Genomic DNA, 55963 nt, shown 5'->3' with positions numbered 1-55963 from the left:
CGGCGTCTTCATCTGATAGCGATGCTCTACATCTTTGATTGTAATGTCCACAGCTCTTTCACCAGCCCTTCCTGAGTCAAATGGTTTTCTTCCAAAGCCAGTCCATTTTCTCTTAAAAGCTGGCTAAGCTGGAATGAGAAGGGTAAATCAAGCCCGATTCGAACAAGTTCTTTATTCAATTTAAAAATCTCTTTAGGCGGCCCTTCAGCATATTTTTTACCGCCATTCATGACAATGATCCTGTCTGCTTTTGCTGCCTCATCCAGATCATGTGTAATGGATATGACAGTCGCCATTCCCTGCTCTTTTAAATGTCTTACCGTTTCAAGCACTTCTTCTCGCCCGATCGGATCAAGCATGGATGTTGCTTCATCTAAGATAATAATATCAGGACGTGCGGCAATAACCCCCGCAATCGCAACTCTCTGCTTTTGGCCTCCGGAGAGATGGTGCGGCTCTTGATCGAGAAAATCTTGCATATTTACCTGTTTTACTGCCCAGTCCACTCTCTCAATCATTTCTTCCCGCGGTACACCATTGTTTTCTAAACCAAAAGCCACATCATCGCGAACAGTCGTTCCGACAAATTGGTTATCCGGATTTTGAAAGACCATACCTATCTTCTTACGCACTTCCCAAACGGATTCCTCTGTCAATTGAATCCCGGCAACCTCAATGTCGCCTGATTCAGGAAGAATTAAACCATTCAATGCCCGGGCCAGTGTTGATTTCCCTGAACCGTTATGACCTACGATTGCAAGCCATTCACCCTCATACACCTGCAGGGAGACGCCGTCTAGTGCTCGTCTTTCTGCGTCCTTCCGATATCGAAATACGATATCCTCTACCGATATCAACTGATTTTGATTCATGGAAAACCGGCCTCCTCTCAGCTAATGCTCTGCTTTTCTCTCTATATTAAAAGTTGCAGTATCTAAAAAAAGGGCATAGATCCAGTTAGAAACTGTCCCGCCCTTCTTTAGATACACAAAAATATGTGATTAAACCAATTCGATAATTGCCATTGGTGCTCCGTCACCACGGCGAGGACCAAGCTTCATAATACGTGTGTATCCGCCTTGGCGCTCCTCGTAACGAGTTGCAATGTCAGAGAATAATTTTTGAAGTGCATCTTGGTTATTTTCTTCGTTTGCAACCTCGTTGCGGATGTATGCAGCAGCTTGACGGCGAGCGTGAAGATCACCGCGTTTGCCAAGCGTGATCATTTTTTCAACTACAGAGCGAAGTTCTTTCGCACGTGTTTCAGTTGTTTCGATTCTTTCGTTGATGATCAAATCAGTTGTAAGATCACGAAGCATAGCTTTACGCTGTGCACTCGTACGTCCTAGTTTTCTGTATGACATGTGATGTCCCCTCCTTTATTGGAATGCTGTTTCTGAATAATAAACACACGAAAATCCTAGTTCACAAGGGAAACTAGTCAATCGTCTTTGCGAAGTCCGAGTCCAAGTTCTTCTAGTTTCGCTTTCACTTCTTCAAGTGATTTGCGTCCTAGATTTCGAACTTTCATCATATCTTCTTCCGTCTTGTTCGCAAGCTCTTGAACCGTGTTAATACCCGCACGCTTTAAGCAGTTGTAAGAACGAACAGAAAGATCCAATTCTTCAATTGTCATTTCAAGAACTTTCTCTTTTTGATCTTCTTCTTTTTCAACCATGATTTCAGCATGTTGAGCTTCGTCAGTTAAACCAACGAATATATTAAGGTGTTCAGTTAAAATCTTTGAACCAAGCGCAATTGCTTCTTTCGGTCCAGTGCTTCCATCAGTCCAAACATCAAGTGTAAGTTTATCATAGTTTGCAACTTGGCCTACACGAGTGTTCTCTACCTGATAAGATACACGAGAAACTGGCGTATAGATAGAATCGATCGGAATCACGCCGATTGGCTGATCGTCTCTCTTGTTTGCGTCAGCAGGCGTATACCCACGTCCTCTTTGAGCAGTAAGGCGAACTCGGAAACTCGCATTCTCACCAAGAGTCGCGATATGAAGATCAGGATTTAAGATCTCTACATCACTATCGTGTGTAATATCAGCTGCCGTTACAGTTCCTTCACCCTGTACATCAATTTCTAGCGTCTTCTCTTCATCAGAGTAGATTTTCAATGCAAGCTTTTTAATGTGTAAGATAATCGTTGTAACATCTTCCACAACGCCTTCAATTGTCGAGAATTCGTGCAGTACACCATCTATCTGGATTGATGTTACAGCGGCACCAGGGAGTGAGGATAAGAGGATACGACGTAAGGAGTTACCCAGAGTTGTACCATATCCACGCTCAAGTGGCTCTACGACAAACTTACCAAATTTGGCATCGTCGCTGATTTCAACCGTTTCGATTTTTGGTTTTTCAATCTCGATCATTACTTAAAACCCTCCTTCAAAACGTCGAAACCTCGAATAGAATCATATGAGATTCCATCCGAAATTCCCCATTGTTTAGTCCCGTATGTGCTCAGGCAACGAGTCGGTGCATTCGTTTCATAAATAACTGTATCATAACCCATTATTGACAGGGACACAAAATCTATACAAACAAATTACACGCGGCGACGTTTTGGTGGACGGCATCCGTTATGAGGAACAGGAGTTACGTCTCTGATAGCAGTGACTTCTAGTCCAGCAGCTTGAAGTGCACGGATTGCAGCTTCACGGCCTGAACCAGGTCCTTTAACAGTAACCTCTAGAGTTTTAAGACCATGTTCGATTGAACCTTTAGCAGCTGTTTCTGCAGCCATTTGCGCAGCAAAAGGAGTAGATTTACGAGAACCTCTGAATCCTAAAGCTCCGGCACTAGACCAAGAAATAGCATTACCATGAGTGTCAGTGATCGTAACGATCGTGTTATTGAAAGTTGAACGAATATGAGCAATTCCAGACTCAATATTCTTTTTCACGCGACGTTTACGCGTGTTAGATTTACGAGCAGCAGCCATTGTTTAAGAACCTCCCTTACTTATTTTTTCTTGTTAGCTACAGTACGACGCGGACCTTTACGAGTACGCGCATTGTTTTTAGAGTTTTGTCCGCGAACAGGTAATCCTCTGCGATGACGGATTCCGCGGTAGCTTCCGATTTCGATCAGACGTTTGATATTAAGAGAAACTTCACGGCGAAGGTCACCTTCTACTTTCAGTTTGTCAATAATATCACGGATTTTACCAAGTTCTTCTTCAGTAAGATCGCGCACACGAGTATCTTCTGAAACTCCAGCTTCTTTTAAAACTTGCTGAGCCGTTGTGCGGCCAATTCCGAAGATGTATGTTAAAGAAATAACAACACGTTTGTCACGTGGGATATCTACACCAGCAATACGAGCCATTCTCTGGGCACCTCCTTATAAATTATCCTTGTTTTTGTTTATGCTTTGGATTTTCACAGATCACCATTACTTTTCCTTTTCTGCGAATAACTTTACATTTTTCGCAGATTGGTTTAACTGATGGTCTCACTTTCATGTGTTTCCAACCTCCTTCAGTTTCCGGAGTGCTTTATTTGTAACGGTACGTAATCCTGCCACGAGTTAAGTCATATGGAGATAATTCTACCGTAACTTTGTCTCCAGGTAAAATGCGAATGAAGTGCATGCGGATTTTACCAGATACATGAGCCAAAACAGTGTGGCCATTTTCAAGTTCAACTTTGAACATCGCGTTTGGCAGTGTTTCGACTATAGTACCTTCCACTTCAATTACATCGTCTTTCGCCATTCAAGTGTTCTCCCTTCTTCAAATCAGTAACTTGCTTTCTGACAAATTTCAAAAGAAGTTTGTCACACGCCCTGTTTCGTTTATACTGTTCTGAACTTCCGGAGATACGCAATCATAAAGGGTTAAATGATTGATATTCTTTTTCTTAGGAGAATGAAATGTACGCTTTTCTCCGTCTGCTGTTAGTACATTGATGATGGTTAAAATTCCAACGACAAGCAGCAAGATGAATTCGGTCTTGCCAATGTTCACCCAAGCTTTCTGCCCTATCAAGCTTGAAAAACATCTGTCTTCGGAATTATTTTCATCATCTAGACTCTCGTCAGTATATCAAAACCCGTTTCCGTAATCGCAATCGTATGTTCAAAATGAGCACACTTTTTCCCATCTACCGTTACAACCGTCCAGTTATCAGCCAATGTTTTCACGTAGCGGCTGCCAGCGTTCACCATAGGTTCAATAGCGAGAACCATGCCAGGTTTAAGCCGTGGTCCTTTGTTGGGCGGACCGTAATGAGGAATTTGCGGGTCCTCATGCAAGTCTTGACCAACACCATGTCCGACATACTCCCTAACAACTGAAAACTGCTCATTTTCGACATACGTTTGTATTGCGTGGGAAATATTCGACAAACGTTCACCTGGTTTTGCTTCCTGCAAGCCTTTATATAAAGACTCCTCTGTCACTTCCAGAAGTTTTTTGTCATCATCGCTGATGTTTCCTACCGGATATGTCCATGCAGAGTCACCATGATAACCATTTAATTTAGCACCGATATCAATACTGATGATGTCACCGTCCTTCAGCACCCTGCTGCCAGGTATGCCGTGAACGAGTTCTTCATTAACTGATACGCAAATGCTCCCGCGAAACCCATTATACCCCTTAAAAGATGGGATTGCACCCTGCTTCTTAATAAAACGTTCGGCAATTTGATCCAATTCTTTTGTCGAGATTCCTGGTTTAATGTGCTTTTTTAACTCTTCATGAGTTAAAGCCACGATTCGCCCTGCTTCCCGCATGATACCAAGTTCACGTGGGGTTTTACAGATAATCATTTTTTTAATCCTCCAAGAAGATCCTTCACATCTGCATAAACGTCTTGAATGTCCTGCTGGCCATTCACGTTTGCAAGATAACCTTTCTCTGAATAGAAATCGAGTAAAGGCTGAGTTTGCTTCATGTTTACCTCAAGCCGTTTAGAGACTGTTTCCTCATTATCATCTGCCCGTTGATAGAGTTCGCCTCCGTCTTTATCACAAATACCCGGCGTTTTCGGCGGATTAAAGACTAAATGATAGGTTGTGCCGCAAACACTGCAAATTCTGCGTCCAGTCAGACGTTCCATAAGAGCGTCTTTGTCGACTTCAATGTTAATGACATAATCAATCGGCTTGCCGTATTCCTCAAGAATTTCTTCAAGAGCTTCGGCTTGAGCGACTGTTCGCGGAAATCCGTCCAGAAGAAAACCTCTTTCACAATCATCTTTGCCAAGTCTCTCTTTTACAATTCCGATTGTGACTTCGTCAGGTACGAGCTCTCCCTTATCAATATAAGATTTTGCTTCGAGTCCGAGTGGTGTTTCTTCTTTCATAGCAGCACGGAACATATCTCCTGTTGAGATATGAGGAATCCCATAATCCTCAACAATTCGTTCGCCCTGTGTGCCTTTACCGGCACCAGGAAGCCCCATTAAGACTAAGTTCATTCGGATTTCCCCCGTCCTCTCTTTATTAAGAGGGAATGGATAAATCCATTTCCTCTAGTTTTTCATAAATCCACGGTAGTTTCGTTTCACCAACTGGCTTTCTAGTTGTTTCATTGTCTCCAAGGCTACCCCGACAACAATTAACAAAGATGTTCCGCCAATTTGTGCACTTTGAGGCAATCCAGCGAATTGAATGAAAAAGATAGGAAGAATGGAAATCACGGCTAAGAATATAGAACCCACAAACGTAAGTCGATACAAAATGCTCGTAATTCTATCTTGAGTCATTTTCCCTGGACGAACCCCCGGGATATAGCCACCCTGTTTTTTAAGGTTATCAGCCATTTGTTCAGGGTTTACCTGTACAAAAGCATAAAAGTACGTAAAGGCAATAATCAACGCAACATATATCGCCATACCCACCGGATGCGTATTATCAAAGTTGTTTTGAATCCACTTTGTCACATCGTTTGTTCCAAAGAATGACGCGATCGTCCGCGGCGTTATCAAAAACGCAACCGCAAAGATTACCGGAATAACCCCTGCAGGATTCACTTTCAATGGAAGGTGTGTAGACTGACCTCCGCCAGCAGGTGAACGACCTGTGCCTTTAGCATATTGAATCGCAATTTTCCGTACGGCTTGCTGAATGAAAATAACTCCAACAATAACTGCTAAAATCGCAATCACAAGAAGTGCGACTTTCACAATATGAATAAACAACTGATCGTTGCTGCCGACAAATTGAGTCTCATATATTTGCCCAATTGTTTTTGGAATACTAGACACAATCCCCGCGAAGATAATGATCGATATTCCGTTGCCTACTCCATGAGAAGTAATTTGTTCCCCAAGCCACATTAAAAAGGCAGTTCCGCCAGTGAGCACTAAAGCAATGATAAGATATGTCGATACACCGGATTTTTCGATCAGCATACCGTTTGCCAGATTGTTAAATCCATATGACATACCTAATGCTTGGATGAAACCAAGCACAATCGTAAAGTACCTTGTGAACTGAGCTAATTTACGGCGGCCAACTTCACCTTGCTTAGACCACTCGGTAAACTTCGGTACAACATCCATCTGAAGCAGCTGAATGATGATCGAAGCCGTGATATAAGGAGTAATTCCCATTGCGAAAATGGAAAATTGGTAAAGCGCACCGCCGCCAAATGTATTAAGGAGATCAAAAACACCCATTTGAGACTGCGCCTGTAACGCTTCAGCGTTAACGTAAGGCACAGGAATAAACGCACCTATGCGAAAGACGATAAGCATGAGTAAAGTGAATATGATTTTATTCCTGATATCACTCACACGCATAAAGTTGGAGATTGTTTTAAACAAGTTAGATCACCTCAGCTGTACCGCCAGCAGCTTCAACAGCTTCTTTCGCAGAAGCAGAGAATTTATTGGCTTTTACAGTTAATTTTTTCTCTAATTTACCGTTGCCAAGAATCTTTACTCCTGCATTAAGTTTGCTAATAACACCAGTCTCTAGAAGAAGTTCAGGAGTGACTTCCGTTCCTTCTGCAAAACCGTTCAATTTGTCTAGGTTGACTACAGCGTATTCCTTGCGGTTGATGTTAGTGAAACCGCGTTTAGGAAGACGTTGGAATAAAGGCATTTGTCCCCCCTCGAATCCAGGGCGTACACCGCCGCCAGAACGAGCGTTTTGACCTTTGTGACCTTTACCAGCTGTTTTACCGTTGCCAGAACCAATACCACGACCTACGCGATTACGCGTTTTGCGTGAACCTTCTGAAGGTTTTAATTCATGAAGTTTCATTAGGACACCTCCTTATCCGATCAAATATTTTTATTGTTCTTTAACAGAAACTAAATGAGATACTTTATTAATCATACCACGGATCGCAGCGTTGTCTTCATGCACAACAGTTTGGTTTGTTTTCTTTAAACCAAGTGTTCTTACAGTAACGCGTTGGTCTTCCGGGCGACCGATTACACTTCGTTTGAGGGTAATTTCTAATTTAGCCATTAATGTTCCCTCCTTATCCTAACAGTTCTTCTACAGATTTTCCACGAAGCTTCGCAACGTCTTCAGCACGTTTAAGTTCACTTAAACCTTGAAGTGTTGCACGAATCATGTTGATCGGTGTGTTAGAACCTAAAGACTTAGAAAGGATATCAGCTACACCAGCTAGCTCAAGTACCGCACGTACAGGGCCTCCAGCGATAACTCCAGTACCTTCAGAAGCAGGTTTTAACAAGATGTTACCTGCACCGAAACGTCCGATGATTTCGTGTGGAATTGTAGTTCCAACCATTGGTACTTCAATCAAATTCTTTTTCGCATCTTCAACAGCTTTGCGGATCGCTTCTGGTACTTCTTGTGCTTTACCAGTACCGAATCCTACGTGTCCGTTTTTGTCACCGACAACGACTAGAGCTGCGAAGCGGAAACGACGACCACCTTTAACAACTTTCGCTACGCGGTTAACCGTAACTAAGCGTTCTTCTAACTCTAATTTGCTTGGGTCAATACGACGCATAATCATGTGTCCCTCCTTCTTTTATTAAAATTTAAGTCCAGCTTCACGAGCGGCATCAGCCAAAGCTTTTACACGTCCATGGTATAAGTATCCGCCACGGTCAAATACTACGTCAGAAATGCCTTTTTCAGCAGCGCGTTTTGCAACTAATTCTCCAACTTTAGTAGCAGCAGAAGTATCTCCAGTGCTTTCAACGTTCAAGTCTTTATCGAGAGTAGATGCACTAGCAAGTGTTACACCATTTACATCATCGATGATTTGAGCGTAAATGTGCTTGTTAGAACGGAAAACGTTCAGGCGCGGTCTTTCAGCAGTACCGGAAAGTTTAGCGCGAACACGAGCGTGTCTTTTAAGACGAGCAGCATTTTTGCTAGTTTTCGTAATCATCTAGGTCACTCCTTTCTTCACTTTAAGCGATCTTACTTAGCAGATTTACCTTCTTTACGGCGAACAACTTCACCTTCGTAGCGGATTCCTTTACCTTTGTAAGGCTCTGGAGAACGTACAGCGCGGATGTTAGCAGCAATAGCTCCTACGCGTTCTTTGTCTGTACCTTTTACAACTACTTTTGTTTGAGAAGGAACTTCGATTTCGATGCCTTCTTCAGGAACGATCTCAACAGGATGAGAGTATCCAACGTTTAAAACAAGTTTATTTCCGGATTTAGAAGCACGGTAACCGACACCGACTAATTCCAAACCTCTTTCAAATCCTTTAGATACACCTTCAACCATGTTGCCAAGCAGACTGCGAGTCGTACCATGCAGGGCACGGTGCTCTTTTTGATCAGAAGGACGAGCGACTGTAAGCACATTGTCCTCTACTTTAATCTCCATATCAGGGTGAAACGTACGAGTTAATTCTCCTTTTGGTCCTTTCACAGCTACAGTGTTGTTATCATTTAACGTTACTGTAACATCAGAAGGAATCTCAAGTAGCTTCTTACCTACACGAGACATACCAAACACCTCCATTCATGTTAAACTTCTTACCAAACGTATGCTAGAACTTCTCCACCAGCTTGTTTTGCACGGGCTTCTTTGTCCGTTAAAACACCTTGTGATGTAGAAATAATCGCGATTCCAAGACCGTTAAGTACGCGAGGTACTTCATTAGATTTAGCATAAACACGCAAACCAGGCTTGCTGATTCTTTTAAGACCAGTGATAACGCGCTCGTTGTTTTGTCCGTATTTCAAGAAAACGCGGATGATACCTTGTTTGCTGTCTTCTACGAACTCAACGTCACGAATGAAACCTTCACGCTTTAAAATTTCAGCAATTTCTCTTTTCAATTTAGAAGCAGGAATTTCAAGCTTCTCATGACGTACCATGTTTGCATTGCGAATACGAGTTAGCATATCTGCAATTGGATCTGTCATAACCATTATATAATTACCTCCTTCCCTTTCTTGGGGATTACCAGCTGGCTTTTTTCACGCCAGGAATTTGTCCTTTATATGCAAGCTCACGGAAACAAATACGGCAAAGTTTAAATTTACGAATGACTGAATGCGGACGTCCGCAGCGTTCACAGCGTGTGTACTCTTGTACTTTAAACTTTGGTGTACGTTGTTGTTTCGCAATCATAGACTTTTTAGCCACGATTTCGCCTCCCTTTCATTGATTATTTCTGGAACGGCATACCTACTTGAGTTAATAGCTCACGAGCTTCTTCGTCAGTATTAGCAGTTGTTACGATAACGATGTCCATTCCGCGAACCTTTGTTACTTTATCGTAGTCAATTTCAGGGAAGATTAACTGTTCTTTGATACCAAGTGTGTAGTTACCGCGACCGTCGAAAGATTTTTTAGAAACCCCGCGGAAGTCACGTACACGCGGTAAAGATACAGAAATAAGTTTATCAAGGAAATCATACATGCGCTCTCCGCGAAGAGTTACTTTCGCACCGATAGGCATTCCCTCACGAAGACGGAATCCAGCAATTGATTTCTTCGCACGAGTAACGACAGGTTTTTGACCTGCGATAAACGTTAATTCTTCAACAGCACTGTCGATTGCTTTGGCGTTTTGAACAGCGTCACCAACACCCATGTTGATTACGATTTTTTCGATTTTAGGCACTTGCATGACTGAATCATAGTTGAACTTAGTCATTAAAGCAGGTGCAATTTCTTTATTGTACTTTTCTTTAAGGCGGTTCATGAGATAGACCTCCCTTCCTTTTAATACTATTTATCTAGAACTTGCCCAGATTTTTTTGCTACACGAACTTTTTTGCCATCTTCCACTTTGTATCCTACGCGAGTCACTTCACCTGTTTTAGGATCGAGCGGCATAACGTTTGATACATGAATTGGCGCCTCTTGATTAGAAATACCGCCTTGAGGGTTAGCTTGAGTTGGTTTAGAGTGTTTCTTTACCATGTTAACACCTTCAACTAAAACGCGGTCCTTTTTAGGGAAAGCAGCAAGGATTGTTCCTTGTTTGCCTTTATCTTTACCAGAGATAACCATAACTTTATCGCCTTTTTTTACATGCATCCTGATCGCACCTCCTTGAGTAAGGCATTTATTTCATTAGATAACTTCTGGAGCTAGAGAAACAATTTTCATAAAGTTGTTTTCACGCAATTCACGAGCAACTGGTCCGAAGATACGAGTTCCGCGTGGGCTCTTGTCGTCACGGATGATAACACATGCATTCTCATCGAAGCTGATGTATGAACCGTCACTTCTGCGCGCTCCGCTTTTAGTGCGAACGATAACAGCTTTTACGACTTCACCTTTTTTGACAACGCCTCCTGGTGTTGCTTGTTTAACCGTGCAAACAATTACATCACCAATGTTAGCTGTTTTACGTCCAGAACCACCAAGAACTTTAATAGTAAGTACTTCACGTGCGCCAGAGTTGTCAGCTACTTTTAAACGAGTCTCTTGTTGAATCATTATTTGTTACCTCCCTTCGGAAAAAGAATTCCGAACTTTATTAGATAATAACAGCTTCTTCGACAACTTCAACTAGACGGAAACGCTTAGTTGCAGACAATGGACGAGTTTCCATGATCTTAACGATGTCACCGATTTTAGCTTGATTATTTTCATCATGTGCTTTGAATTTTTTTGAGTATTTTACGCGTTTACCGTAAAGTGTATGTTTTTTGTATGTCTCAACAACAACAGTAATGGTTTTATCCATTTTGTCAGAAACAACACGGCCTTGGTAAACTTTGCGTTGGTTACGTTCGCTCATGCTCACGACCTCCCCTCAGTGATTATTTATTAGCAGCAATTTCTCTTTCACGAATCACAGTTTTCATGCGCGCGATAGCTTTGCGCACTTCACGAATGCGAGCAGTATTTTCAAGTTGTCCTGTCGCTAATTGAAAGCGAAGATTGAAAAGTTCTTCTTTAAGAGACTTTACTTTTTGTTCAATTTCAGCAGTGGTAAGGTCACGAATTTCATTAGCTTTCATTTGATTCACCACCAATTTCTTCACGTTTTACGAACTTCGTTTTAATTGGCAATTTGTGAGATGCAAGGCGAAGCGCTTCACGAGCAACCTCTTCAGACACACCAGAAATTTCAAATAAAACTTTGCCCGGTTTTACAACAGCTACCCAACCTTCTGGAGCCCCTTTACCGGATCCCATACGTACCTCAAGTGGTTTAGCAGTGTAAGGTTTAGAAGGGAAAATTTTGATCCAAACTTTACCGCCACGTTTCATGTAACGAGTCATCGCAATACGTGCAGCTTCGATTTGACGGTTAGTAATCCAAGAAGCTTCAAGAGCTTGGATACCGAATTCTCCGAAATGTACTTCAGTACCGCCTTTCGCACGGCCACGCATTTTTCCGCGATGCTCTCTGCGATATTTAACGCGTTTTGGTAATAACATATTATTTTCCTCCTTCCTCAGTTTTCTTCTTAGTAGGAAGAACCTCTCCACGATAGATCCAGACTTTTACACCAAGCTTACCGTAAGTAGTATCAGCTTCAGATGTTGCATAGTCAATGTCCGCACGTAATGTGTGCAATGGAACAGTTCCTTCACTGTAGTATTCAGAACGAGCGATATCTGCACCGCCAAGACGACCAGAAACCATTGTTTTCACACCTTGTGCTCCAGCACGCATAGTACGTTGGATTTGTTGTTTCTGCGCACGGCGGAAAGAAACACGGTTTTCTAATTGACGAGCGATGTTGTCAGCAACTAGCTGTGCATCAAGATCTGCTCTTTTGATTTCAAGAATGTTAATGTGTACACGCTTGCCAGTAAGGCTGTTAAGGGCTTTGCGAAGTGCTTCGACTTCAGAACCGCCTTTACCGATAACCATACCAGGCTTAGCTGTGTGGATCGTAATGTTAACGCGGTTTGCTGCACGCTCGATTTCTACTTTAGAAACAGAAGCGTCAGAAAGGCGTTTGCTAATGTATTCACGAATTTTTAAATCTTCGTGCAGGAAGTCAGCGTAATCTTTACCAGCGTACCACTTAGATTCCCAATCACGAATGACTCCGATACGAAGACCGACTGGATTTACCTTTTGACCCACTACTTATCCCTCCTTCTTTTCTGATACAACGATTGTAATGTGGCTCGTACGTTTGTTGATTTGGCTCGCACGTCCCATAGCACGTGGGCGGAATCTTTTTAACGTAGGGCCTTCGTCAACGAATGCTTGAGAAATAACCAGGTTGTTAGCGTCCATTTCATAGTTATGCTCAGCATTTGCAATAGCGGATTTTAATACTTTCTCGATAATTGGAGAAGCAGCTCTTGGTGTAAGGTTCAAGATTGATACTGCCTCACCTACTTGCTTGCCTCGAATCAGGTCCATTACTAGACGTGCTTTACGAGGAGCAATACGGACTGTTCTTGCAACAGCTTTAGCTTGCATTTAAAAGCCTCCTCTCTTAGCGTCTTGTTTTTTTGTCATCACTAGCATGACCTTTGTACGTACGAGTTGGAGCGAATTCACCCAACTTGTGCCCTACCATATCTTCAGAGATGAATACAGGCACGTGTTTACGTCCGTCATAGACTGCGATTGTGTGACCAATAAACTGTGGGAAAATAGTTGAACGACGAGACCAAGTTTTTACGACTTGTTTCTTGTCTGTTTCATTTAATTTCTCGATTTTAGTCATCAAGTGTCCATCGACAAATGGTCCTTTTTTTAAGCTGCGAGCCATTTTGGAACCTCCCTTCGTGATTGCACTACGGTCCGAAAAGAACCGTAGACAACCCCGTTATTTATTTTTACGACGACGTACGATAAATTTATCGGATTTGTTCTTTTTCTTACGAGTCTTGAATCCAAGAGTTGGTTTGCCCCATGGAGACATTGGTGATTTACGTCCGATTGGCGCACGTCCTTCACCACCACCGTGTGGGTGATCGTTAGGGTTCATTACAGAACCACGAACTGTAGGACGGATGCCTTTCCAGCGAGAACGTCCAGCTTTACCAATGTTGATAAGTTCGTGCTGTTCGTTACCCACTTGACCGATAGAAGCACGGCAAGCAGAAAGGATCATGCGAACTTCACCAGAGTTAAGACGTACAAGAACGTATTTACCTTCTTTACCAAGAACCTGAGCAGATGTACCAGCTGAACGTACAAGCTGCCCGCCTTTACCAGGTTTTAATTCAATGTTATGCACAACTGTACCAACAGGGATGTTGATAAGTGGAAGTGCATTACCTACTTTAATGTCAGCTTCAGGACCTGACATGATTTCAGTACCTACTTGAATTCCTTTAGGAGCAAGAATGTAACGTTTTTCTCCGTCTGCATAGTTGATTAGAGCGATGTTAGCTGAACGGTTTGGATCGTATTCAACTGTAGCAACGCGTCCAGGTATACCATCTTTATCGCGTTTGAAGTCGATAACACGGTATTGGCGTTTATGTCCGCCACCTTGGTGACGTACAGTCAATTTACCTTGGTTGTTACGTCCGCCTTTTTTGTGAAGGGGAGCAAGCAAGGATTTTTCCGGCTTGTCAGTCGTGATTTCAGCAAAATCTGAAGTTGTCATGCCACGACGTCCATTAGAGGTCGGTTTATACTTTTTAATCGCCATTTTGAATTTCCCTCCTTCTTTTTACAGATAATTAAGCTTCAAAAATTTCGATTTCTTTGCTGTCTGCAGTAAGTTTTACGATCGCTTTTCTGCGACGGCTAGTCATACCAGTGTAGCGTCCAACACGTTTTGATTTACCTTTGTAGTTCATGATGTTGACTTTGTCAACTTTCACTCCAAAGATGCTTTCAACCGCGTCTTTCACTTCTGTTTTGTTAGCTCTTACATCAACTTCAAAAGTATATTTCTTTTCAGTCATTAAATCAGCAGAACGTTCAGTAATGACGGGGCGCTTTAGAACATCACGAGGATCTTTCATTATGCAAGCACCTCCTCTACTTTTTCAACCGCTGCTTTTGTAATCAGAAGCTTCTCGTGGTTGACAACGTCTAAAACGTTGATTCCGTTAGCTTCAACAACAGTAACTCCAGGAATGTTACGAGCAGATAAAACTACTGCTTCGTTTGCATCCGCAGTTACGATTAAAGCTTTTTTCTCAACAGATAATCCTTTAAGGATAGCTGCCATTTCTTTTGTTTTAGCCGTATCAAGAGTAAGATCTTCAAGAACGATGATGTTGTTGTCGTTCACTTTAGAAGACAATACTGATTTGATTGCCAAGCGGCGAACTTTTTTAGGTAATTTATAAGAATAGCTGCGTGGTGTTGGGCCGAATACGACACCACCTCCGCGCCATTGCGGTGAACGGATTGAACCTTGACGGGCACGTCCAGTACCTTTTTGACGCCATGGTTTACGACCTCCGCCGCGTACTTCAGAACGATTTTTTACTTTGTGAGTTCCTTGACGTAAGGAAGCTCTTTGCATAAGAATAGCGTCGAATACAACACTCTCATTTGGTTCGATACCAAATACAGAAGCGTTTAATTCGATGTCACCAGCAGTAGAACCGTTTTGGTTGTATAATGCTACTTTTGGCATAATCAATTTCCTCCTTTCCTAAGAGAATTATTTAGATTTAACAGCACTTTTAACAGTGATTAAAGATTTCTTCGCACCAGGTACGTTACCTTTGATCAAAAGAAGATTGCGTTCTGCATCAACTTTTACGATTTCAAGGTTTTGAACAGTGATTTGCTCTCCGCCCATACGTCCAGGTAATAATTTACCTTTGAATACACGGTTAGGATCTACAGGTCCCATTGAACCAGGACGACGGTGGTAGCGTGAACCGTGAGACATAGGTCCGCGAGATTGTCCGTGGCGCTTGATCGCACCTTGGAAACCTTTACCTTTAGATACTCCTGTTACATCTACGATTTCTCCAGCAGAGAAAATTTCAACCTTGACTTCCTGACCAACTTCATACGCATCCATTTCCACTCCGCGTAATTCTTTAACGAAGCGCTTAGGAGCAGTTTCCGCTTTTGCAACGTGCCCTTTTTCAGGTTTGTTAGAAAGCTTTTCACGCTTGTCGTCAAAACCAAGCTGGATTGCTTCATAACCGTCGTTTTCAGCTGTTTTCTTTTGAAGAACAACGTTTGGAGCAGCCTCGATAACAGTTACCGGAATAAGATCACCATTCTCAGCGAATACTTGCGTCATACCAATTTTTCTTCCTAAGATTCCTTTGGTCATTCGTCACACCTCCTATTAAGATCATTCTATATTTTAGAATTAAAGTTTAATTTCGATATCGACACCAGATGGTAAGTCTAATCGCATAAGAGCATCAACAGTTTGTGGTGTTGGGTTCACAATGTCGATTAAACGTTTATGTGTACGCATTTCAAATTGCTCACGAGAATCTTTGTATTTGTGCACCGCACGAAGGATTGTGTAAACTGATTTTTCAGTTGGCAACGGAATCGGACCAGATACGCTGGCACCAGAACGTTTTGCCGTTTCAACAATCTTCTCTGCAGATTGATCAAGGATTCTATGATCATATGCTTTCAAACGAATACGAATTTTTTGTTTTGCCATTATTTTCCCTCCTTTTCGCCTACATCACGTTAGACAGTTCTCCGTGAGAAAAACCTGAACACCTTGCCATGGCAAAGCGGCCGGGTGTGTCAGCAACCTCTCACTTCATCGCAGTCAAAGACCAACATACACCATTATACAGAAAATAGGCGCATGTTGCAAGACTTATTTAAAATATGCATGGTTTGCACACTTTTTTTATTATACAGGGGTTTTTCTTATTTATCAAGGATCTATCATAAATGGTGTCGTGCATGTCGACTTAATGTGTTCGCGAATAATGACGGTTCCTCAATATGCGGGGTGTGAGCTGAGTTCTCAAATTGAAACCAGCGCTTTTCGGGTGCCTCAAGTTCTTGATAATACTGTTTCGATATTTCAGCAGGAACAATTAAGTCATGTTTCCCTGAAATGAAAACACACGGTACTTTAATAGAAGGAACTGATGTAAAAGCATTAAACCGGTACAACTCATCAGTTAAATGTTTTTTACTGAAGCGCAATCCATTAAGGAAGCTGTGCATGTTCCGCACTCCATACTCATTGCCAGTAAGCATTTGAAATAATACAGCTAGAGATTGACGATGACGGCGAGTGAAGCCTCCCCTGCTTAGCTCGACACAAAACCGATAGATAAGGTGCTGGATATCCTGCTTCCAAGGCGGAGCACCAATGAAACGTGTGAGGAAAGATAATAAGCTGGCTTTTTTTGATTCAGAAATTTCACGAATATGTTGATAAGCAGTTGATTCTTCATCGTGGGGGTTAACAACCTGGCTGATTCCATAATACGCATAAAATAAATCAGGACACTGCTGCAGCACATGAAGCGCCAGTATTGACCCCCACGAATGACCAGCTAGGTAAAGTTTTGATTTTGAAAAATGAGCTAAAAGCCATTGAGTGACTTGGATTGTATCTTTAATGAAGTGATTTATTGTCATAGAGTGAAGCGAAATTCGCTTAGAATAAGAAAGCCCCGATCCTCTCTGATCCCAATGAACTACTGTAAAATACTGTTCCAGCTCTTTTTGATAATGTCTAACATATCCGATTTGCGGCGTTCCCGGCCCGCCATGTAAAAAAAGCAGCAATGGATTTTTCACATCAACTCCATTAATCATTAGCATTTGCTTTGTATTCCCAATGCTTAGTTCTTTCATGATTGCGATTGATTTCTTTTCAGGAATCATAAATATTAGCCCCTCGAATATGATAGATCCTATTATACAAGAAAAAGATAAGCAAACAAAAAACGAGACCCGTAGGGGTCTCGTTTAAAATCATACTATTACTCAGTGATTGTAGAAACAACGCCTGAACCAACAGTACGTCCGCCTTCACGAATAGAGAAACGAGTTCCTTCTTCGATAGCGATTGTAGAAATAAGTTCAACGTTCATTTCAGTGTTATCTCCAGGCATAACCATTTCTACGCCTTCTGGGAGATGGATGATACCAGTTACGTCAGTTGTACGGAAGTAGAACTGAGGACGGTAGTTAGAGAAGAATGGAGTATGACGTCCACCCTCTTCTTTAGAAAGAACGTAAACTTCAGCTTTGAATTTGCTGTGTGGAGTGATTGTACCTGGTTTAGCAAGTACTTGACCACGTTGGATTTCTTCACGAGATACACCGCGAAGAAGGGCACCAATGTTGTCACCAGCTTCAGCATAATCAAGAAGCTTACGGAACATTTCAACACCTGTAACAGTTGTTTTCTTGTTCTCTTCTTGAAGACCGATGATTTCAACTTCGTCACCGACTTTAACTTGTCCGCGTTCTACACGGCCAGTAGCAACTGTACCACGACCAGTGATTGAGAATACGTCCTCAACTGGCATCATGAATGGTTTTTCAGTATCGCGTTCTGGAGTTGGGATGTACTCATCAACCGCATCCATAAGTTCGAAGATTTTAGCTTCCCACTCAGCGTCTCCTTCAAGAGCTTTAAGAGCAGAACCTTTAACAACTGGTACATCATCACCAGGGAAGTCGTATTCGCTAAGAAGATCGCGAACTTCCATTTCAACTAGTTCAAGAAGCTCTTCGTCGTCTACCATGTCGCATTTGTTTAAGAATACAACGATGTATGGTACACCAACGTTTTTAGAAAGAAGGATGTGCTCACGAGTTTGTGGCATTGGGCCATCAGCAGCAGATACTACAAGGATAGCTCCGTCCATTTGAGCAGCACCAGTGATCATGTTTTTAACATAGTCAGCGTGTCCTGGGCAGTCAACGTGTGCATAGTGACGAGTTTCAGTTTCGTACTCAACGTGTGCAGTAGAGATTGTGATACCGCGCTCACGTTCTTCTGGAGCACCATCAATTTGATCGTACGCCATAGCTGTACCTTTACCAGATTTCTTATGAAGTACTGTTGTGATAGCAGCAGTTAAAGTTGTTTTACCATGGTCAACGTGTCCAATTGTACCAATATTGGCATGTGATTTGGAACGGTCGAATTTTTCTTTAGCCATTCTAAAATCCTCCTTAAGAGCTTTTAATTAGTAATGTATAGAGTGATAGGAAGTGAAAGAAAGCTTTCACTTCCTCATCTTACAATAGTAGTTATACTTGAGTTAAGCGGCAAAATCAATTATTCGCCTTTATTTTTTTTGATAATTTCTTCTGCGACGCTCTTCGGCACTTCTTCGTAGTGATCCATGTGCATAGTGAACGTACCGCGACCTTGCGTATTAGAACGAAGTGCAGTAGCGTAACCGAACATTTCAGCAAGAGGAACCATAGCGCGAACAACTTGAGCGTTACCGCGTGCTTCCATACCTTCTACGCGTCCGCGACGTGAAGTGATATCACCCATGATATCTCCCATGTATTCTTCTGGAATAACCACTTCTACTTTCATGATTGGTTCAAGAAGAACTGGGTTACATTTGCTGACTGCATTTTTCAATGCCATAGAAGCAGCAACTTTAAATGCCATTTCGTTTGAGTCAACATCATGGTAAGAACCGTCGAAAAGTTTAGCTTTAATGTCGATAAGCGGGAAGCCTGCTAGTACACCATTTTCAAGTGCATCTTCCAGACCTGCTTGAACAGCTGGGATGTATTCACGAGGAACAACCCCACCGACAATCGCATTTTCAAATTCAAAGCCAGCGCCTTCTTCGTTTGGTTCGAATTCGATCCAAACGTGTCCGAACTGACCGCGTCCACCAGACTGACGTACGAATTTACCTTCAACTTTTGCACCGGTACGGAATGTTTCACGGTACGCAACTTGAGGAGCACCAACGTTGGCTTCTACTTTAAATTCGCGTTTCATACGGTCAACAATGATATCAAGGTGAAGTTCACCCATACCAGAGATGATCGTTTGGCCAGTTTCTGGGTTTGTTTGAGTACGGAATGTAGGATCTTCTTCAGCAAGTTTCGCTAAAGCGATACCCATTTTATCTTGGTCAGCTTTTGATTTAGGCTCAATAGCAACGTCGATAACTGGTTCTGGGAATTCCATTGACTCAAGGATAACAAGATCCTTCTCATCACATAGAGTATCTCCAGTAGTTGTATCTTTTAGACCTACAGCAGCTGCGATATCCCCTGCGTATACAGTAGAGATTTCTTCACGGCTGTTAGCGTGCATTTGAAGAATACGTCCAACACGCTCACGTTTGCCTTTAGTAGAGTTTTTCACGTATGAACCAGAATCAAGTGTTCCAGAGTACACACGGAAGAACGTCAACTTACCAACGTAAGGGTCAGTCATAACTTTAAATGCTAATGCAGAGAATGGCTCTTCGTCAGAAGAATGACGCTCAATCTCTTCATTTGTATCAGGACGTGTACCTTTGATTGCAGCAACGTCAGTTGGTGCAGGAAGGTAGTCAAGAACAGCATCAAGTACTAGTTGAACACCTTTGTTTTTGAAGGCAGAACCAACAAGAACAGGGTAGAATTCAACATTTAATGTACCTTTACGAATTCCTGCTTTTAACTCGTCAATTGTGATTTCTTCACCCTCAAGGTACTTATCCATAAGCTCTTCATCAAGCTCACATACAGCTTCAATAAGGCTGTTGCGAAGCTCTTCAGCTTGCTCTTTGTACTCTTCAGGGATTTCTTTTGCATCAGAACGAGTTCCGAGGTCATCTTCGTAGAAATACGCAACGTTTTCTACAAGGTCAATGATGCCTTCGAAGTTATCTTCAGCACCGATCGGCAATTGAATTGCATGAGCGTTTGCTTGAAGACGGTCTCTTAAAGTTCCTACAGAGTAAAGGAAGTCTGCACCGATTTTGTCCATTTTGTTAACAAAAACGATACGCGGTACTCCATAAGTTGTTGCCTGACGCCAAACAGTTTCTGTTTGAGGCTCAACGCCTGATTGCGCGTCAAGTACAGCAACAGCACCATCAAGTACACGAAGAGAACGTTCAACTTCAACTGTGAAGTCTACGTGTCCTGGAGTATCGATGATGTTTACGCGGTATCCTTTCCACTGTGCAGTTGTCGCAGCGGAAGTGATTGTGATACCACGTTCTTGTTCCTGCTCCATCCAGTCCATTTGTGAAGCTCCTTCATGAGTTTCACCAATTTTGTGGATACGACCAGTATAGAACAAGATACGTTCTGTAGTTGTCGTTTTACCGGCATCGATGTGAGCCATGATACCGATATTACGAGTTTTTTCTAAGGAGAACTCTCTTGCCATTGGGTAATTTCTCCTTCCTTATTAGGAAATTGTGTTTTGTTAATCTATAAATCCTACCAGCGATAGTGAGCAAATGCTTTGTTTGCTTCAGCCATCTTATGAGTGTCTTCACGTTTCTTAACAGCAGCACCAGTGTTGTTAGCTGCGTCAAGGATTTCGTTAGCTAAACGCTCTTCCATCGTTTTTTCTCCGCGAAGACGAGCGTAGTTAACTAACCAGCGAAGTCCAAGAGTCGTACGACGTTCAGGACGAACTTCTACAGGAACTTGGTAGTTCGCACCACCTACACGGCGTGCTTTTACTTCAAGTACAGGCATGATGTTTTTCAATGCTTGTTCGAAAACCTCCATTGCATCATTGCCAGTACGTTCTTTAATGATATCGAATGACTTGTATAGGATTGTTTGAGACTTACCTTTTTTACCATCGATCATCATTTTGTTGATTAGACGAGATACAAGCTTAGAGTTGTAAATCGGATCAGGTAAAACATCTCTTTTTGCTACAGGACCTTTACGTGGCATCTGAATATCCTCCCTTCATCAATTATGCGTATTTTCGTATATTATTTTGCTTTAGGTTTTTTCGTACCGTATTTAGAACGGCCTTGTGCACGGTTTTCAACTCCAGCAGTATCAAGCGCACCACGAACGATGTGGTAACGTACCCCTGGTAAGTCTTTTACACGTCCGCCGCGGATAAGTACAACACTGTGCTCTTGTAGGTTGTGACCGATACCAGGAATGTAAGCAGTAACCTCGATTCCGTTAGTCAAACGAACACGAGCATATTTACGAAGTGCTGAGTTCGGTTTTTTCGGTGTCATTGTACCAACACGAGTACATACCCCGCGTTTTTGTGGAGAAGATACGTTAGTGTGCTCTTTCTTAAAGCTGTTGTATCCTTTGTTAAGTGCAGGAGACTTTGAGTTTTCTACTTTACTCACGCGTCCTTTGCGAATTAGCTGATTAATTGTAGGCATGAATTTTTCCTCCCTTCATTACGTTTTATAACCCACATACCCAGGTGGTTCATCAAAAGGCAAAAAACAATGTCTTTACACAAGATGGAATCTTACGCAAAAACAAAAGTACGTTATAAAATAATGGCAACAGCGGCTGCTCCTACCTCAATTCCGCAGGCTTTGCCGAGCTTTTTCATGGATTCAACCATTGAGACAGAGATACCTTGATCTTCAGCAAGTGAAACAACACTTGACGTGAGTATCGGATCTGCGTCTTTTGCAACGACTACTTCCTTTACTGAACCTCGCTTTAGAGCTTTCACTGTTTGCTTCGTACCAATAATAATTGATTTGGCCTGTGATACTTTATCATAAGACATAAACATATCCTCCAAAGTAACAGGTTTATTTCGAGCACCTTGGTTATATTATCATTCTAGGAGACGAATGTCAACAAGGTATGACATTTTTTAGATTCGTTCTTCTCATAGAGTGACTTTTTCATAAATATATCTGCTGAAAGACTGTTTTTGCAGTCTTTCAGCAGAATTAAATCAGTTATTCAACCGGGACCATATCGTCAGTCGGCTGAACATTTGATACTGGTTTTACTTTACGGTATTTCATCATTCCTGTACCAGCTGGAACAAGTTTACCGATGATAACATTCTCTTTCAAGCCGAGAAGCTCGTCACGCTTACCTTTGATCGCTGCATCTGTAAGGACACGTGTTGTTTCCTGGAAGGAAGCAGCAGATAAGAATGAATCAGTTTCAAGAGATGCTTTTGTAATACCGAGTAAGACAGGACGGCCTGTAGCAGGTCGATTGCCTTCAAGCAATACCTTTTTGTTCGCTTCAGTAAATTGGTGAATATCAAGCAATGTACCTGGAAGCACATCAGTGTCACCGGCATCAATCACGCGTACTTTGCGAAGCATCTGGCGAACCATTACTTCTACGTGTTTATCACCGATTTCAACACCCTGCATACGGTAAACCTTTTGAACCTCATGGAGAAGATACTCTTGAACAGTTGTCAGGTCAGTCACTTTAAGAAGTTCTTTCGGATCGATTGAACCTTCTGTCAGTACTTGGCCTCGAGTAATTTTATCTCCTTCCGCTACTTTCAGGCGGGAGTTGTAAGGTGCCGTATAAGAACGTGTTTCCACTGCGCCTTGAACCACAATTTCCTGTTGCTTATCACGAACTTCATTGATCTCAACGACTGTACCGTCGATTTCTGTAATTGTTGCCTGACCTTTCGGATTACGCGCTTCGAAAAGCTCTTGGATACGCGGAAGACCCTGTGTGATATCGTCTCCGGCAACCCCGCCTGTATGGAATGTACGCATTGTTAACTGTGTACCAGGCTCACCGATTGATTGGGCAGCAATGATTCCGACAGCTTCACCGACTTCAACATCGGAGCCAGTTGCAAGATTTCGGCCATAGCATCGTTTACATACACCATGAGGCGTATTACATGTGAAGGCAGAACGGATCCACACTTCTTCAATGCCGGCTTCGACAATCTCCAGTGCTTTATCTTCATCGATCAGTTCGTTTTCATTCACAAGCACTTCACCTGTTTCAGGGTGCTTCACTTGTTTTCTTGCAAAACGTCCGATTAAGCGTTCTTCTAAGCGCTCAATTGTTTCAGTTCCTTCTTTAAGAGGCTTAGCAAGAATGCCTCGGTCAGTTCCGCAATCAGTTTCACGGATGATAACATCCTGCGCAACGTCAACGAGACGGCGTGTAAGGTAACCTGAGTCAGCAGTTTTAAGAGCGGTATCGGCAAGACCTTTACGCGCACCGTGTGTGGAGATAAAGTACTCCAATACTGTCAGACCTTCACGGAAACTTGATTTGATCGGCAACTCAATGATACGTCCAGCCGGGTTGGCCATCAGGCCGCGCATTCCGGCAAGCTGTGTAAAGTTAGATGCGTTACCACGGGCACCAGAGTCACTCATCATGTAGATCGGGTTGAGTTCATCAAGTGATTTCATCAGTTTGCCTTGGATAACGTCTTTTGCAGCACTCCAGATAGAGATGACTCTCTCATAGCGTTCTTCTTCAGTGATAAGACCGCGGCGGAACTGCTTCATAACGTTGTCAACTTTGCTTTGCGCTTCCTCAAGAATTTCTTGTTTATCATCAAGTACGACGATGTCAGAAACCCCAACTGTAATACCAGCTTTAGTTGAATATTTGAAACCTAGGTTTTTCATGCGGTCAAGCATTTTAGACGTTTCCGTAATATGGAATCGTTTAAAGATTTCCGCGATGATTTTACCCAGAATGCCTTTTTTAAACGGCGCATTGATTGGCTGCTGTGCGATAACAGCTTTAACGTCAGCACCTTTTTCTAAGAAGAAACGGTCAGGTGTTTTCTCTTCAATGTTGCTCTTCGTTGGTTCATTCATGTAAGGGAATGATTCCGGAAGAATTTCATTGAAGACAAGCTTACCGACAGTTGTAATTAACAATTTTGAGCGCTGTTCTTCGGTAAATGTCACATTCTTAAGTGAGTTAGCTGCAACAGCTACTCTCGTATGAAGGTGAACATATCCGTTTTGATAAGCAAGAAGCGCTTCGTCTGTATTCTTGAAGACCATACCTTCACCGACAGCACCGGCACGCTCAAGTGTCAGGTAATAGTTACCCAGTACCATATCCTGAGACGGTGTTACAACCGGTTTACCATCTTTAGGGTTCAAGATGTTTTGAGCAGCAAGCATCAAGATACGTGCTTCAGCTTGTGCTTCAGCAGATAATGGTACGTGAACCGCCATTTGGTCACCGTCAAAGTCAGCGTTGTAAGCTGTACATACGAGCGGGTGAAGACGGATTGCGCGTCCTTCAACAAGCGTTGGTTCAAACGCCTGGATACCTAATCTGTGAAGTGTAGGGGCACGGTTCAGCAGTACCGGATGCTCCTTAATAACTGATTCTAGCACATCCCAAACTTCAGGCTGTACGCGCTCAATTTTGCGTTTCGCACTCTTAATGTTGTGAGCAAGACCTTTTTCAACAAGTTCTTTCATAACGAAAGGTTTGAAAAGTTCAAGCGCCATTTCCTTCGGTAATCCGCATTGGTACATTTTCAAATGAGGACCAACAACGATTACAGAACGTCCGGAGTAATCGACACGTTTACCAAGAAGGTTTTGACGGAAACGGCCTTGCTTCCCTTTCAGCATGTGAGAAAGAGATTTTAACGGTCTGTTACCAGGGCCTGTTACAGGGCGTCCGCGGCGGCCGTTGTCAATTAAGGCATCGACAGCCTCTTGAAGCATACGCTTTTCGTTTTGAACGATGATGCTAGGCGCACCAAGGTCCAAAAGGCGTTTCAAACGATTGTTACGGTTGATGACACGACGATAAAGGTCATTCAAATCAGAAGTCGCAAAACGTCCGCCATCTAGCTGAACCATCGGTCTAAGCTCCGGAGGAATAACAGGAAGCACATCAAGGATCATCCAAGAAGGCTTGTTTCCTGAGTTACGGAAGGCTTCTAAAACTTCAAGACGTTTGATCGCACGAGTACGGCGTTGTCCTTGTGAAGTTTTCAGCTCTTCTTTTAACATATCAACTTCTTTTACAAGATCGATATCTTGAAGAAGTTTATGAATTGCTTCAGCACCCATAGATGCCTGGAATTTATTACCGTATTTATCAAGATAAGCACGATATTCTTTCTCAGACAGAAGCTGTTTCTTTTCAAGCGGTGTATTCGCCGGATCAGTTACAACGTAAGAAGCAAAGTAAATGACTTCTTCTAAAGCACGAGGTGACATATCCAGCACAAGACCCATACGGCTTGGAATACCTTTGAAATACCAAATGTGGGAAACTGGGGCAGCCAGTTCAATGTGCCCCATTCTCTCACGACGGACTTTAGCCCGTGTTACTTCGACTCCGCAGCGGTCACAAACTACGCCTTTATAACGAACTCGCTTGTACTTCCCGCAATGACATTCCCAGTCCTTAGTCGGTCCGAAAATGCGTTCGCAGAATAGACCGTCCTTTTCAGGTTTTAACGTACGATAGTTTATCGTTTCAGGCTTTTTCACTTCACCAAAAGACCATGAACGGATTTTATCTGGTGAAGCAAGACCGATGTTCATATACTCAAAATTGTTCACATCTAGCAAGGGGCCTACCTCCCTTTTTTCTTCGGATTAACCGATGTCACTTGCCTTTATAACTAGAGATTATTCTTTTGTTACTACATCGCGTTCAACGTCTGCAGATGCTGTTTCTTCCGGCTCTTCATCACCTGATAATGCCAGGCCGTCAGCTTGTTTCGCATCTTCTTCGTCTTCTAAATCTCTCATTTCTATTTCTTCTTCATCACCAGAAAGGATTTTGACATCCATACCTAAGCTTTGAAGTTCTTTGATTAATACTTTGAATGATTCCGGAACACCTGGTTCAGGAACATTGTCGCCTTTAACGATGGCTTCGTATGTTTTCACACGTCCAACCACGTCATCAGACTTAACAGTTAGAATTTCTTGAAGAGTGTAAGCCGCACCGTAAGCTTCAAGTGCCCAAACCTCCATCTCACCAAAACGCTGTCCGCCAAATTGCGCTTTACCGCCAAGAGGCTGCTGCGTAACAAGTGAGTAAGGGCCTGTAGAGCGTGCATGAAGTTTATCGTCAACCATGTGAGCTAGTTTGATCATGTACATGATGCCTACAGATACACGGTTATCAAACGGCTCTCCAGTACGTCCGTCGTAAAGCACTGTTTTGGCGTCACGAGACATGCCGGCTTCTTCAAGTGTTTCCCAGACATCCTCTTCTCGCGCTCCGTCAAATACAGGAGATGCAATGTGAATGCCAAGGTAACGAGCGGCCATACCCATGTGAAGTTCCAATACCTGCCCGATGTTCATACGTGATGGTACGCCCAGCGGGTTAAGCATGATATCAATCGGTGTGCCGTCAGGAAGGTAAGGCATATCCTCTTCAGGAAGAATCTTAGAGATAACACCTTTGTTACCGTGACGACCGGCCATTTTATCCCCTTCAGAAATCTTACGTTTCTGAACGATATATACGCGTACTAACTGGTTAACACCTGGAGGAAGTTCGTCTCCGTCTTCACGGTTGAAGACTTTAACGTCATGGATAATTCCGCCGCCGCCGTGAGGCACACGAAGAGAAGTATCACGAACCTCGCGGGCTTTCTCGCCAAAAATGGCGTGAAGAAGGCGTTCTTCTGCAGTCAGTTCAGTTACGCCTTTAGGCGTTACTTTACCAACAAGAAGATCTCCGTCTTTTACTTCTGCCCCAATACGGATGATTCCGCGGTCATCAAGATTGCGAAGCGCATCTTCACCGACGTTTGGAATATCGCGAGTGATTTCTTCAGGTCCAAGTTTCGTATCACGTGCTTCTGATTCGTATTCTTCAATGTGGATAGATGTATAAACATCATCCTTCACTAGGCGTTCACTCATGATGATGGCATCCTCATAGTTGTAGCCATCCCATGTCATGAAGCCGACCATTACGTTACGGCCAAGTGCAAGTTCACCAAGCTCCATAGAAGGACCGTCAGCAAGGATTTCTCCTTTTACCACTTCATCGCCGACACTTACGATCGGACGCTGGTTGTAGCACGTACCTTGGTTAGAGCGGACAAATTTCAGCAGGCTGTATTTATCCAGGTTTCCTTTTACTTTTTGACCGTCTACTTCTTCATAACGGCGAACCCAAACGTTTTTCGCTTCTACGCGTTCAACGATACCAGGGTGTTTACAAATAACAGCGGCACCAGAGTCTTTTCCTGATACGTATTCCATACCAGTTCCAACAAATGGCGCTTCCGGCTGCATCAAAGGCACAGCCTGACGCTGCATGTTCGCTCCCATGAGGGCACGGTTGGAGTCATCGTTTTCTAAGAACGGGATACATGCTGTCGCAGCAGATACAACCTGCTTAGGCGATACATCCATGTAGTCTACACGATTTCTGGAAACAACGGTGTTCTCCCCGCGGAAACGAGCTACGATGCTGTCATCAATAAAGGCGCCTTCGTCATCAAGACGAGCATTCGCTTGAGCGACAACATAGTTATCCTCTTCATCAGCAGTTAAGTAATCGATTCTGCCCGTTACCTTCCCTGTTTCAGGGTCAACGCGGCGATATGGCGTTTCAATAAAGCCAAAACGGTTTACTTTTGCATAAGATGATAGTGAGTTGATCAAACCGATGTTCGGGCCCTCAGGCGTTTCAATCGGACACATACGGCCATAGTGGGAGTAGTGAACGTCACGCACTTCCATTCCGGCACGCTCACGTGTCAATCCGCCCGGTCCTAATGCTGACAGACGGCGCTTGTGCGTTAATTCAGCAAGCGGGTTCGTCTGATCCATGAATTGAGAAAGCTGTGAGCTTCCAAAGAACTCTTTAATGGACGCAATAACAGGACGAATATTGATCAGCTGCTGAGGCGTAATTGTATTCGTATCTTGAATTGACATTCTCTCACGAACCACACGCTCCATACGGCTTAAACCGATACGGAATTGGTTCTGGAGAAGCTCGCCTACAGAACGTAAACGGCGGTTTCCAAGATGATCGATATCATCTGTGTCGCCTACTCCGTGCAGCAAGTTGAAGAAGTAGCTGATTGAAGAAATAATATCAGCAGGCGTGATGTTTTTAATCTCTTCTTCGATGTAAGCATTGCCGATTACATTAATAACCTGTTCTCCTTCTTGATCAGTCGGAGCAAAGATTTTAATTGATTGAAGAGTCACTTCATCCTCAACAACGCCGCCATTCGGATACAGCTTTCTAAAACCGATTCCGTTTTCTAAGTATGGCAGTACTTTATCAAGTGTTCTTCTATCAAGAATCTGGCCTTTTTCAGCAAGGATTTCTCCTGTTTCAGGATCAACAAGCGTTTCAGCAAGTCTCTGATTGAAGAGGCGATTCTTAATATGAAGTTTTTTATTAATTTTATAGCGTCCTACATTGGCAAGATCGTATCGTTTCGGATCAAAGAAACGAGAATCAAGCAAGCTTTTCGCATTTTCTACTGTAGGCGGCTCTCCAGGACGGAGACGCTCGTAAATTTCCAGCAACGCTTTGTCACTGTTTTCTGTGTTATCTTTATCAAGCGTATTTCGCAGGTATTCGTTTTCTCCTATGAGATCAAGAATCTCTTGATCGGAGCCGAAGCCGAGAGCACGCAAAAGAACCGTAACCGGCAACTTACGTGTGCGATCAATGCGGACATAAACAACATCTTTCGCATCAGTTTCGTATTCTAACCATGCGCCACGGTTTGGAATGACAGTTGCGGTAAAACCTTTTTTACCGTTTTTGTCTACTTTACCACTGAAATATACACTTGGAGACCGAACAAGCTGGGAAACGATAACACGTTCCGCACCGTTAATGATAAAAGTACCTGTATCTGTCATAATAGGGAAATCCCCCATGAAGACATCTTGGTCTTTTACCTCTCCAGTTTCTTTGTTAATTAAACGAACCTTCACTCTTAACGGAGCTGAGTAAGTCACATCACGTTCTTTTGATTCCTCTACAGGATATTTAGGCTCACCTAAACTATAATCAATGAACTCAAGAGAGAGGTTACCAGTGAAATCCTCAATTGGTGATATGTCTTGAAACATCTCTCTAAGACCCTCATCAAGAAACCACTGATAAGAAGAGGTTTGAATTTCAATGAGATTTGGTAATTCTAACACTTCGCTAATGCGAGCATAGCTTCTGCGCTGGCGGTGTCGTCCATACTGAACTAGTTGACCTGTCAACTGATTCACCCCTCAAATCATGCGTATTATATGTGTAATAAGCATTTCTTCCAAAGAAAGAAAATACTTTTACAAGACAAAAGAAAAAAGGGTTTCTAATTAAGAAAACCACATCCAAAAACAAATACCGATTTTATTAGCATTTCCATACTTGTATAATTTATACATAGATATTGACAATTCATCATATCAAGCAAAATATATACATTGGCATTTTACAATATTAACATAGTTAAAATACCGAGTCAAACTTTTTTTGCTTTTATGATATAATAGCCTTTCTTTTTTTGAACGACGGAAACTTCATCGAACAGTTCCTCGAGCTTTTCAATGGCAGAAGGCGCGCCTTGCTTTTTCTGTATGACGATCCACAATTCACCTGAAGCTTTTAAGTGTTCAGCGCTTTTCTCAAAGATAGCATGGACAACTTTTTTTCCGGCTCGGATTGGGGGATTTGTAAGAATAGAAGCAAATGTTTGAGCAGAATCAACGTTTGAAAACAAATCGCTTTGATAAATCTTAACGTTTGTTATTCCGTTTTGTTCCGCATTTTCATTTGATAGTTCTACGGCTCTCTCATTAACGTCAATCATGTGGATAGTCCGGTCTTTAAAGTCGCTGGCGAGCGATAAACCAATCGGGCCGTACCCGCAGCCTACATCCAAAATGCCGCCCTCAACCTCAGGCTCTTCAAAAGAATCAATCAGCAGGCGGGAGCCGAAATCAACTTCTTTTTTAGAAAAAACCCCGCTGTCGCTGGTAAACGTGAAATCTTTATTCCGAAGCCTAAAAGACCAGGTTTGCTTGTTGCTTTTTACTGAAGGTTTTTCTGAATAATAGTGCTCACTCATTATTAGAACCTCCTTTTTTCATGGCTTAAAGAATGGCAAAGAAAAAGCTCGCCTCATAAAAGCGAGCTTCCCCTACAGGTAAGTGAAGATTACTTAACTTCTACAGAAGCGCCAACTTCTTCAAGTTTAGCTTTAAGCTCTTCAGCTTCTTCTTTAGCAATACCTTCTTTAAGTGGTTTTGGAGTGTTGTCAACAAGTTCTTTAGCTTCTTTCAAGCCAAGACCAGTGATTTCACGTACAACTTTGATAACTTTGATTTTTTGAGATCCTGCACCAGCAAGGATAAGATCGAATTCGCTTTGCTCTTCAGCAGCTCCGCCTGCAGCAGCTCCGCCAGCTACAGCTACAGGAGCAGCAGCAGTTACGCCAAATTCTTCTTCGATTGCTTTTACTAGGTCGTTCAATTCAAGTACAGTTGCTTCTTTAACGGAAGCAATGATTTCTTCGATATTTAAAGCCATTTGTAATTCCTCCATTTTGTTTTAATTTATGAAAAACTGATTAGATTAAGCGCCTTGTTCTTCCTTTTGTTCTGCCACAGCTTTTGCAGCAAGAGCAAGGTTGCGAACTGGAGCTTGAAGTACGCTAAGCAACATAGAAAGCAAGCCTTCGCGTGATGGAAGTTCAGCAAGAGCTTTCACTTCTTCAACAGTAGAAACTTTACCTTCGATAACGCCAGCTTTGATTTCAAGAGCTTCGTGATTTTTAGCGAAGTCATTAAGAACTTTAGCCGGAGCGACAACATCTTCAGTGCTGAATGCGATCGCGTTCGGTCCAGTTAAGAAATCATTCAAACCATTAAGCTCAGCTTGTTCAACCGCACGGCGAGTCATCGTATTTTTGTAAACTTTGAACTCAACGTTAGCTTCGCGAAGCTGTTTACGAAGTTCAGTTACTTCAGAAACGTTAAGTCCGCGATAGTCAACGATGATCGTTGATTTACTTTCTTTCAGTTTAGAAGCAATTTCTTCAACAACAACTTTTTTTGTTTCAATTGCGCTGCTCATGGTTACACCTCCTGTAGATTCTTGTGTAACACTTATACCGTTAGGTGATCACGACTGAGACGACGGATTCCATATAAAAAGCCTCCATGAGACATGGAGGCTGTATATACAAGCATACGTAACGTAATAGCTGTGATAATATACACCTCGGTAGGATAATTAAGCGGTTAGGCCCCTACTGTCTACGGTATAAATGATATTCTATTTTACAACATTTTGAATAATATCAGAATGCTGATGTCATGTCAATATTATTTTACGTTAAAAGTTGAAGAGTCTACTTTGACACCAGGTCCCATAGTAGAAGTTACAGCAACGTTTTTCACGTAAACGCCTTTAGCTGCAGCAGGTTTAGCTTTAAGGATTGTATCGTACATTGTTGTGAAGTTCTCAACAAGTTTTTCATCCTCGAAAGAAACTTTACCGATAGGCACATGAATGTTTCCAGCTTTATCAACACGGTATTCAACTTTACCAGCTTTGATTTCGCCGATCGCTTTTTCAACTTCGAAAGTAACTGTACCAGTTTTAGGGTTTGGCATTAAACCTTTTGGTCCAAGTACACGACCGATTTTACCAACTTCACCCATCATGTCAGGTGTAGCTACGATTACATCGAAATCGAACCAGCCTTGTTGAATTTTGTTGATGTAGTCAGTATCGCCTACGAAATCTGCACCAGCAGCTTCAGCTTCTTTCGCTTTTTCGCCTTTTGCGAAAACGAGAACGCGCTGAGTTTTACCAGTTCCGTTTGGAAGCACAACTGCTCCACGGATTTGCTGGTCGTTTTTACGAGGGTCAACCCCTAAACGGAAAGCCACTTCAACTGTAGCGTCGAATTTAGCTGTGTTTGTTTTTTTAACGAGAGCTACTGCTTCAGAGACGTCGTAAGCTTTAGAACGGTCTACAAGCTTAGCAGCTTCAACGTACTTTTTACCTTTTTTAGCCATTTTAAAATTTCCTCCTTATGTGGTTATAGCGGAATAACCTCCCACGAATAAGGGTTGCGAACTTGTTAAAACTCGCAACCCGACAAGAAACAAATTAATCCTCGATTACAATACCCATACTGCGGGCAGTACCTTCAACCATGCGCATTGCCGCTTCAACGTCTGCTGCGTTTAAGTCAGGCATTTTCGTTTCAGCGATTTCGCGTACTTTATCGCGCTTAACGGTTGCCACTTTATTACGGTTTGGTTCACCAGAACCAGACTCAATTCCAGCTGCTTTTTTAAGCAATACTGCAGCAGGTGGAGTTTTTGTAATAAATGTAAATGAACGGTCTTCGTAAACCGAAATTTCAACAGGAATGATTAAACCAGCTTGGTCAGCTGTACGAGCGTTAAACTCCTTACAGAATCCCATGATGTTAACACCGGCTTGACCAAGTGCAGGTCCAACTGGTGGTGCTGGGTTAGCTTTTCCAGCAGGAATTTGCAATTTTACAACTTTAACTACTTTTTTAGCCACGAGACACACCTCCTTAAGTCCGTGATGTGGTAATAGGGTAAACCCTCCCACTCAAGGTTTCATTCTTTATATGAATGACGAAATATCATGCTAGTTGCCTTGGATAAGTCCAAGACGTACCTTTGCTATATTATCATTTATATATAGCAATTTCAAGTTTTTTCACATTACAATTTATCGATTTGGGTAAATTCCAGCTCAACCGGCGTTTCACGGCCGAACATATTAACGAAAACTTTGACCTTGCTTTTATCATAATCAATCTCTTCAATTGATCCTGTAAAGTTAGCAAAAGGTCCGTCTATTACTTTCACTGTCTCTTTCAGTTCAAAGTCAATATCAGTTTTGCGTTCATCCATGCCCATTCTCTTCAGAATGGTTTCTGCTTCGCCCGGAAGAAGCGGCGTCGGTTTTGAACCTGACCCGGCAGATCCTACGAATCCAGTAACGCCCGGCGTGTTTCGGACAACATACCAAGAGTCGTCTGTCATTACAATTTCAACAAGCACATAACCAGGGAACACTTTCTTTTTCACGACTTTTTTCTTGCCGTTTTTGATATCCGTTTCTTCTTCTTCGGGTACGACTACACGGAAAATTTTATCCTGCATCCCCATTGATTCAACACGTTTTTCCAAGTTGGCTTTTACTTTATTCTCATAACCAGAGTACGTGTGAACAACATACCAATTCTTTTCCATTCTATTCAGGACTGTCCAGTCCTTCCCTCCCCGCATTTGGTTTTAGTGAATTACCATAACGCTTCAAAAAATAGGCGGCAAGCCTATGATAACTATCATTTTAAGCCACAATAAAAAACCCGCTGAACGGGTTTTGGCAAGTAATATTATGATCTATTATAGCACGTATTGCTGATCATTATTCAACTATTAAACGAATTAATTGAGAAATTCCTGTGTCAAGGAGGGCAAAAAAGATAACAAAAAAGATAACTGTTGAAATTACCGTAATGGTATAACGCGTTAACTCTTTTCCTTTAGGCCAGCTTACCTTTTTCATTTCTTTCCCAACATCTTTAAAGAATTTCATAATACGCATGTAAAAGACCTCCACAATTTAAAAGCGCAAAAACTATTTTGTTTCAAGATGAGCTGTATGTGAATTGCAAGTACTGCAGTATTTCTTTACTTCTAATCGCTCAGCCGCTGATGCAGAGCTCTTCATTGTCGTATAATTACGGTTTCCGCATGTCTTGCATGCTAACGTAATCTTTTTTCTCATGTCATTACACCTTTTTCTAAATAGACATTAGTTCTTATCTTTAGTAACATATCATAGTCAGAAAAATACTGTCAATATAGCATAAATTCCTATTACAAACTGATTTCGCGAATTTCCAAGTACTTCTCCAGCTTGCGTTTCACACGCTGAAGGGCATTGTCGATCGATTTCACATGTCGGTTCAGTTCATCAGAAATCTCTTGGTAACTTCTCCCATCGAGATATAAGACGAGTACTTTTCTCTCTAAATCACTTAATAGTTCTCCCATTTTCATTTCAATATCATCAAATTCTTCCTGATTAATGATCATTTCCTCAGGATTTAAGGTTTTCGCTCCTGAAATGACATCCAGCAGCGTTCGGTCTGATTCTTCATCAAAAATCGGTTTATCTAATGAGACGTAGGAATTCAAAGGAATGTGTTTCTGGCGAGTAGCTGTCTTTATTGCGGTAATAATTTGGCGGGTAATACATAATTCTGCGAAAGCTTTGAATGAGGTAAGCTTGTCCTCTTTGAAGTCACGAATAGACTTATAGAGGCCTATCATGCCTTCCTGAACAATATCCTCTCTGTCCGCCCCTATTAAGAAATAGGATCTTGCTTTTGCCCGAACAAAGTTTCGGTACTTCGTAATCAAGTAATCTAACGCATCACTGTCCCCAACATGAACCTTTTCAATGACCTGCTCGTCCTCCAACTGGCAAAACTGCTCTTTGTTGAATTTTCCCTTGTTGTTCTGTAGATTCACTCCGATCCCCCCGGCGCACGTAGATAGAAATATTATACAGTATTGGGCAAAAAAGCGTCAACTTAATCTAAGTCTCCCCGCCTCCACTTTTCAAACGTTTTCAAAACCTCTTCCGATAAAGCAATTTTACCCGCCGGCTTTTCGGAAGTGATTTTTCTTACCCGTCTCTCTATTCGCCTTTCAATCGTTTCTACCTCTCTCAAAAGCTCCCGGGCCGATTTCCGCAATGCCCCCTGTCCGAAAATCGCCCACTGCTCAGTATAGTCAGAGGTCGCAACGTGAATTTGAGTCGCAATATTATTCAAAGCCTGAGCGAGCTTTTCTATCCGCTCATCAGCCGTCTCATTTTCTTTTGTAAAAATTACTTCAACTCTATGGTTGGTCTGTTTTTTCTCAAGCCCTTTTACGAGATGCGCGTCAAAAACAACAATAACCCTGTTTCCTGTATACGATTGATATTCCGCCATTTTCTGAATCAGTACGTCTCTCGCCTCTTCAAAACTGTTCGCTTTTAAATCCTTCAGCTGCGGCCAGGCTCCAATCATGTTGTACCCGTCTACTAACAGGATATCCATGGGTCTTTATTCTCCCAGAGGGTTTCGTTTCCGGTAGACTTCATACATCAAAAGACCAGCCGCGACAGATGCATTTAGTGAAGTTACCTTTCCGGCCATCGGGAGTTTAATGAGAAAATCGCACTTTTCCTTTACAAGACGGCCCATCCCTTTTCCTTCACTTCCGATGACTAGAGCCAAAGGCATATTGCCGTCCATATTACGGTAATCCTCACGCGCGGACGCATCCGTTCCGACAACCCAGATTCCCCGCTCTTTCATCTCTTCTAACGTCCGTGCCAAATTGGTGACTCTTGCTACAGGAATGTGCTCAATTGCTCCTGTTGAAGCTTTTGCCACTGTTGTTGTCAGCCCGACAGCTCTCCGTTTTGGAATGACGATGCCATGAGCGCCGACCGCATCTGCTGTCCTCATAATGGAACCAAGATTATGAGGGTCTTCAAGCTCGTCCAGAATGAGGAAGAAAGGCTGTTCATTTTTTTCTTCGGCTGCTTTATATAAATCGTCCAGTTCTGCATATTCATACGCTGCAACCTGTGCCACTACGCCCTGATGCTGTCCTGTCACCATTTGATCGAGTTTTTTTCTCGGGACGTATTGAATCGTGATTCCCTGCTTTTTGGCAAGCTCAATCACTTGCTGTGCTTGTCCCTTTACGGTGTTTTCCGCCATCCACAGCTTATACAGCTTCCGATCAGATTTTAACGTCTCGATCACTGCATTTTTCCCTATGACGTAATCATGTTGCTGACTCATTTGTTTTCCTCCCTGACGTCCCGAATTGTATAGCTTCGGCTACGAGCTGACTAAGTCGTTCCTCTTTTTTCTCTAGAAAAAGGTAGCCTAGAAGCGCTTCAAATGCTGTACTGTAGCGGTACGTCTGAACATCTGTATTTTTAGGTATTGTCCCTGACTTGGCATTTCTGCCTCTTTTCAGCACCGCTTCCTCTTCTTCCGTAAAAAATGATTGATTCTGCAGAAAAAATAGGATCTCAGCCTGTGACTTTGCTGAAACAATCCGGCTTGATTTCTTATGAAGATCATTTGGTTTGGTAAAGCCCTGCTTAAGCAGGTGATGCCTGACATACACTTCAAAAATGGCATCACCTATATAAGCAAGCGCAAGACCGTTAAGCTGCTTAGAATCTTTTATCGTATCAAATTCAAGCATCTGTTATTCTCCCCGTTTCCAGCGAGTGCCTTGAGCCGTATCTTCAAGAATGATATTCATGCTTTTCAGCTGGTCGCGGATCTGGTCTGACAATGCAAAATCGCGATTCCGGCGCGCTTCATTTCGCTTTTCGATTAAGTCTTCAATCTCTTGATCGAGAAGTTCCTGCTCACCCAACGAAAAACCGAGGACAGAAACAATGCGGTCAAACATCTCAATAAACGCCGTAATCACATGATCAGCCGTATGATCTTTCTGAAGATAATAATTGGCGTGTTTCGCTAAGTCAAACAAGACTGAAATGGCATTCGCCGTATTAAAATCATCGTCCATCGCTTCTTCGAATGCTTTGCGGTGTTCTTCAACTTTTTCAAGCCATTGATCGTCATCCTCCGTTAAATTCGTACTGCTGTTCAGACGGTGCTGAAGATTGCTGTACGCTGTTTTTAAACGGTTGAACGCGCTTTTCGTATTCTCCAGAAGCTCTTCTGAATAGTTAATCGGATGGCGATAATGAACAGATAGCATAAAGAATCTCAAAAGCTGCGGATCATGCTGTTTAATGATGTCATGGACAAGCACAAAGTTGCCTAGTGATTTTGACATTTTTTCATTATCAATATTGATATAACCATTATGAAGCCAGTACTTCGCAAACGTTTTGCCTGTCAGCGCCTCAGATTGCGCAATTTCGTTTTCATGGTGAGGGAATGTTAAATCCTGTCCGCCCGCATGGATATCAATCTGGTCACCGAGATACTTTTTCACCATTGCTGAGCATTCAATGTGCCAGCCCGGACGTCCTTTCCCCCAAGGGCTATCCCAAGAGATTTCTCCTTCTTTTGCCGCTTTCCACAGTGCGAAATCAAGAGCATCTTCTTTTTTCTCGCCGACTCGGATGCGTGCACCTGATCTAAGTTCATCGATTGATTGCTGAGAAAGCTTTCCGTACCCTTCAAACGCTCTGGTTTTGAAATATACGTCACCTTCTGATTCATATGCGTAGCCCTTTTTCACGAGCTGATCTACGAATTCGATAATGGCATCCATGTTCTCCATTACTCGCGGATGAAGGTCGGCTTTTCGGCAGCCGAGCGCACCTACGTCTTCAAAGTATGCTTTAATAAAACGCTCTGAAATGGTGGGTACATCCTCACCGAGTTCATTTGCCGCTTTAATTAATTTATCGTCTACGTCTGTGAAGTTAGAGACATACTGCACATCATAGCCTTTATACTCTAAATAGTTTCGAACCGTATCGTAAACGATTGCCGGACGCGCGTTCCCGATATGAATGTAATTGTAAACCGTGGGTCCGCATACATACATTTTCACTTTTCCCTCTTCAAGAGGAACGAATGTTTCCTTCTGTCTAGTCAATGTATTATAAAGTGTGATTGTCATTTTTGATTGATCCTTTCTTTTCTGTCTTCAAGTTCTGCCTTCAGCTCTAAAATCTGCTGTTCCAAAGACTTAAAGCGGTCAGCAACTGGATCGGGCAAATCCTGATGGTTTAAATCGCGTCTTACTTTCTTGCCATTTTGTACAACGACCCGTCCAGGGATACCGACAACTGTTGAAAAATCAGGAACATCATGCAGCACTACTGAACCAGCCCCAATCTTTGAGCCTTCACCGACCGTAATAGAACCGAGCACTTTAGCACCTGTGGCTATCAATGCGTCATCTTTAATCGTTGGGTGCCTTTTTCCCTTTTCTTTCCCCGTTCCCCCGAGGGTAACCCCCTGAAAAACGGTTACGTTATTGCCGATTTCACATGTCTCCCCAATGACAACCCCCATGCCGTGGTCTATGAAAAATCTTCTCCCGATTGTAGCGCCGGGGTGGATTTCTATCCCGGTAAAAAATCGGCTTACTTGAGATATAAGGCGTGCAAGGAAATAAAATTTTCGTTTATATAAAGCATGTGCAATCCGATGCGCCCATATAGCATGTAAACCGGAATAAGTTAAAATCACTTCAAAATAGCTTCTTGCTGCGGGATCTTGATCGAACACAGTATTAATGTCTTCTTTGAGCATTCTAAAAAACACATGCTTCCCCCCGTTTCTCTATCTGATTTCCTCTACCCAATAAAAAAAGCGTCTCTGCATGTAAACATGACAGAGACGCTTTAACCGCGCGGTTCCACTCTGTTTGAAAAGCAGACTTCTGCTCTCCCAACTTCAGCCTGTAACGGCGGCGGCCGCCTTTGAATACTGATTTCAAAAAACGTTCTTCAAAGGTCTTAAGGGCGCACTTCTAAAACCCGGCTCATGGATCTCTCTCAGCCAATGGAGATCCTTTCTGTAATGGCCTAAAGCTTTATACTCTTCCCTGTCAACAATCATTTATTTAGATATTCTTTAAACGCTGAATTGCAGTCTCTTTACCGATCAATTCAATTGATTGCGGCAGTTCCGGACCGTGAGTTTGCCCTGTTACAGCAACACGAATCGGCATAAACAGTTTTTTCCCTTTATGGCCAGTTTCTTTCTGCACTGCTTTGATTGATGCTTTGATATTATCCGGAGTGAACTCCTCAAGCTCTTCAAGCTTCGCTGCGAATGTGCTGAGCACTTCAGGAACCTGTTCTTCTTCCAGAACAGCTTTCGCTTCTTGATTATACTCGATCTCATCCGTAAAGAACAAATCAGTCAGCTCAACAATTTCCGCACCGTAGCTTAATTGCTCATGATACAGGGAAATCAGTTTACGAACCCACTCTTGTTCTTCAGCAGAAAGCTCAGTGCCAACTTTGCCCGCTTTTTGCAAATGCGGAAGCGTCAGTTCAACAACCTGATCAAGATCCAGCTTCTTCACATATTGGTTGTTAACCCATTTTAGCTTATGCATATCAAACAAAGCTGGTGATTTAGATAAACGATTCACATCAAAAATTTCAATAAACTGCTCTTTTGTGAAAAGCTCTTCTTCTCCAACCGGTGACCAGCCTAGCAGTCCGATAAAGTTGAACAGCGCTTCTGGCAGGTAGCCAAGCTCTTTGTACTGCTCGATGAATTGAATAATGGATTCATCACGTTTACTGAGCTTTTTACGGCTTTCGTTTACAATCAGCGTCATGTGTCCGAACTGAGGAATATCCCACCCGAATGCTTGATAGATCATAATCTGTTTCGGTGTGTTAGAAATATGATCCTCACCGCGCAGCACGTGTGTCATTTTCATTAAGTAGTCATCAATAGCTACCGCGAAGTTGTAAGTTGGCGTCCCGTCCTTTTTCACAATAACAAAGTCGCCGATGCCATCTGATTCAAAAGAAATTTCACCTTTTACGATATCATTAAAGGCGATAATTTTTCCTTCCGGCACGCGGAAACGAATACTTGGTTTTCTGCCTTCGGCGATAAATTTCTCCTGTTCTTCCTGAGTCAGGTCTCTGTGTTTTCCGGAATAACGAGGCATTTCTCCGCGGGCAATCTGTTCTTCACGCTCTTTTTCAAGCTCTTCTTCCGTACAGTAACATTTATAAGCAAGCCCTTTTTCAAGAAGCTCTTCATAGTACACTTTATAGATATCGTTACGCTCTGACTGACGGTATGGACCGTACTCTCCTCCGACATCCACACTCTCATCCCAGTCAATACCTAGCCACTTCAGATAATTCAGCTGGCTTTGTTCTCCGCCCTCAATATTGCGCTTTTTATCAGTATCCTCAACTCGAATGATAAACTTACCGCCTTGATTGCGGGCAAATAAATAATTAAAAAGCGCCGTTCTGGCATTTCCAATATGCAAATGTCCGGTTGGACTCGGTGCATAACGGACGCGTACTTCGTTTCCCATTTTCAAATACTTCCTTTCATGTCATGTATGGCCTCAGGCAAAAATGTATGAATCTATTCTACCACCAAATAGACCCGGCATCAAAACAAGTTAGCCTTTTTGTATCAGTACTGTCGCCTGAGCCGCTATTCCTTCCGCCCGGCCTGTAAATCCAAGCTTTTCTGTCGTTGTTGCTTTTACATTTACTTGAGAAACATCTGCCTCAAGGCCTTCAGCAATTCTTTTTCTCATATCTTCTATGTACGGCAGCATCTTCGGCTTTTGCGCTATGATGGTGCAATCAATGTTCCCAAGGACATACCCCTTCTGTTTCACGATTCCCCAGACATGCTGAAGTAATTTGAAAGAATCTGCGTCCTTGAACTCGGGATCTGTGTCAGGAAAATGCTTGCCGATGTCTCCTTCACCCACAGCTCCCAGGCAGGCGTCAGCGACGGTATGCAGCAATACGTCTGCATCAGAATGGCCAAGCAGCCCTTTTTCGTACGGGATTTTTATTCCGCCAATAATGAGAGGACGGCCCTCCACTAATTGATGCACATCAAATCCTTGTCCAATTCTAAACATGTTTATTCCCACTTTCTGATTCCATGATAGCTTCAGCTGACGTCAAATCGTCTGGCGTCGTCAGCTTAATATTTGTATAGCTGCCTTCTACAACACGGACCGAACCGCCCTCCATCTGTTCAACGAGGCTGGCGTCATCCGTCCCTAAAAATCCCTTGCGCTCGGCCTCAGCGTGAGCCTTCATCAATAAAGAAAGACGAAAAGCTTGTGGCGTTTGGACAGCCCACAAGCTTGAACGTTCAATCGTCTCACTGACTTGTAAATCTTGAACGCGTTTAATCGTATCTTTTACCGGAACAGCAAGGATGGCCGCTCCTGTCTGTTCCGCCTCTGCGATCAGTTCGTCAATTTGTTCATGTTTTATAAATGGGCGGGCACCGTCATGTACAAGGACAATCTTTTCCTGCTTTACGGCTTTCAGCCCCTTATACACACTGTGCTGACGCTCATCTCCGCCTGCAACAAGCTCAATCGAAGTTTGAAACGGGTAATCGGACAGCAATTGTTGAAAGTGCTCCCGCTCCTGCTCGTTAATCACCAAAATGATTTTATCGCACTGCCGGTGGCTGTCAAACACTCTTAACGTGTGTATGATCACCGGGTCTCCCTTCAGCTCAATGAACAGTTTATTTCTCCCTGCCTTCATCCGCTTTCCCTGTCCGGCTGCAGGAATCACCACATCATAACTCATTGTTTCTTCTCCCTTTACAGCGCCTTCTCCAACAGCTTAGGCTTCGCAAAAATCATTCGTCCCGCTGCTGTCTGCAGCACACTTGTGACGAGTACATCAATATGCTTGCCGATATAATTCCGTCCTTCTTCAACGACAATCATCGTACCGTCATCCAAGTAGGCAACTCCCTGATTATGCTCTTTCCCGTCCTTAATGACCTGAACATTCATTTCCTCGCCAGGAAGCACAACAGGCTTGACCGCATTGGCAAGGTCATTAATGTTTAATACTGCTACCTTCTGAAGCTCGCACACTTTATTTAAATTAAAATCATTCGTCACGACGACCCCGGATGTCAGCTTAGCAAGTTTGACGAGCTTGCTGTCAACTTCCTGAATATCTTCAAAGTCGCCTTCGTAAATTTCAACTTCAATGTCTAATTCTTTCTGAATGCGGTTCAGGATATCAAGACCGCGGCGTCCTCTGTTTCGTTTTAAAACATCTGAAGAGTCTGCAATATGCTGCAATTCCTCAAGGACAAACTGCGGAATCACGATAACTCCCTCTAAAAAACCAGTCTGACAAATATCTGCTATTCTCCCATCAATAATAACACTAGTGTCCAAAATTTTCAGCTTCTTGTCTTGAACCTCATGTTCTTCATCAGCTGTTCCTTTTTTCTTTTGCATTCTGGCGGAAATGGAAAACAGGCTGATCAATTCATCCTTTTTCTTAAAGCCCACCTGGAAGCCGAGATAACCGAGGAAGAAAGCCAAAAATACAGGAATTATTGTGCTGAATATGCGGTAAGGTATATTGTCTAAAGGAATAACATTTACGATAAGATAAGCAATTATAAGTCCAAAAACTAAGCCAAGACTTCCAAATAACAAATCTGGAACCGGCGCTTTTAACAATGAATCCTCTATCCACTTCACCCAGTTCACAACGTATTCTGTACCCCATATACTGATGAGAAAAAAGATAATTGCTCCTATTGCCGCAGACGTATATGCGTTTGTTATTAAAGGTATGTCCTGTATATTTAACAGTACAAACAATTCAGGTATCAAAAATATACCAACAACGCCGCCAAAAATAATGAAGAACGCCTGAACTATTCGTTTTAACATACCCCCACCTCCTTTTTTAACATTTTAATTTCACAAAGTCTTATGCATCCTACGAATATCAGAATAAACAAAAACCAACATTAATATACCCGTATTCATAAGGTTTTAACCGAAATCACAGTTGTCTGTCTAAATAATGCTTCTCTTGCAGGCGTTTTAATCCTTTTTTGATTTTTTGGGCTCGTACTTCACCGATTCCCTCTACTTCATCTAATTCTTCTGCACTCGCCTCAATAATCCTTGGCAGGACTCCAAATGCTTCTACAACATTTTCAACAATCGGCATCGGAAGACGCGGTATCTTATTTAACAGCCTGTATCCTCTCGGCAATACATAATCATCAAGATTAGTAGAAGCAGGGTAACCGAGAAGCTTATACACAATGGAATCATCCAGCAGATCATAACTGGACATATCCTGCAGCTCCTTCAAGAGAACAAACGGATCTTTAATCTTTTCTTTTACATAGTCCTTAATAAATAAAGCGGCCTCTTCTTCCATATCCGTAATCAATTCAATGACTTGCAGTTTGATCAGATGCCCTTCTGTCCCCAGCTCTTTGATATACATATTAATTTCGTTTTTGATTCTCAGTACCATTTCATAACGATGCATGACAGACAAGACATCACTGAAGGTAACAAGTTCCTCAAACTCTAACGCGTTCAGTGCATTAATCGTTTTATCGAGGATTGTCTTATATTTTTCAAGTGTTTGAATGGCTTGGTTCGCCTTGGTTAAAATAAATCCTATGTCTTTTAGTGTATACTTCATGTTTTCCTGATATAACGTTATGACATTTCTTCTTTCAGAAATGGCGATTACAAGACAGCCAGTTTGCTTAGCTACTCTTTCGGCAGTTCTGTGCCGCATTCCTGTTTCTGATGAAGAAATTGTGGCATCCGGCATCAGCTGAGTATTCGCGTAGAGGATCTTTTGACCCGAATCACTTAAAATGATCGCTCCATCCATTTTAGCCAACTCATATAAATGCGCCGGAGAAAAAGCCGTGTTTATGTGAAAGCCGCCGTCCACCACTTCTTTTACTTTATCATTATATCCAACAACAATCAGACCGCCTGTATTTGCTCTCAAGACGTTTTCCATCCCCGCTCTGAGCGGTGTACCCGGAGCAACAAACTGCAATATAGATGACAGGTCTAACTCGTGTTTCGCCCCTTTTTTCTCTTTTTCCATCTATTATCCTCCTAATGAAGTACGAAGCGCTTCTGCAACATTTGCTACTCCGATAACCTCAATCCCTTTTGGTTTTGTCCATCCATCCAGATTTGCCGCGGGTATGATCATGCGTTTAAAACCAAGCTTTGCCGCTTCTTTCACACGCTGTTCAATTCTTGAAACCCGCCGGACTTCTCCGGTTAATCCCACTTCTCCAATAAAACAATCTGCAGGATTTGGAGGTGTGTCTCTAAAGCTTGATGCAATACTAATCACAATCGCAAGATCAATTGCCGGTTCATCAAGCTTAACGCCGCCAGCCACTTTCAAATAAGCATCCTGATTTTGCAGCAGCAGTCCAACTCTTTTTTCTAACACAGCCATTAACAGAGAAACCCTGTTATGGTCTATTCCCGTTGCCATACGCCTTGGGTTGCCAAAGCTTGTTGGCGAGATGAGCGCCTGAATTTCAACGAGAATCGGTCTAGTGCCCTCCATAGAGGCAGTGATACTCGAGCCTGCGGAACCAGCAGAGCGTTCTTCTAAGAAAATTTCCGAAGGATTCAAAACCTCAGTGAGCCCCTCTTCCCGCATTTCGAAAATGCCCATTTCGTTTGTAGATCCGAAACGGTTTTTTACAGCCCGCAAAATACGGAAAGTATGGTGGCGTTCTCCTTCAAAATATAAAACAGTGTCAACCATATGCTCCAACAGTCTCGGACCTGCAATAGACCCTTCTTTCGTCACGTGCCCTACGATAAAAATCGGAATACCTTTTGTTTTTGCAATTTTCATCAGCTCAGCGGTACATTCTCTGACCTGTGACACACTGCCTGGAGCCGATGTAATATCGCTTTGGTAAACCGTTTGAATAGAGTCAACAACGACAAACGCTGGATTCATCTCTTGTATAGCAGACGAAATATACTCCATATCGGTTTCAGATAAAACATGCAGTGACGGACTATTAATGCCGAGACGGTCTGCTCGCAGCTTCGTTTGCTTTACAGATTCTTCTCCCGAAATATACAGGACACTGTTTGATGAGCCTGATAATTGAGCGGAAACCTGCAGTAATAGCGTTGACTTTCCGATACCAGGATCACCGCCAATTAAAACGAGGGAGCCTTTAACGACACCTCCGCCGAGTACTCTGTTAAACTCGCCAAGCTGGGTTTTAACGCGGGGTTCTTCTGATGTTTCGATTGATGTAATAGGTGAAGGTTTCTGTACAGTTTGAACAGAATGAGAAAAAGCCGCTCTCCGATTGGCCGGTGCTTTTTTAATCATTTCTTCCACCATTGTATTCCAAGCACCGCAGCCCGGACATTTCCCCATCCATTTTGGAGACTCGTAGCCGCAGGATTGGCAGATGAATTTCGATTTTGTTTTAGCCATATATAGTGTAAGACCTCTCCCTTGTTCTATTTCTTGATATGAAAGTGAGGCATACACTTACATGCTGTATGCCTCATTTCCGTCTTCTATATTAATTCGTTTTAGCAGTCGTTTTTACGACAAATTCGCCATCTTCTACATCAAGAACAATATGCTGTCCTTTATGAATATTTCCTCTGAGGAGTTCTTCAGATAAACGATCCTCGACATGTTTTTGGATCGCTCTTCTTAACGGACGGGCACCGTATTCCAGGTCAACGCCCTCTTCCGCGACTTTCGCTTTTGCAGCATCTGTCAATTCGATAGAAAGATCTTGTTCTTTCAAACGTTTCGTTAATTGATCAGACATTAATGACACAATTTCAGTAAGATGTTTTTTCTCAAGTGAATGGAAGACAATGATTTCATCGATACGGTTGATGAACTCAGGTCTGAACGCTCGTTTTAATTCACCCATCACTTTATCTTTCATGTCTTTATGATTTTGAGTTTCATCCTGAACGTTAAAGCCGACATATTTATTGCGTTTCAGCTCACTTGCTCCGACGTTTGATGTCATGATCAGAATGGTATTGCGGAAATCGACTGTGCGTCCTTTAGAATCAGTCAATCGTCCGTCTTCAAGAACTTGCAGAAGGATATTGAAGACATCAGGGTGCGCTTTCTCGATCTCATCAAGAAGCACGACAGAGTAAGGTTTTCTTCTGACTTTCTCTGTCAATTGACCGCCTTCATCATATCCCACATATCCCGGAGGTGAACCAACAAGTCTTGAAGTTGAGTGTTTTTCCATGTATTCAGACATATCAATTCTGATCATGGATTCTTCATCGCCAAAAATGGATTCAGCGAGTGCTCGTGCAAGCTCTGTTTTACCTACACCTGTAGGGCCTAAGAAAATGAATGAGCCGATTGGGCGTTTAGGATCTTTCAACCCTGCTCTCGCACGTCTGACGGCTTTTGCAACAGCTACAACTGCCTCATCCTGGCCGATGACGCGGGAATGAAGAATGTTTTCCATATTGAGAAGCTTATCAGTTTCAGTTTGGGCGATTTTAGATACAGGCACACCGGTCCAGCTGGATACAACCATCGCAATATCATCCACAGTAACCTCTGAGTTTTCCTGCCCTTGCTTCTCTTTCCATGATTTCTTCGTATCCTCTACTTGCTCGCGCAGGCGCTGTTCAGTATCACGCAAGGAAGCAGCTTTTTCAAACTCTTGGCTTTGCACTGCAGCATCCTTCTCTTTACGAACCTCATCAAGCTTCTGCTCAAGCTCTTTTAAGTTAGGAGGCGTTGTAAATGAGCGCAGTCTCACCTTTGAACCCGCTTCATCGATCAAGTCAATTGCTTTATCCGGAAGGAAGCGGTCAGAAATATATCTGTCAGAAAGCTTAACCGCAGCTTCAATGGCATCATCAGTGATAGAAACGCGGTGGTGGGCTTCGTATCTGTCACGCAGACCTTGTAAAATTTGAATACTTTCATCTACAGATGGCTGATCAACCTGAATCGGCTGAAAACGGCGTTCCAGTGCTGCATCTTTTTCAATATATTTACGGTACTCATCAAGAGTCGTTGCACCAATACATTGGAGTTCGCCACGAGCAAGTGAAGGTTTTAAAATATTAGATGCATCAATAGCACCTTCTGCTCCGCCTGCCCCGATTAATGTATGGAGCTCATCGATGAATAGAATGATATTTCCTGCCTGGCGAATTTCATCCATGACCTTCTTCAGGCGATCCTCAAATTCTCCGCGGTATTTTGTGCCGGCAACAACTGTTCCCATGTCTAATGTCATCACACGTTTATCACGCAAAATTTCGGGTACTTCATTATTGATAATTTGCTGTGCCAAACCTTCTGCGATAGCCGTTTTACCTACACCTGGTTCCCCAATGAGAACAGGGTTGTTTTTCGTTCTGCGGCTTAACACTTCAATGACACGCTGGATCTCCTTGCTTCTGCCGATTACAGGGTCAAGGCTGTCTTCCTTCGCAATAGCAGTTAAGTCTCTTGCCAAGCTGTCAAGCGTAGGCGTATTCGCATTGCTGTTTGTTCCTGCCGCTGATGATCCTGTTTCATTACTTCCTAGAAGCTGGAGCACCTGCTGTCTTGCTTTATTTAAGCTGACACCGAGATTATTCAGAACTCTCGCAGCAACACCTTCTCCTTCACGAATCAGACCAAGAAGAATATGTTCTGTTCCCACATAAGAATGACCGAGTTTTCTTGCCTCATCCATTGAAAGCTCAATGACTTTTTTAGCTCTAGGAGTATAATGAATCGTTTGAGACATTTCCTGCCCGCGCCCAATCAAACTTTCTACTTCTTTCTGAATTTTATCTGAACCGAGTCCAAGCGCTTGAAGAGCTTTAGCAGCAATGCCCTCTCCTTCTCTTACCAGTCCTAATAAAATATGCTCAGTGCCAATGTTATTATGACCTAACCGAAGTGCTTCTTCCTGTGCTAGCGCCAGTACTTTTTGAGCTCGTTCTGTAAATCTTCCAAACATCATATCGATTCATCCTCCTGTCTTTTCCCATTCATTTCTAAGTGAAGCCGTTCTCTGATGAGAGCCGCTCTTCGAATGTCCCTTTCGTTCGGACGCAAAGCGCCTCCCGAGTATTGCTGTAAAAACCCTGGCTGCGTCAAAATCATAAGTTCGTTAAGTATGTTGCTTGAAAGTCCTTTTATAATGCCTAGGTCTATGCCTAACCGAACATCTGAAAGGCACTTTGCAGTTTCTTTCGATTCTATCATCCGGCAATTAGACAAGACCCCATAAGACCGATATACCCGATCCTCAAGTTCAATTTTAGAAGTTTGATAAATCGCTTCTCGGGCAGATCGTTCTTGTTCAATCAACTGAGCAGCAACACTGTTAAGATCCTCTACAATATCCTGCTCTGACTTACCAAGCGTGATCTGATTTGAAATTTGAAAGATATTCCCTACTGCTTCGCTGCCTTCCCCATAAATTCCTCTAACAACTAAGCCTAATTGATTAATTGCCGGTATAATTCGATTTATTTGCCTAGTTAAAACCAGTGCCGGCAGATGCATCATGACCGAAGCCCTTAAACCTGTACCTACGTTTGTAGGACAGCTGGTTAAGTATCCTCTTTGCTCATTGAATGCATAATCAACTTTTTCTTCAATCCAGTCGTCGACCTGGTTTGCGGCTTTCATTGCTTCTAAAAGCTGAAATCCAGGGAAAAGACACTGAATTCTAATATGGTCCTCTTCATTTAACATGACACTTACTTCCTCATTTTCAGAAAGCAAACAGCCGCCAAAAGGAGACTCTGTCAGATTCGGACTGATTAGATGTTTTTCAACAAGTACACGCTTCTCTAAAGGCTGTGCATCATTCATTCTAATCAAAACAAATTTGCCGATTCCGGGAATTTCTTGCTCTGAAAACTGATCTTCAAATTGCTGTATGATGGATGAGGCTTCTTCATTGGAATACCGCGTAGGGAACCGAATATGCTCAAAGTTCCTTGCTAAACGTATGCGGCTGCTGAGTACAATGTCACTTTCAGGTCCTTTCTGCTTCATCCAACTGCTTAGTGCGTCCTGAATAAAATGCTTTAGCGACATTACTCCTGTTCCTCCTCACTATCTGTACTTTTGAGTGATTGTTCTAATGAACGAATTTGATCTCTTACATGAGCTGCATTTTCAAATTCTTCTTGATGGATTAAGGATTCTAATTCCTTTTTTAGCATATCAATCTGCCGTCTGACATGAAGATTGCCGCCTATTCGTTTCGGTATCTTACCTGCATGCACAGTGTTTCCGCTGTGCACTTTACGTAGGATTGGTGTAATGTTGCTATGAAATGTTTTGTAACATTCAGAACATCCAAAACGGCCAATTTTTCTGAATTGCTGAAAAGTCATTCCGCATTTCGGACAAGCAGATATTTGCTCCGAGTGACTGAACATTTGAGTTCCTGCATTTTGAAATGAAGAATCCATGTTCAGTAGACCCGAAAGTAAATTATGAATAGAGAAACCCTGATTTGCACTTATACCATATGAATCACTATTTTCTTTGGCACATTGTTCACAAATATGAACTTCTATTTTTTCTCCGTTAACAACCTTTGTAAAGTGAAAAGTGGCTGGTCTCTCGTGGCACTCTTGACAAATCAATCTTTTCACCCGCTTATTTTAATTTTAAAGAAGTCAGCATTGCCTTCATCATTCTCGCTCTTAATTCATCACGTTCAGGTAAGTCAATGTGTAAAACTGAGCGGTCCATTACGCTGACCATCATTTTTGCTTCTCTTTCTGAAATTACCTTGTCTTCTAATAGCCTTAAAATAATGTCATCAGAGGCTGCTTGAGACAAATGGGTATTAATTTGAGAAATTATATTATTGATCAGGACAACTTCATTGTTCATTTTAATTTTAATGATTCTGATGTAACCGCCGCCCCCGCGTTTGCTCTCAACAATATATCCTCTTTCGCTTGTAAATCTGGTGTTGATGACATAATTTATTTGGGAAGGAACGCATTGAAATTTATCTGCAATTTCACTTCGTTTAATCTCTAAAATTTCCTTGCCATTTTGATCTAACACTCGTTTTAAATATTGTTCAATGATGTCAGAAATATTATGTCCCACTCAACCCCCTCCTTTACTGACTTTGACTATATTTGACTATAATCTTACTATAAGCCGTTTCTCGAGAATTTTCAACTTTCTCGCTCTATCCTTTATTATTTCCATTTTCCCGGTCCACAAAACCTGATTGCTGATTTAAAATTCGGTATAAAGTTATTATATTATACAGTTAAGTGGAATTTTATGATACCAATAAACCAAAATACAAAAAACCCAGCTCAATGAGCTGGGTTTAAACTTGCTTGGCGGCGTCCTACTCTCACAGGGGGAAACCCCCGACTACCATCGGCGCTGAAGAGCTTAACTTCCGTGTTCGGTATGGGAACGGGTGTGACCTCTTCGCTATCGCCACCAAACAAATTGAGAGTGTTCTCTCAAAACTAGATAACAGGTGTGACATCATTCAAAAATATGGTTAAGTCCTCGATCGATTAGTATCTGTCAGCTCCATGTGTCGCCACACTTCCACCTCAGACCTATCAACCTGATCATCTTTCAGGGATCTTACTTCCTTGCGGAATGGGAAATCTCATCTTGAGGGGGGCTTCATGCTTAGATGCTTTCAGCACTTATCCCGTCCGCACATAGCTACCCAGCGATGCCCTTGGCAGAACAACTGGTACACCAGCGGTGCGTCCATCCCGGTCCTCTCGTACTAAGGACAGCTCCTCTCAAATTTCCTGCGCCCGCGACGGATAGGGACCGAACTGTCTCACGACGTTCTGAACCCAGCTCGCGTACCGCTTTAATGGGCGAACAGCCCAACCCTTGGGACCGACTACAGCCCCAGGATGCGATGAGCCGACATCGAGGTGCCAAACCTCCCCGTCGATGTGGACTCTTGGGGGAGATAAGCCTGTTATCCCCGGGGTAGCTTTTATCCGTTGAGCGATGGCCCTTCCATGCGGAACCACCGGATCACTAAGCCCGACTTTCGTCCCTGCTCGACTTGTAGGTCTCGCAGTCAAGCTCCCTTGTGCCTTTACACTCTGCGAATGATTTCCAACCATTCTGAGGGAACCTTTGGGCGCCTCCGTTACCTTTTAGGAGGCGACCGCCCCAGTCAAACTGCCCACCTGACACTGTCTCCCCGCCCGATAAGGGCGGCGGGTTAGAAGGTCAATACAGCCAGGGTAGTATCCCACCGATGCCTCCACCGAAGCTGGCGCTCCGGTTTCCAAGGCTCCTACCTATCCTGTACAAGCTGTACCAACATTCAATATCAGGCTGCAGTAAAGCTCCACGGGGTCTTTCCGTCCTGTCGCGGGTAACCTGCATCTTCACAGGTACTATAATTTCACCGAGTCTCTCGTTGAGACAGTGCCCAGATCGTTGCGCCTTTCGTGCGGGTCGGAACTTACCCGACAAGGAATTTCGCTACCTTAGGACCGTTATAGTTACGGCCGCCGTTTACTGGGGCTTCAATTCGCACCTTCGCTTACGCTAAGCGCTCCTCTTAACCTTCCAGCACCGGGCAGGCGTCAGCCCCTATACTTCGCCTTACGGCTTCGCAGAGACCTGTGTTTTTGCTAAACAGTCGCCTGGGCCTATTCACTGCGGCTCTCTCGGGCTTGCACCCTAACAGAGCACCCCTTCTCCCGAAGTTACGGGGTCATTTTGCCGAGTTCCTTAACGAGAGTTCTCTCGATCACCTTAGGATTCTCTCCTCGCCTACCTGTGTCGGTTTGCGGTACGGGCACCTCTCACCTCGCTAGAGGCTTTTCTTGGCAGTGTGGAATCAGGAACTTCGCTACTATATTTCGCTCGCCATCACAGCTCAGCCTTATGGGAAACGGATTTGCCTATTTCCCAGCCTAACTGCTTGGACGCGGATATCCAATACCGCGCTTACCCTATCCTCCTGCGTCCCCCCATTGCTCAAATGGTGAGGAGGTGGTACAGGAATATCAACCTGTTGTCCATCGCCTACGCCTTTCGGCCTCGGCTTAGGTCCCGACTAACCCTGAGCGGACGAGCCTTCCTCAGGAAACCTTAGGCATTCGGTGGAGGGGATTCTCACCCCTCTTTCGCTACTCATACCGGCATTCTCACTTCTAAGCGCTCCACCAGTCCTTCCGGTCTGGCTTCACAGCCCTTAGAACGCTCTCCTACCACTGTTCGAAGAACAGTCCGCAGCTTCGGTGATACGTTTAGCCCCGGTACATTTTCGGCGCAGAGTCACTCGACCAGTGAGCTATTACGCACTCTTTAAATGGTGGCTGCTTCTAAGCCAACATCCTGGTTGTCTAAGCAACTCCACATCCTTTTCCACTTAACGTATACTTTGGGACCTTAGCTGGCGGTCTGGGCTGTTTCCCTTTCGACTACGGATCTTATCACTCGCAGTCTGACTCCCAAGGATAAGTCATTGGCATTCGGAGTTTGACTGAATTCGGTAACCCGGTAGGGGCCCCTAGTCCAATCAGTGCTCTACCTCCAAGACTCTTACCTTGAGGCTAGCCCTAAAGCTATTTCGGAGAGAACCAGCTATCTCCAGGTTCGATTGGCATTTCACCCCTACCCACACCTCATCCCCGCACTTTTCAACGTGCGTGGGTTCGGGCCTCCATTCAGTGTTACCTGAACTTCACCCTGGACATGGGTAGATCACCTGGTTTCGGGTCTACGACCACGTACTCATGCGCCCTATTCAGACTCGCTTTCGCTGCGGCTCCGCATCTTCTGCTTAACCTTGCACGGGATCGTAACTCGCCGGTTCATTCTACAAAAGGCACGCCATCACCCGTTAACGGGCTCTGACTACTTGTAGGCACACGGTTTCAGGATCTCTTTCACTCCCCTTCCGGGGTGCTTTTCACCTTTCCCTCACGGTACTGGTTCACTATCGGTCACTAGGGAGTATTTAGCCTTGGGAGATGGTCCTCCCGGATTCCGACGGAATTTCACGTGTTCCGCCGTACTCAGGATCCACTCAGGAGAGAACGAAGTTTTGACTACAGGGCTGTTACCTCCTATGGCGGGCCTTTCCAGACCTCTTCGTCTACCTCGTTCTTTTGTAACTCCGTACAGAGTGTCCTACAACCCCAAGAGGCAAGCCTCTTGGTTTGGGCTAATCCCGTTTCGCTCGCCGCTACTCAGGGAATCGCATTTGCTTTCTCTTCCTCCGGGTACTTAGATGTTTCAGTTCCCCGGGTCTGCCTTCTCATATCCTATGAATTCAGATATGGATACCACTCCATTACGAGTGGTGGGTTTCCCCATTCGGAAATCTCCGGATCAAAGCTTGCTTACAGCTCCCCGAAGCATATCGGTGTTCGTCCCGTCCTTCATCGGCTCCTAGTGCCAAGGCATCCACCGTGCGCCCTTTCTAACTTAACCGTTAAAAAGAATCACTATGTGATATCTTGTATTACTAATTGAATGTGATGTCTACTGTTATCTAGTTTTCAAAGAACACGTTTCGAAGGAATGATCCTTCAAAACTAAACAAGACAGGGAACGTTCTGTTTATAAGACCCAAGGTCTTATATTCCGTATAATATCCTTAGAAAGGAGGTGATCCAGCCGCACCTTCCGATACGGCTACCTTGTTACGACTTCACCCCAATCATCTGTCCCACCTTCGGCGGCTGGCTCCTAAAAGGTTACCTCACCGACTTCGGGTGTTACAAACTCTCGTGGTGTGACGGGCGGTGTGTACAAGGCCCGGGAACGTATTCACCGCGGCATGCTGATCCGCGATTACTAGCGATTCCAGCTTCACGCAGTCGAGTTGCAGACTGCGATCCGAACTGAGAACAGATTTGTGGGATTGGCTTAACCTCGCGGTTTCGCTGCCCTTTGTTCTGTCCATTGTAGCACGTGTGTAGCCCAGGTCATAAGGGGCATGATGATTTGACGTCATCCCCACCTTCCTCCGGTTTGTCACCGGCAGTCACCTTAGAGTGCCCAACTGAATGCTGGCAACTAAGATCAAGGGTTGCGCTCGTTGCGGGACTTAACCCAACATCTCACGACACGAGCTGACGACAACCATGCACCACCTGTCACTCTGCCCCCGAAGGGGACGTCCTATCTCTAGGATTGTCAGAGGATGTCAAGACCTGGTAAGGTTCTTCGCGTTGCTTCGAATTAAACCACATGCTCCACCGCTTGTGCGGGCCCCCGTCAATTCCTTTGAGTTTCAGTCTTGCGACCGTACTCCCCAGGCGGAGTGCTTAATGCGTTAGCTGCAGCACTAAGGGGCGGAAACCCCCTAACACTTAGCACTCATCGTTTACGGCGTGGACTACCAGGGTATCTAATCCTGTTCGCTCCCCACGCTTTCGCTCCTCAGCGTCAGTTACAGACCAGAGAGTCGCCTTCGCCACTGGTGTTCCTCCACATCTCTACGCATTTCACCGCTACACGTGGAATTCCACTCTCCTCTTCTGCACTCAAGTTCCCCAGTTTCCAATGACCCTCCCCGGTTGAGCCGGGGGCTTTCACATCAGACTTAAGAAACCGCCTGCGAGCCCTTTACGCCCAATAATTCCGGACAACGCTTGCCACCTACGTATTACCGCGGCTGCTGGCACGTAGTTAGCCGTGGCTTTCTGGTTAGGTACCGTCAAGGTACCGCCCTATTCGAACGGTACTTGTTCTTCCCTAACAACAGAGCTTTACGATCCGAAAACCTTCATCACTCACGCGGCGTTGCTCCGTCAGACTTTCGTCCATTGCGGAAGATTCCCTACTGCTGCCTCCCGTAGGAGTCTGGGCCGTGTCTCAGTCCCAGTGTGGCCGATCACCCTCTCAGGTCGGCTACGCATCGTCGCCTTGGTGAGCCGTTACCTCACCAACTAGCTAATGCGCCGCGGGTCCATCTGTAAGTGGTAGCCGAAGCCACCTTTTATGTTTGAACCATGCGGTTCAAACAACCATCCGGTATTAGCCCCGGTTTCCCGGAGTTATCCCAGTCTTACAGGCAGGTTACCCACGTGTTACTCACCCGTCCGCCGCTAACATCAGGGAGCAAGCTCCCATCTGTCCGCTCGACTTGCATGTATTAGGCACGCCGCCAGCGTTCGTCCTGAGCCAGGATCAAACTCTCCGATAAAGTAGTTTGACTGACTACGCACATCGCTGTGCGATTTATAAAAATGAATTAACAGGTACGTTTTGTCTTGTTTAGTTTTCAAAGATCATTTTGTTTGTCCGCTTTGTTAAAGCAACTTTATTAGTATACAATGTCACTTCTTCAAAGTCAACAACTTTTTAAAAACTTTTGGTGGAGCCTAGCGGGATCGAACCGCTGACCTCCTGCGTGCAAAGCAGGCGCTCTCCCAGCTGAGCTAAGGCCCCATAAAAAATGGTCGGGAAGACAGGATTCGAACCTGCGACCCCATGGTCCCAAACCATGTGCTCTACCAAGCTGAGCTACTTCCCGATTTCCCATCTATTCTATTAAAAGATATGGCGCGCCCGAGAGGAGTCGAACCCCTAACCTTTTGATCCGTAGTCAAACGCTCTATCCAATTGAGCTACGGGCGCAAAACATAATGCCGAGGGCCGGACTTGAACCGGCACGGTAGTCACCTACCGCAGGATTTTAAGTCCTGTGTGTCTGCCAATTCCACCACCCCGGCGTGGATGGTATAGTTGGAGCGGAAGACGGGATTCGAACCCGCGACCCCCACCTTGGCAAGGTGGTGTTCTACCACTGAACTACTTCCGCAGACAGGATGTCCAGTTTTTCTAACTGTTATCCTATATAATGCGGGTGAAGGGACTTGAACCCCCACGTCATAAAGACACTAGATCCTAAGTCTAGCGCGTCTGCCAATTCCGCCACACCCGCGTAAAATGGTGAGCCATGAAGGACTCGAACCTTCGACCCTCTGATTAAAAGTCAGATGCTCTACCAACTGAGCTAATGGCTCTTCTACAAGAGACTTGAGTATTATATCACATAAAAGTGGTGCCGGCAAGAGGACTTGAACCCCCAACCTACTGATTACAAGTCAGTTGCTCTACCAATTGAGCTACACCGGCATAATGGTGGAGGATGACGGGCTCGAACCGCCGACCCTCTGCTTGTAAGGCAGATGCTCTCCCAGCTGAGCTAATCCTCCATAATTGCACTAACGTGCAATTG

At 43.5% G+C, this 55963-nt stretch carries 64 protein-coding genes, 9 tRNA genes, 4 rRNA genes, 1 pseudogene and 2 other annotated features (2 of these 80 only partly in view); all 78 genes and pseudogenes read right to left on the bottom strand.

Annotation, left to right across the window (positions count from 1 at the left end; genetic code table 11):
* A protein-coding gene (locus tag ACFVP7_RS00880; protein WP_128739967.1) for an energy-coupling factor ABC transporter ATP-binding protein crosses the window boundary here: on the bottom strand, window positions 1-51 show its beginning. 819 nt of this gene lie to the left of the window's left edge; 51 of the gene's 870 nt are visible here — the first part of the coding sequence; it begins with the start codon at window positions 49-51; the stop codon falls past the left edge of the window.
* The gene (locus ACFVP7_RS00875; RefSeq protein ID WP_046159978.1) at window positions 27-872 is read right to left on the bottom strand and encodes an energy-coupling factor ABC transporter ATP-binding protein; all 846 of its coding nucleotides are present in this window, start codon (window positions 870-872) and stop codon (window positions 27-29) included. The genes ACFVP7_RS00880 and ACFVP7_RS00875 overlap by 25 nt, the downstream gene beginning before the upstream one ends.
* A 129-nt stretch (window positions 873-1001) precedes the next feature.
* Window positions 1002-1364, bottom strand: a complete 363-nt coding sequence (gene rplQ, locus ACFVP7_RS00870) for a 50S ribosomal protein L17 (RefSeq protein WP_003225836.1) — start codon at window positions 1362-1364, stop codon at window positions 1002-1004.
* Between the two features lie 77 nt (window positions 1365-1441).
* The gene (locus ACFVP7_RS00865) at window positions 1442-2386 is read right to left on the bottom strand and encodes a DNA-directed RNA polymerase subunit alpha (protein WP_003225835.1); all 945 of its coding nucleotides are present in this window, start codon (window positions 2384-2386) and stop codon (window positions 1442-1444) included.
* A gap of 176 nt (window positions 2387-2562) precedes the next feature.
* Window positions 2563-2958: a 30S ribosomal protein S11 gene (rpsK, locus tag ACFVP7_RS00860; protein ID WP_009966385.1), complete on the bottom strand. Its 396-nt coding sequence runs from the start codon at window positions 2956-2958 to the stop codon at window positions 2563-2565.
* A gap of 20 nt (window positions 2959-2978) precedes the next feature.
* The gene (rpsM, locus tag ACFVP7_RS00855) at window positions 2979-3344 is read right to left on the bottom strand and encodes a 30S ribosomal protein S13 (protein WP_003235095.1); all 366 of its coding nucleotides are present in this window, start codon (window positions 3342-3344) and stop codon (window positions 2979-2981) included.
* 22 nt (window positions 3345-3366) lie between these two features.
* Entirely contained in the window at window positions 3367-3480 is a 114-nt protein-coding gene (rpmJ, locus tag ACFVP7_RS00850; protein WP_003156543.1) for a 50S ribosomal protein L36, read from the bottom strand.
* Between the two features lie 33 nt (window positions 3481-3513).
* Window positions 3514-3732: a translation initiation factor IF-1 gene (gene infA / locus ACFVP7_RS00845; protein WP_003156508.1), complete on the bottom strand. Its 219-nt coding sequence runs from the start codon at window positions 3730-3732 to the stop codon at window positions 3514-3516.
* A pseudogene (locus ACFVP7_RS00840) lies at window positions 3710-3978 on the bottom strand (ribosome-binding protein ybzG). Before ACFVP7_RS00840 ends, infA begins: the two are co-directional and overlap by 23 nt.
* Before the next feature lie 65 nt (window positions 3979-4043).
* Window positions 4044-4790 (bottom strand): type I methionyl aminopeptidase, encoded by a 747-nt coding sequence (gene map, locus ACFVP7_RS00835; RefSeq protein WP_003225828.1) that lies wholly within the window; start codon window positions 4788-4790, stop codon window positions 4044-4046.
* A complete protein-coding gene (locus ACFVP7_RS00830; protein WP_003241987.1) occupies window positions 4787-5440 on the bottom strand; it encodes an adenylate kinase in 654 nt (217 codons plus the stop codon). Before ACFVP7_RS00830 ends, map begins: the two co-directional genes overlap by 4 nt.
* 54 nt (window positions 5441-5494) lie before the next feature.
* Complete coding sequence (gene secY / locus ACFVP7_RS00825) at window positions 5495-6790, bottom strand: preprotein translocase subunit SecY (RefSeq protein ID WP_004399662.1); 1296 nt, start codon at window positions 6788-6790, stop codon at window positions 5495-5497.
* Window position 6791: 1 nt separating this feature from the next.
* Window positions 6792-7232, bottom strand: a complete 441-nt coding sequence (gene rplO / locus ACFVP7_RS00820) for a 50S ribosomal protein L15 (protein WP_003225819.1) — start codon at window positions 7230-7232, stop codon at window positions 6792-6794.
* Between the two features lie 30 nt (window positions 7233-7262).
* A complete protein-coding gene (rpmD, locus tag ACFVP7_RS00815) occupies window positions 7263-7442 on the bottom strand; it encodes a 50S ribosomal protein L30 (RefSeq protein WP_003156497.1) in 180 nt (59 codons plus the stop codon).
* Between the two features lie 13 nt (window positions 7443-7455).
* Window positions 7456-7956 carry a 30S ribosomal protein S5 gene (gene rpsE, locus ACFVP7_RS00810; RefSeq protein WP_003328273.1) on the bottom strand — a complete coding sequence of 167 codons (501 nt, stop codon included), beginning with the start codon at window positions 7954-7956 and terminating at the stop codon, window positions 7456-7458.
* A 24-nt stretch (window positions 7957-7980) separates the two neighbouring features.
* On the bottom strand, window positions 7981-8343 hold the full coding sequence (gene rplR, locus ACFVP7_RS00805; protein ID WP_003225816.1) for a 50S ribosomal protein L18: 363 nt from the start codon (window positions 8341-8343) through the stop codon (window positions 7981-7983).
* Between the two features lie 32 nt (window positions 8344-8375).
* Window positions 8376-8915 (bottom strand): 50S ribosomal protein L6, encoded by a 540-nt coding sequence (rplF, locus tag ACFVP7_RS00800; protein WP_004399690.1) that lies wholly within the window; start codon window positions 8913-8915, stop codon window positions 8376-8378.
* Between the two features lie 29 nt (window positions 8916-8944).
* Window positions 8945-9343, bottom strand: coding sequence for a 30S ribosomal protein S8 (gene rpsH, locus ACFVP7_RS00795; protein WP_003241998.1), 399 nt, complete (start codon window positions 9341-9343; stop codon window positions 8945-8947).
* A gap of 31 nt (window positions 9344-9374) precedes the next feature.
* On the bottom strand, window positions 9375-9560 hold the full coding sequence (gene rpsN, locus ACFVP7_RS00790; protein ID WP_003156488.1) for a 30S ribosomal protein S14: 186 nt from the start codon (window positions 9558-9560) through the stop codon (window positions 9375-9377).
* Window positions 9561-9582: 22 nt separating this feature from the next.
* Window positions 9583-10122, bottom strand: coding sequence for a 50S ribosomal protein L5 (gene rplE, locus ACFVP7_RS00785; RefSeq protein ID WP_003225809.1), 540 nt, complete (start codon window positions 10120-10122; stop codon window positions 9583-9585).
* A gap of 26 nt (window positions 10123-10148) precedes the next feature.
* Window positions 10149-10460, bottom strand: a complete 312-nt coding sequence (gene rplX / locus ACFVP7_RS00780; protein WP_003156486.1) for a 50S ribosomal protein L24 — start codon at window positions 10458-10460, stop codon at window positions 10149-10151.
* Window positions 10461-10496: 36 nt separating this feature from the next.
* Window positions 10497-10865, bottom strand: coding sequence for a 50S ribosomal protein L14 (rplN, locus tag ACFVP7_RS00775; RefSeq protein WP_003225805.1), 369 nt, complete (start codon window positions 10863-10865; stop codon window positions 10497-10499).
* 40 nt (window positions 10866-10905) lie between these two features.
* Window positions 10906-11169 (bottom strand): 30S ribosomal protein S17, encoded by a 264-nt coding sequence (gene rpsQ / locus ACFVP7_RS00770; protein WP_003225804.1) that lies wholly within the window; start codon window positions 11167-11169, stop codon window positions 10906-10908.
* Between the two features lie 22 nt (window positions 11170-11191).
* Window positions 11192-11392, bottom strand: a complete 201-nt coding sequence (gene rpmC, locus ACFVP7_RS00765) for a 50S ribosomal protein L29 (RefSeq protein WP_003156482.1) — start codon at window positions 11390-11392, stop codon at window positions 11192-11194.
* Window positions 11382-11816: a 50S ribosomal protein L16 gene (rplP, locus tag ACFVP7_RS00760; protein ID WP_003225801.1), complete on the bottom strand. Its 435-nt coding sequence runs from the start codon at window positions 11814-11816 to the stop codon at window positions 11382-11384. Before rplP ends, rpmC begins: the two co-directional genes overlap by 11 nt.
* 1 nt (window position 11817) lies before the next feature.
* Window positions 11818-12474, bottom strand: a complete 657-nt coding sequence (gene rpsC, locus ACFVP7_RS00755; RefSeq protein WP_003242001.1) for a 30S ribosomal protein S3 — start codon at window positions 12472-12474, stop codon at window positions 11818-11820.
* A 3-nt stretch (window positions 12475-12477) separates the two neighbouring features.
* Entirely contained in the window at window positions 12478-12819 is a 342-nt protein-coding gene (gene rplV, locus ACFVP7_RS00750) for a 50S ribosomal protein L22 (protein ID WP_003156475.1), read from the bottom strand.
* A 16-nt stretch (window positions 12820-12835) separates the two neighbouring features.
* Window positions 12836-13114, bottom strand: a complete 279-nt coding sequence (gene rpsS / locus ACFVP7_RS00745) for a 30S ribosomal protein S19 (protein WP_003156472.1) — start codon at window positions 13112-13114, stop codon at window positions 12836-12838.
* Window positions 13115-13171: 57 nt separating this feature from the next.
* Window positions 13172-14005 carry a 50S ribosomal protein L2 gene (gene rplB / locus ACFVP7_RS00740; RefSeq protein ID WP_003225795.1) on the bottom strand — a complete coding sequence of 278 codons (834 nt, stop codon included), beginning with the start codon at window positions 14003-14005 and terminating at the stop codon, window positions 13172-13174.
* 31 nt (window positions 14006-14036) lie between these two features.
* Window positions 14037-14324, bottom strand: a complete 288-nt coding sequence (gene rplW, locus ACFVP7_RS00735; RefSeq protein ID WP_003156467.1) for a 50S ribosomal protein L23 — start codon at window positions 14322-14324, stop codon at window positions 14037-14039.
* The gene (gene rplD / locus ACFVP7_RS00730; RefSeq protein WP_172640811.1) at window positions 14324-14947 is read right to left on the bottom strand and encodes a 50S ribosomal protein L4; all 624 of its coding nucleotides are present in this window, start codon (window positions 14945-14947) and stop codon (window positions 14324-14326) included. Before rplD ends, rplW begins: the two co-directional genes overlap by 1 nt.
* Before the next feature lie 27 nt (window positions 14948-14974).
* The gene (gene rplC, locus ACFVP7_RS00725) at window positions 14975-15604 is read right to left on the bottom strand and encodes a 50S ribosomal protein L3 (protein ID WP_004399671.1); all 630 of its coding nucleotides are present in this window, start codon (window positions 15602-15604) and stop codon (window positions 14975-14977) included.
* A gap of 39 nt (window positions 15605-15643) precedes the next feature.
* The gene (gene rpsJ / locus ACFVP7_RS00720; RefSeq protein WP_003156464.1) at window positions 15644-15952 is read right to left on the bottom strand and encodes a 30S ribosomal protein S10; all 309 of its coding nucleotides are present in this window, start codon (window positions 15950-15952) and stop codon (window positions 15644-15646) included.
* A gap of 236 nt (window positions 15953-16188) precedes the next feature.
* On the bottom strand, window positions 16189-17145 hold the full coding sequence (locus ACFVP7_RS00715) for an alpha/beta hydrolase (protein ID WP_338731973.1): 957 nt from the start codon (window positions 17143-17145) through the stop codon (window positions 16189-16191).
* A 98-nt stretch (window positions 17146-17243) separates the two neighbouring features.
* On the bottom strand, window positions 17244-18434 hold the full coding sequence (gene tuf / locus ACFVP7_RS00710; RefSeq protein ID WP_003235058.1) for an elongation factor Tu: 1191 nt from the start codon (window positions 18432-18434) through the stop codon (window positions 17244-17246).
* A 119-nt stretch (window positions 18435-18553) separates the two neighbouring features.
* Window positions 18554-20632: an elongation factor G gene (gene fusA / locus ACFVP7_RS00705; RefSeq protein WP_003235056.1), complete on the bottom strand. Its 2079-nt coding sequence runs from the start codon at window positions 20630-20632 to the stop codon at window positions 18554-18556.
* Window positions 20633-20685: 53 nt separating this feature from the next.
* The gene (gene rpsG, locus ACFVP7_RS00700) at window positions 20686-21156 is read right to left on the bottom strand and encodes a 30S ribosomal protein S7 (protein WP_003225784.1); all 471 of its coding nucleotides are present in this window, start codon (window positions 21154-21156) and stop codon (window positions 20686-20688) included.
* A gap of 41 nt (window positions 21157-21197) precedes the next feature.
* Window positions 21198-21614 carry a 30S ribosomal protein S12 gene (rpsL, locus tag ACFVP7_RS00695; RefSeq protein ID WP_003225781.1) on the bottom strand — a complete coding sequence of 139 codons (417 nt, stop codon included), beginning with the start codon at window positions 21612-21614 and terminating at the stop codon, window positions 21198-21200.
* Between the two features lie 113 nt (window positions 21615-21727).
* Window positions 21728-21976 (bottom strand): 50S ribosomal protein L7ae-like protein, encoded by a 249-nt coding sequence (locus ACFVP7_RS00690; RefSeq protein ID WP_003225778.1) that lies wholly within the window; start codon window positions 21974-21976, stop codon window positions 21728-21730.
* Window positions 21977-22154: 178 nt separating this feature from the next.
* Entirely contained in the window at window positions 22155-25754 is a 3600-nt protein-coding gene (gene rpoC / locus ACFVP7_RS00685; protein WP_004399688.1) for a DNA-directed RNA polymerase subunit beta', read from the bottom strand.
* A 60-nt stretch (window positions 25755-25814) separates the two neighbouring features.
* Window positions 25815-29396: a DNA-directed RNA polymerase subunit beta gene (rpoB, locus tag ACFVP7_RS00680; RefSeq protein WP_009966326.1), complete on the bottom strand. Its 3582-nt coding sequence runs from the start codon at window positions 29394-29396 to the stop codon at window positions 25815-25817.
* Window positions 29397-29641: 245 nt separating this feature from the next.
* A complete protein-coding gene (locus ACFVP7_RS00675) occupies window positions 29642-30247 on the bottom strand; it encodes a class I SAM-dependent methyltransferase (protein ID WP_003235045.1) in 606 nt (201 codons plus the stop codon).
* A gap of 89 nt (window positions 30248-30336) precedes the next feature.
* Window positions 30337-30708, bottom strand: a complete 372-nt coding sequence (rplL, locus tag ACFVP7_RS00670) for a 50S ribosomal protein L7/L12 (protein ID WP_003156436.1) — start codon at window positions 30706-30708, stop codon at window positions 30337-30339.
* Between the two features lie 45 nt (window positions 30709-30753).
* On the bottom strand, window positions 30754-31254 hold the full coding sequence (gene rplJ / locus ACFVP7_RS00665) for a 50S ribosomal protein L10 (protein WP_003235042.1): 501 nt from the start codon (window positions 31252-31254) through the stop codon (window positions 30754-30756).
* A 65-nt stretch (window positions 31255-31319) separates the two neighbouring features.
* Window positions 31320-31460 (bottom strand) — a sequence feature (ribosomal protein L10 leader region).
* A gap of 45 nt (window positions 31461-31505) precedes the next feature.
* Window positions 31506-32204: a 50S ribosomal protein L1 gene (rplA, locus tag ACFVP7_RS00660; RefSeq protein WP_003235040.1), complete on the bottom strand. Its 699-nt coding sequence runs from the start codon at window positions 32202-32204 to the stop codon at window positions 31506-31508.
* A 94-nt stretch (window positions 32205-32298) separates the two neighbouring features.
* Window positions 32299-32724, bottom strand: a complete 426-nt coding sequence (gene rplK, locus ACFVP7_RS00655; RefSeq protein WP_003156430.1) for a 50S ribosomal protein L11 — start codon at window positions 32722-32724, stop codon at window positions 32299-32301.
* 167 nt (window positions 32725-32891) lie between these two features.
* Entirely contained in the window at window positions 32892-33425 is a 534-nt protein-coding gene (nusG, locus tag ACFVP7_RS00650; protein WP_003225764.1) for a transcription termination/antitermination protein NusG, read from the bottom strand.
* A gap of 178 nt (window positions 33426-33603) precedes the next feature.
* The gene (gene secE / locus ACFVP7_RS00645; RefSeq protein WP_004399676.1) at window positions 33604-33783 is read right to left on the bottom strand and encodes a preprotein translocase subunit SecE; all 180 of its coding nucleotides are present in this window, start codon (window positions 33781-33783) and stop codon (window positions 33604-33606) included.
* A 33-nt stretch (window positions 33784-33816) separates the two neighbouring features.
* Window positions 33817-33966, bottom strand: a complete 150-nt coding sequence (gene rpmG, locus ACFVP7_RS00640; protein WP_003156421.1) for a 50S ribosomal protein L33 — start codon at window positions 33964-33966, stop codon at window positions 33817-33819.
* Between the two features lie 92 nt (window positions 33967-34058).
* A complete protein-coding gene (sigH, locus tag ACFVP7_RS00635; RefSeq protein ID WP_003225758.1) occupies window positions 34059-34715 on the bottom strand; it encodes an RNA polymerase sporulation sigma factor SigH in 657 nt (218 codons plus the stop codon).
* A gap of 62 nt (window positions 34716-34777) precedes the next feature.
* A complete protein-coding gene (rae1, locus tag ACFVP7_RS00630; protein WP_003235032.1) occupies window positions 34778-35290 on the bottom strand; it encodes a ribosome-dependent mRNA decay endonuclease Rae1/YacP in 513 nt (170 codons plus the stop codon).
* 6 nt (window positions 35291-35296) lie between these two features.
* On the bottom strand, window positions 35297-36046 hold the full coding sequence (gene rlmB / locus ACFVP7_RS00625; protein WP_014475598.1) for a 23S rRNA (guanosine(2251)-2'-O)-methyltransferase RlmB: 750 nt from the start codon (window positions 36044-36046) through the stop codon (window positions 35297-35299).
* Window positions 36030-36461: a mini-ribonuclease 3 gene (locus ACFVP7_RS00620; protein ID WP_014475597.1), complete on the bottom strand. Its 432-nt coding sequence runs from the start codon at window positions 36459-36461 to the stop codon at window positions 36030-36032. Before ACFVP7_RS00620 ends, rlmB begins: the two co-directional genes overlap by 17 nt.
* Before the next feature lie 3 nt (window positions 36462-36464).
* Window positions 36465-37865 carry a cysteine--tRNA ligase gene (gene cysS, locus ACFVP7_RS00615; protein ID WP_014478619.1) on the bottom strand — a complete coding sequence of 467 codons (1401 nt, stop codon included), beginning with the start codon at window positions 37863-37865 and terminating at the stop codon, window positions 36465-36467.
* On the bottom strand, window positions 37862-38515 hold the full coding sequence (gene cysE, locus ACFVP7_RS00610) for a serine O-acetyltransferase (protein ID WP_338731965.1): 654 nt from the start codon (window positions 38513-38515) through the stop codon (window positions 37862-37864). Before cysE ends, cysS begins: the two co-directional genes overlap by 4 nt.
* A gap of 68 nt (window positions 38516-38583) precedes the next feature.
* Window positions 38584-38814: a binding site (T-box leader), on the bottom strand.
* 2 nt (window positions 38815-38816) lie between these two features.
* Window positions 38817-40268: a glutamate--tRNA ligase gene (gene gltX, locus ACFVP7_RS00605; protein ID WP_014478617.1), complete on the bottom strand. Its 1452-nt coding sequence runs from the start codon at window positions 40266-40268 to the stop codon at window positions 38817-38819.
* A gap of 90 nt (window positions 40269-40358) precedes the next feature.
* The gene (gene ispF / locus ACFVP7_RS00600; RefSeq protein WP_100276427.1) at window positions 40359-40835 is read right to left on the bottom strand and encodes a 2-C-methyl-D-erythritol 2,4-cyclodiphosphate synthase; all 477 of its coding nucleotides are present in this window, start codon (window positions 40833-40835) and stop codon (window positions 40359-40361) included.
* On the bottom strand, window positions 40828-41526 hold the full coding sequence (ispD, locus tag ACFVP7_RS00595; protein WP_003235019.1) for a 2-C-methyl-D-erythritol 4-phosphate cytidylyltransferase: 699 nt from the start codon (window positions 41524-41526) through the stop codon (window positions 40828-40830). Before ispD ends, ispF begins: the two co-directional genes overlap by 8 nt.
* A 14-nt stretch (window positions 41527-41540) precedes the next feature.
* Window positions 41541-42641, bottom strand: coding sequence for a PIN/TRAM domain-containing protein (locus ACFVP7_RS00590; protein WP_003235014.1), 1101 nt, complete (start codon window positions 42639-42641; stop codon window positions 41541-41543).
* 115 nt (window positions 42642-42756) lie between these two features.
* Window positions 42757-43839: a DNA integrity scanning diadenylate cyclase DisA gene (gene disA, locus ACFVP7_RS00585; protein ID WP_003225736.1), complete on the bottom strand. Its 1083-nt coding sequence runs from the start codon at window positions 43837-43839 to the stop codon at window positions 42757-42759.
* Window positions 43840-43842: 3 nt separating this feature from the next.
* Complete coding sequence (gene radA / locus ACFVP7_RS00580) at window positions 43843-45219, bottom strand: DNA repair protein RadA (protein WP_038428273.1); 1377 nt, start codon at window positions 45217-45219, stop codon at window positions 43843-43845.
* A 91-nt stretch (window positions 45220-45310) separates the two neighbouring features.
* Entirely contained in the window at window positions 45311-47743 is a 2433-nt protein-coding gene (gene clpC, locus ACFVP7_RS00575; RefSeq protein WP_014475592.1) for an ATP-dependent protease ATP-binding subunit ClpC, read from the bottom strand.
* On the bottom strand, window positions 47740-48831 hold the full coding sequence (locus tag ACFVP7_RS00570) for a protein arginine kinase (RefSeq protein ID WP_003235007.1): 1092 nt from the start codon (window positions 48829-48831) through the stop codon (window positions 47740-47742). The genes clpC and ACFVP7_RS00570 overlap by 4 nt, the downstream gene beginning before the upstream one ends.
* A complete protein-coding gene (gene mcsA / locus ACFVP7_RS00565; RefSeq protein ID WP_015252993.1) occupies window positions 48831-49388 on the bottom strand; it encodes a protein-arginine kinase activator protein McsA in 558 nt (185 codons plus the stop codon). Before mcsA ends, ACFVP7_RS00570 begins: the two co-directional genes overlap by 1 nt.
* Before the next feature lie 13 nt (window positions 49389-49401).
* Window positions 49402-49866, bottom strand: coding sequence for a transcriptional regulator CtsR (ctsR, locus tag ACFVP7_RS00560; RefSeq protein WP_003225724.1), 465 nt, complete (start codon window positions 49864-49866; stop codon window positions 49402-49404).
* A gap of 240 nt (window positions 49867-50106) precedes the next feature.
* Window positions 50107-50222 (bottom strand): 5S ribosomal RNA (gene rrf, locus ACFVP7_RS00555).
* A 55-nt stretch (window positions 50223-50277) separates the two neighbouring features.
* Window positions 50278-53205, bottom strand: a 23S ribosomal RNA gene (locus tag ACFVP7_RS00550).
* A 170-nt stretch (window positions 53206-53375) separates the two neighbouring features.
* Window positions 53376-54925: ribosomal RNA gene (locus ACFVP7_RS00545) — 16S ribosomal RNA — on the bottom strand.
* A 169-nt stretch (window positions 54926-55094) separates the two neighbouring features.
* Window positions 55095-55170: transfer RNA gene (locus tag ACFVP7_RS00540), tRNA-Ala, on the bottom strand.
* Between the two features lie 8 nt (window positions 55171-55178).
* Window positions 55179-55255: transfer RNA gene (locus tag ACFVP7_RS00535), tRNA-Pro, on the bottom strand.
* Window positions 55256-55282: 27 nt separating this feature from the next.
* A tRNA-Arg gene (locus tag ACFVP7_RS00530) sits at window positions 55283-55359 on the bottom strand.
* 9 nt (window positions 55360-55368) lie between these two features.
* Window positions 55369-55454 (bottom strand) — tRNA-Leu (locus ACFVP7_RS00525).
* 14 nt (window positions 55455-55468) lie between these two features.
* Window positions 55469-55543: transfer RNA gene (locus tag ACFVP7_RS00520), tRNA-Gly, on the bottom strand.
* Between the two features lie 40 nt (window positions 55544-55583).
* Window positions 55584-55666: transfer RNA gene (locus ACFVP7_RS00515), tRNA-Leu, on the bottom strand.
* Window positions 55667-55672: 6 nt separating this feature from the next.
* Window positions 55673-55748 (bottom strand) — tRNA-Lys (locus ACFVP7_RS00510).
* Between the two features lie 36 nt (window positions 55749-55784).
* Window positions 55785-55860 (bottom strand) — tRNA-Thr (locus ACFVP7_RS00505).
* 4 nt (window positions 55861-55864) lie between these two features.
* A tRNA-Val gene (locus tag ACFVP7_RS00500) sits at window positions 55865-55940 on the bottom strand.
* A 22-nt stretch (window positions 55941-55962) separates the two neighbouring features.
* Window position 55963: ribosomal RNA gene (rrf, locus tag ACFVP7_RS00495) — 5S ribosomal RNA — on the bottom strand; it runs 115 nt beyond the window's last position.
* Together the 16S, 23S and 5S rRNA genes with 9 tRNA genes alongside form the textbook arrangement of a ribosomal RNA operon.

Origin of the sequence: Bacillus sp. SG20033 (assembly GCF_044570195.1) — a bacterium.
Lineage (GTDB): Bacteria > Bacillota > Bacilli > Bacillales > Bacillaceae > Bacillus > Bacillus subtilis.
The sequence above is the reverse complement of the archived record's forward strand: the minus strand, read 5'-3'. Positions and strand labels throughout refer to the sequence as shown.

Bases quoted from the DNA above. Each gene is read 5' to 3' on its own strand.
- ACFVP7_RS00865 (WP_003225835.1), bottom strand. From the start codon at position 2,386: ATGATCGAGATTGAAAAACCAAAAATCGAAACGGTTGAAATCAGCGAC.
- rplJ (WP_003235042.1), bottom strand. From the start codon at position 31,254: ATGAGCAGCGCAATTGAAACAAAAAAAGTTGTTGTTGAAGAAATTGCT.
- ACFVP7_RS00570 (WP_003235007.1), bottom strand. From the start codon at position 48,831: ATGTCGCTAAAGCATTTTATTCAGGACGCACTAAGCAGTTGGATGAAG.
- rpsL (WP_003225781.1), bottom strand. From the start codon at position 21,614: ATGCCTACAATTAATCAGCTAATTCGCAAAGGACGCGTGAGTAAAGTA.
- rpsM (WP_003235095.1), bottom strand. From the start codon at position 3,344: ATGGCTCGTATTGCTGGTGTAGATATCCCACGTGACAAACGTGTTGTT.
- rpsS (WP_003156472.1), bottom strand. From the start codon at position 13,114: ATGGCTCGCAGCTTAAAAAAAGGACCATTTGTCGATGGACACTTGATG.
- ispD (WP_003235019.1), bottom strand. From the start codon at position 41,526: ATGAGTTATGATGTGGTGATTCCTGCAGCCGGACAGGGAAAGCGGATG.
- rplB (WP_003225795.1), bottom strand. From the start codon at position 14,005: ATGGCGATTAAAAAGTATAAACCGACCTCTAATGGACGTCGTGGCATG.
- ACFVP7_RS00830 (WP_003241987.1), bottom strand. From the start codon at position 5,440: ATGAACTTAGTCTTAATGGGGCTTCCTGGTGCCGGTAAAGGCACACAG.
- rpsH (WP_003241998.1), bottom strand. From the start codon at position 9,343: ATGGTTATGACAGATCCAATTGCAGATATGCTAACTCGTATTCGCAAT.
- nusG (WP_003225764.1), bottom strand. From the start codon at position 33,425: ATGGAAAAGAATTGGTATGTTGTTCACACGTACTCTGGTTATGAGAAT.
- ispF (WP_100276427.1), bottom strand. From the start codon at position 40,835: ATGTTTAGAATTGGACAAGGATTTGATGTGCATCAATTAGTGGAGGGC.
- rplO (WP_003225819.1), bottom strand. From the start codon at position 7,232: ATGAAACTTCATGAATTAAAACCTTCAGAAGGTTCACGCAAAACGCGT.
- ACFVP7_RS00590 (WP_003235014.1), bottom strand. From the start codon at position 42,641: ATGTTAAAACGAATAGTTCAGGCGTTCTTCATTATTTTTGGCGGCGTT.
- ACFVP7_RS00620 (WP_014475597.1), bottom strand. From the start codon at position 36,461: ATGCTTGAATTTGATACGATAAAAGATTCTAAGCAGCTTAACGGTCTT.
- cysS (WP_014478619.1), bottom strand. From the start codon at position 37,865: ATGACAATCACACTTTATAATACATTGACTAGACAGAAGGAAACATTC.
- ACFVP7_RS00875 (WP_046159978.1), bottom strand. From the start codon at position 872: ATGAATCAAAATCAGTTGATATCGGTAGAGGATATCGTATTTCGATAT.
- rplC (WP_004399671.1), bottom strand. From the start codon at position 15,604: ATGACCAAAGGAATCTTAGGAAGAAAAATTGGTATGACGCAAGTATTC.
- rpmC (WP_003156482.1), bottom strand. From the start codon at position 11,392: ATGAAAGCTAATGAAATTCGTGACCTTACCACTGCTGAAATTGAACAA.
- rplR (WP_003225816.1), bottom strand. From the start codon at position 8,343: ATGATTACGAAAACTAGCAAAAATGCTGCTCGTCTTAAAAGACACGCT.
- map (WP_003225828.1), bottom strand. From the start codon at position 4,790: ATGATTATCTGTAAAACCCCACGTGAACTTGGTATCATGCGGGAAGCA.
- rpsJ (WP_003156464.1), bottom strand. From the start codon at position 15,952: ATGGCAAAACAAAAAATTCGTATTCGTTTGAAAGCATATGATCATAGA.
- rpsG (WP_003225784.1), bottom strand. From the start codon at position 21,156: ATGCCACGTAAAGGTCCTGTAGCAAAAAGAGATGTTTTACCTGATCCG.
- gltX (WP_014478617.1), bottom strand. From the start codon at position 40,268: ATGGGAAACGAAGTACGCGTCCGTTATGCACCGAGTCCAACCGGACAT.
- rplA (WP_003235040.1), bottom strand. From the start codon at position 32,204: ATGGCTAAAAAAGGTAAAAAGTACGTTGAAGCTGCTAAGCTTGTAGAC.
- rpmG (WP_003156421.1), bottom strand. From the start codon at position 33,966: ATGAGAAAAAAGATTACGTTAGCATGCAAGACATGCGGAAACCGTAAT.
- rplN (WP_003225805.1), bottom strand. From the start codon at position 10,865: ATGATTCAACAAGAGACTCGTTTAAAAGTAGCTGACAACTCTGGCGCA.
- rplD (WP_172640811.1), bottom strand. From the start codon at position 14,947: ATGCCAAAAGTAGCATTATACAACCAAAACGGTTCTACTGCTGGTGAC.
- ACFVP7_RS00715 (WP_338731973.1), bottom strand. From the start codon at position 17,145: ATGATTCCTGAAAAGAAATCAATCGCAATCATGAAAGAACTAAGCATT.
- rplL (WP_003156436.1), bottom strand. From the start codon at position 30,708: ATGGCTTTAAATATCGAAGAAATCATTGCTTCCGTTAAAGAAGCAACT.
- rpsQ (WP_003225804.1), bottom strand. From the start codon at position 11,169: ATGAGCGAACGTAACCAACGCAAAGTTTACCAAGGCCGTGTTGTTTCT.
- ACFVP7_RS00690 (WP_003225778.1), bottom strand. From the start codon at position 21,976: ATGTCTTATGATAAAGTATCACAGGCCAAATCAATTATTATTGGTACG.
- radA (WP_038428273.1), bottom strand. From the start codon at position 45,219: ATGGCTAAAACAAAATCGAAATTCATCTGCCAATCCTGCGGCTACGAG.
- rplX (WP_003156486.1), bottom strand. From the start codon at position 10,460: ATGCATGTAAAAAAAGGCGATAAAGTTATGGTTATCTCTGGTAAAGAT.
- disA (WP_003225736.1), bottom strand. From the start codon at position 43,839: ATGGAAAAAGAGAAAAAAGGGGCGAAACACGAGTTAGACCTGTCATCT.
- clpC (WP_014475592.1), bottom strand. From the start codon at position 47,743: ATGATGTTTGGAAGATTTACAGAACGAGCTCAAAAAGTACTGGCGCTA.
- rplE (WP_003225809.1), bottom strand. From the start codon at position 10,122: ATGAACCGCCTTAAAGAAAAGTACAATAAAGAAATTGCACCTGCTTTA.
- rpmJ (WP_003156543.1), bottom strand. From the start codon at position 3,480: ATGAAAGTGAGACCATCAGTTAAACCAATCTGCGAAAAATGTAAAGTT.
- rplP (WP_003225801.1), bottom strand. From the start codon at position 11,816: ATGTTATTACCAAAACGCGTTAAATATCGCAGAGAGCATCGCGGAAAA.
- rplF (WP_004399690.1), bottom strand. From the start codon at position 8,915: ATGTCTCGTGTAGGTAAGAAGCTACTTGAGATTCCTTCTGATGTTACA.
- rpmD (WP_003156497.1), bottom strand. From the start codon at position 7,442: ATGGCTAAATTAGAAATTACCCTCAAACGAAGTGTAATCGGTCGCCCG.
- ACFVP7_RS00675 (WP_003235045.1), bottom strand. From the start codon at position 30,247: ATGAGTGAGCACTATTATTCAGAAAAACCTTCAGTAAAAAGCAACAAG.
- rae1 (WP_003235032.1), bottom strand. From the start codon at position 35,290: ATGGATATCCTGTTAGTAGACGGGTACAACATGATTGGAGCCTGGCCG.
- rlmB (WP_014475598.1), bottom strand. From the start codon at position 36,046: ATGAGTCAGCAACATGATTACGTCATAGGGAAAAATGCAGTGATCGAG.
- rplQ (WP_003225836.1), bottom strand. From the start codon at position 1,364: ATGTCATACAGAAAACTAGGACGTACGAGTGCACAGCGTAAAGCTATG.
- rpsE (WP_003328273.1), bottom strand. From the start codon at position 7,956: ATGCGTCGTATTGACCCAAGCAAATTAGAGTTAGAAGAACGCTTAGTT.
- rplV (WP_003156475.1), bottom strand. From the start codon at position 12,819: ATGCAAGCTAAAGCTGTTGCAAGAACAGTCCGTATTGCTCCTCGTAAA.
- rpsK (WP_009966385.1), bottom strand. From the start codon at position 2,958: ATGGCTGCTGCTCGTAAATCTAACACGCGTAAACGTCGCGTGAAAAAG.
- rplW (WP_003156467.1), bottom strand. From the start codon at position 14,324: ATGAAAGATCCTCGTGATGTTCTAAAGCGCCCCGTCATTACTGAACGT.
- tuf (WP_003235058.1), bottom strand. From the start codon at position 18,434: ATGGCTAAAGAAAAATTCGACCGTTCCAAATCACATGCCAATATTGGT.
- fusA (WP_003235056.1), bottom strand. From the start codon at position 20,632: ATGGCAAGAGAGTTCTCCTTAGAAAAAACTCGTAATATCGGTATCATG.
- secE (WP_004399676.1), bottom strand. From the start codon at position 33,783: ATGCGTATTATGAAATTCTTTAAAGATGTTGGGAAAGAAATGAAAAAG.
- infA (WP_003156508.1), bottom strand. From the start codon at position 3,732: ATGGCGAAAGACGATGTAATTGAAGTGGAAGGTACTATAGTCGAAACA.